47 protein-coding genes, 1 riboswitch and 1 other annotated feature are annotated in these 57,671 nt (G+C 48.3%); of the genes, 32 read left to right on the top strand and 15 right to left on the bottom strand.

Features of this window, described 5'->3' with window-relative positions:
* Positions 1-175: 175 nt before the first annotated feature.
* Both HP552_RS10250 and HP552_RS10245 read left to right on the top strand, forming a co-directional pair.
* On the top strand, positions 176-526 hold the full coding sequence (locus HP552_RS10250) for a hypothetical protein (RefSeq protein ID WP_175395424.1): 351 nt from the start codon (positions 176-178) through the stop codon (positions 524-526).
* Between the two features lie 28 nt (positions 527-554).
* The gene (locus HP552_RS10245) at positions 555-869 is read left to right on the top strand and encodes a hypothetical protein (protein ID WP_175395423.1); all 315 of its coding nucleotides are present in this window, start codon (positions 555-557) and stop codon (positions 867-869) included.
* 153 nt (positions 870-1,022) lie between these two features.
* Here the strand turns inward: HP552_RS10245 and acnA are convergent, their stop codons facing one another.
* A complete protein-coding gene (gene acnA, locus HP552_RS10240; RefSeq protein WP_175395422.1) occupies positions 1,023-3,737 on the bottom strand; it encodes an aconitate hydratase AcnA in 2,715 nt (904 codons plus the stop codon).
* Between the two features lie 383 nt (positions 3,738-4,120).
* Between acnA and HP552_RS10235 the strand changes: the two genes are divergently transcribed.
* The 14 genes from HP552_RS10235 (at position 4,121) to HP552_RS10170 (ending at position 19,533) form a co-directional block, all read left to right on the top strand.
* Positions 4,121-5,119, top strand: coding sequence for an amidase domain-containing protein (locus tag HP552_RS10235; RefSeq protein ID WP_175395421.1), 999 nt, complete (start codon positions 4,121-4,123; stop codon positions 5,117-5,119).
* A gap of 131 nt (positions 5,120-5,250) precedes the next feature.
* A complete protein-coding gene (locus HP552_RS10230; RefSeq protein WP_175395420.1) occupies positions 5,251-6,351 on the top strand; it encodes a D-alanine--D-alanine ligase in 1,101 nt (366 codons plus the stop codon).
* 24 nt (positions 6,352-6,375) lie between these two features.
* Entirely contained in the window at positions 6,376-6,699 is a 324-nt protein-coding gene (locus tag HP552_RS10225; RefSeq protein WP_175395419.1) for a hypothetical protein, read from the top strand.
* Between the two features lie 156 nt (positions 6,700-6,855).
* Positions 6,856-7,857, top strand: coding sequence for a UV DNA damage repair endonuclease UvsE (gene uvsE, locus HP552_RS10220; protein WP_175395418.1), 1,002 nt, complete (start codon positions 6,856-6,858; stop codon positions 7,855-7,857).
* 107 nt (positions 7,858-7,964) lie between these two features.
* The gene (locus HP552_RS10215) at positions 7,965-8,828 is read left to right on the top strand and encodes an inositol monophosphatase family protein (protein WP_217506375.1); all 864 of its coding nucleotides are present in this window, start codon (positions 7,965-7,967) and stop codon (positions 8,826-8,828) included.
* Between the two features lie 229 nt (positions 8,829-9,057).
* The gene (locus HP552_RS10210) at positions 9,058-9,324 is read left to right on the top strand and encodes a hypothetical protein (protein ID WP_175395416.1); all 267 of its coding nucleotides are present in this window, start codon (positions 9,058-9,060) and stop codon (positions 9,322-9,324) included.
* Positions 9,325-9,542: 218 nt separating this feature from the next.
* Positions 9,543-10,865 carry an SGNH/GDSL hydrolase family protein gene (locus tag HP552_RS10205; RefSeq protein ID WP_175395415.1) on the top strand — a complete coding sequence of 441 codons (1,323 nt, stop codon included), beginning with the start codon at positions 9,543-9,545 and terminating at the stop codon, positions 10,863-10,865.
* A gap of 211 nt (positions 10,866-11,076) precedes the next feature.
* Positions 11,077-12,864 (top strand): sensor histidine kinase, encoded by a 1,788-nt coding sequence (locus HP552_RS10200; RefSeq protein ID WP_175395414.1) that lies wholly within the window; start codon positions 11,077-11,079, stop codon positions 12,862-12,864.
* On the top strand, positions 12,839-14,392 hold the full coding sequence (locus tag HP552_RS10195; RefSeq protein WP_175395413.1) for a response regulator transcription factor: 1,554 nt from the start codon (positions 12,839-12,841) through the stop codon (positions 14,390-14,392). Before HP552_RS10200 ends, HP552_RS10195 begins: the two co-directional genes overlap by 26 nt.
* A 222-nt stretch (positions 14,393-14,614) precedes the next feature.
* Complete coding sequence (locus HP552_RS10190; RefSeq protein ID WP_175395412.1) at positions 14,615-15,898, top strand: ABC transporter substrate-binding protein; 1,284 nt, start codon at positions 14,615-14,617, stop codon at positions 15,896-15,898.
* 139 nt (positions 15,899-16,037) lie between these two features.
* Positions 16,038-16,940 carry a carbohydrate ABC transporter permease gene (locus HP552_RS10185; RefSeq protein WP_175395411.1) on the top strand — a complete coding sequence of 301 codons (903 nt, stop codon included), beginning with the start codon at positions 16,038-16,040 and terminating at the stop codon, positions 16,938-16,940.
* A gap of 2 nt (positions 16,941-16,942) precedes the next feature.
* Positions 16,943-17,782 carry a carbohydrate ABC transporter permease gene (locus HP552_RS10180; protein ID WP_175395410.1) on the top strand — a complete coding sequence of 280 codons (840 nt, stop codon included), beginning with the start codon at positions 16,943-16,945 and terminating at the stop codon, positions 17,780-17,782.
* Positions 17,783-17,883: 101 nt separating this feature from the next.
* Positions 17,884-19,065 (top strand): rhamnogalacturonan acetylesterase, encoded by a 1,182-nt coding sequence (locus HP552_RS10175; RefSeq protein ID WP_312884270.1) that lies wholly within the window; start codon positions 17,884-17,886, stop codon positions 19,063-19,065.
* 51 nt (positions 19,066-19,116) lie between these two features.
* On the top strand, positions 19,117-19,533 hold the full coding sequence (locus HP552_RS10170; protein ID WP_175395408.1) for a sensory rhodopsin transducer: 417 nt from the start codon (positions 19,117-19,119) through the stop codon (positions 19,531-19,533).
* Positions 19,534-19,601: 68 nt separating this feature from the next.
* Here HP552_RS10170 and HP552_RS10165 read toward each other — a convergent pair whose 3' ends face one another.
* From HP552_RS10165 to HP552_RS10145, 5 genes are all read right to left on the bottom strand, one after another.
* Complete coding sequence (locus HP552_RS10165) at positions 19,602-20,759, bottom strand: Ger(x)C family spore germination protein (RefSeq protein ID WP_175395407.1); 1,158 nt, start codon at positions 20,757-20,759, stop codon at positions 19,602-19,604.
* Positions 20,756-22,225, bottom strand: a complete 1,470-nt coding sequence (locus HP552_RS10160; protein ID WP_175395406.1) for a spore germination protein — start codon at positions 22,223-22,225, stop codon at positions 20,756-20,758. Before HP552_RS10160 ends, HP552_RS10165 begins: the two co-directional genes overlap by 4 nt.
* Complete coding sequence (locus HP552_RS10155) at positions 22,206-23,312, bottom strand: GerAB/ArcD/ProY family transporter (protein WP_175395405.1); 1,107 nt, start codon at positions 23,310-23,312, stop codon at positions 22,206-22,208. The genes HP552_RS10160 and HP552_RS10155 overlap by 20 nt, the downstream gene beginning before the upstream one ends.
* 136 nt (positions 23,313-23,448) lie before the next feature.
* A complete protein-coding gene (gene trpS / locus HP552_RS10150) occupies positions 23,449-24,444 on the bottom strand; it encodes a tryptophan--tRNA ligase (RefSeq protein ID WP_175395404.1) in 996 nt (331 codons plus the stop codon).
* A 157-nt stretch (positions 24,445-24,601) separates the two neighbouring features.
* Positions 24,602-24,928 (bottom strand) — a binding site (T-box leader).
* 27 nt (positions 24,929-24,955) lie between these two features.
* Positions 24,956-25,891, bottom strand: coding sequence for a DMT family transporter (locus HP552_RS10145; RefSeq protein ID WP_175395403.1), 936 nt, complete (start codon positions 25,889-25,891; stop codon positions 24,956-24,958).
* Positions 25,892-26,051: 160 nt separating this feature from the next.
* Between HP552_RS10145 and HP552_RS10140 the strand changes: the two genes are divergently transcribed.
* Positions 26,052-27,440, top strand: coding sequence for an aminotransferase-like domain-containing protein (locus HP552_RS10140; protein WP_246310836.1), 1,389 nt, complete (start codon positions 26,052-26,054; stop codon positions 27,438-27,440).
* Between the two features lie 79 nt (positions 27,441-27,519).
* Here the strand turns inward: HP552_RS10140 and HP552_RS10135 are convergent, their stop codons facing one another.
* Complete coding sequence (locus HP552_RS10135) at positions 27,520-28,845, bottom strand: glutamate-1-semialdehyde 2,1-aminomutase (RefSeq protein ID WP_175395401.1); 1,326 nt, start codon at positions 28,843-28,845, stop codon at positions 27,520-27,522.
* A 97-nt stretch (positions 28,846-28,942) separates the two neighbouring features.
* Positions 28,943-29,986 carry an LCP family protein gene (locus HP552_RS10130; protein WP_175395400.1) on the bottom strand — a complete coding sequence of 348 codons (1,044 nt, stop codon included), beginning with the start codon at positions 29,984-29,986 and terminating at the stop codon, positions 28,943-28,945.
* 212 nt (positions 29,987-30,198) lie between these two features.
* On the opposite strand from HP552_RS10130, the gene HP552_RS10125 reads away from it, so the two are divergent.
* The 4 genes from HP552_RS10125 to bcp are packed head-to-tail and all read left to right on the top strand — an operon-like array spanning position 30,199 to position 33,341.
* On the top strand, positions 30,199-31,245 hold the full coding sequence (locus tag HP552_RS10125) for an ABC transporter ATP-binding protein (RefSeq protein WP_175395399.1): 1,047 nt from the start codon (positions 30,199-30,201) through the stop codon (positions 31,243-31,245).
* Entirely contained in the window at positions 31,246-32,040 is a 795-nt protein-coding gene (locus HP552_RS10120; RefSeq protein ID WP_175395398.1) for an ABC transporter permease, read from the top strand.
* A gap of 4 nt (positions 32,041-32,044) precedes the next feature.
* Positions 32,045-32,830, top strand: a complete 786-nt coding sequence (locus tag HP552_RS10115) for an ABC transporter permease (RefSeq protein WP_175395397.1) — start codon at positions 32,045-32,047, stop codon at positions 32,828-32,830.
* 46 nt (positions 32,831-32,876) lie between these two features.
* A complete protein-coding gene (gene bcp / locus HP552_RS10110) occupies positions 32,877-33,341 on the top strand; it encodes a thioredoxin-dependent thiol peroxidase (RefSeq protein ID WP_175395396.1) in 465 nt (154 codons plus the stop codon).
* Positions 33,342-33,420: 79 nt separating this feature from the next.
* Here bcp and HP552_RS10105 read toward each other — a convergent pair whose 3' ends face one another.
* The 5 genes from HP552_RS10105 to HP552_RS10085 all read right to left on the bottom strand — a co-directional run bounded on the left by HP552_RS10105 (position 33,421) and on the right by HP552_RS10085 (position 38,733).
* Entirely contained in the window at positions 33,421-34,536 is a 1,116-nt protein-coding gene (locus HP552_RS10105; protein ID WP_175395395.1) for a GerAB/ArcD/ProY family transporter, read from the bottom strand.
* A gap of 100 nt (positions 34,537-34,636) precedes the next feature.
* Entirely contained in the window at positions 34,637-35,737 is a 1,101-nt protein-coding gene (locus HP552_RS10100; RefSeq protein ID WP_175395394.1) for a GerAB/ArcD/ProY family transporter, read from the bottom strand.
* Positions 35,738-35,755: 18 nt separating this feature from the next.
* Positions 35,756-35,992, bottom strand: coding sequence for a hypothetical protein (locus HP552_RS10095; protein ID WP_175395393.1), 237 nt, complete (start codon positions 35,990-35,992; stop codon positions 35,756-35,758).
* Between the two features lie 6 nt (positions 35,993-35,998).
* Positions 35,999-37,201, bottom strand: coding sequence for a Ger(x)C family spore germination protein (locus HP552_RS10090; protein ID WP_175395392.1), 1,203 nt, complete (start codon positions 37,199-37,201; stop codon positions 35,999-36,001).
* A 20-nt stretch (positions 37,202-37,221) separates the two neighbouring features.
* Positions 37,222-38,733 carry a spore germination protein gene (locus HP552_RS10085; RefSeq protein ID WP_175395391.1) on the bottom strand — a complete coding sequence of 504 codons (1,512 nt, stop codon included), beginning with the start codon at positions 38,731-38,733 and terminating at the stop codon, positions 37,222-37,224.
* A gap of 176 nt (positions 38,734-38,909) precedes the next feature.
* Here HP552_RS10085 and HP552_RS10080 point away from each other — a divergent pair, with 176 nt between their 5' ends.
* Complete coding sequence (locus tag HP552_RS10080; RefSeq protein ID WP_175395390.1) at positions 38,910-40,157, top strand: MFS transporter; 1,248 nt, start codon at positions 38,910-38,912, stop codon at positions 40,155-40,157.
* Positions 40,158-40,201: 44 nt separating this feature from the next.
* Here HP552_RS10080 and HP552_RS10075 read toward each other — a convergent pair whose 3' ends face one another.
* Positions 40,202-40,852, bottom strand: a complete 651-nt coding sequence (locus HP552_RS10075; protein WP_175395389.1) for a DedA family protein — start codon at positions 40,850-40,852, stop codon at positions 40,202-40,204.
* A gap of 308 nt (positions 40,853-41,160) precedes the next feature.
* Between HP552_RS10075 and HP552_RS10070 the strand changes: the two genes are divergently transcribed.
* The 5 genes from HP552_RS10070 to guaA all read left to right on the top strand — a co-directional run bounded on the left by HP552_RS10070 (position 41,161) and on the right by guaA (position 48,966).
* A complete protein-coding gene (locus HP552_RS10070) occupies positions 41,161-42,480 on the top strand; it encodes a polysaccharide deacetylase family protein (RefSeq protein WP_175395388.1) in 1,320 nt (439 codons plus the stop codon).
* A 104-nt stretch (positions 42,481-42,584) separates the two neighbouring features.
* Positions 42,585-43,574: an AAA family ATPase gene (locus HP552_RS10065; protein ID WP_175395387.1), complete on the top strand. Its 990-nt coding sequence runs from the start codon at positions 42,585-42,587 to the stop codon at positions 43,572-43,574.
* Positions 43,574-44,848 carry a DUF58 domain-containing protein gene (locus tag HP552_RS10060; protein WP_175395386.1) on the top strand — a complete coding sequence of 425 codons (1,275 nt, stop codon included), beginning with the start codon at positions 43,574-43,576 and terminating at the stop codon, positions 44,846-44,848. The genes HP552_RS10065 and HP552_RS10060 overlap by 1 nt, the downstream gene beginning before the upstream one ends.
* Positions 44,835-47,153, top strand: a complete 2,319-nt coding sequence (locus HP552_RS10055) for a DUF4129 domain-containing transglutaminase family protein (RefSeq protein WP_175395385.1) — start codon at positions 44,835-44,837, stop codon at positions 47,151-47,153. The genes HP552_RS10060 and HP552_RS10055 overlap by 14 nt, the downstream gene beginning before the upstream one ends.
* Before the next feature lie 274 nt (positions 47,154-47,427).
* Positions 47,428-48,966 (top strand): glutamine-hydrolyzing GMP synthase, encoded by a 1,539-nt coding sequence (guaA, locus tag HP552_RS10050; protein ID WP_175395384.1) that lies wholly within the window; start codon positions 47,428-47,430, stop codon positions 48,964-48,966.
* A 175-nt stretch (positions 48,967-49,141) separates the two neighbouring features.
* Here the strand turns inward: guaA and HP552_RS10045 are convergent, their stop codons facing one another.
* Positions 49,142-50,065 (bottom strand): ArsR/SmtB family transcription factor, encoded by a 924-nt coding sequence (locus tag HP552_RS10045; RefSeq protein ID WP_175395383.1) that lies wholly within the window; start codon positions 50,063-50,065, stop codon positions 49,142-49,144.
* 298 nt (positions 50,066-50,363) lie between these two features.
* On the opposite strand from HP552_RS10045, the gene HP552_RS10040 reads away from it, so the two are divergent.
* The 5 genes from HP552_RS10040 to HP552_RS10020 all read left to right on the top strand — a co-directional run bounded on the left by HP552_RS10040 (position 50,364) and on the right by HP552_RS10020 (position 56,617).
* A complete protein-coding gene (locus HP552_RS10040; protein ID WP_175395382.1) occupies positions 50,364-51,347 on the top strand; it encodes a glycoside hydrolase family 43 protein in 984 nt (327 codons plus the stop codon).
* Between the two features lie 310 nt (positions 51,348-51,657).
* Positions 51,658-52,875 (top strand): extracellular solute-binding protein, encoded by a 1,218-nt coding sequence (locus HP552_RS10035; RefSeq protein WP_175395477.1) that lies wholly within the window; start codon positions 51,658-51,660, stop codon positions 52,873-52,875.
* Between the two features lie 111 nt (positions 52,876-52,986).
* Positions 52,987-53,862 (top strand): carbohydrate ABC transporter permease, encoded by an 876-nt coding sequence (locus tag HP552_RS10030; protein ID WP_175395381.1) that lies wholly within the window; start codon positions 52,987-52,989, stop codon positions 53,860-53,862.
* Positions 53,863-53,907: 45 nt separating this feature from the next.
* On the top strand, positions 53,908-54,753 hold the full coding sequence (locus HP552_RS10025; RefSeq protein WP_175395380.1) for a carbohydrate ABC transporter permease: 846 nt from the start codon (positions 53,908-53,910) through the stop codon (positions 54,751-54,753).
* A gap of 212 nt (positions 54,754-54,965) precedes the next feature.
* Positions 54,966-55,065, top strand: a riboswitch (purine riboswitch).
* 175 nt (positions 55,066-55,240) lie between these two features.
* Positions 55,241-56,617 (top strand): NCS2 family permease, encoded by a 1,377-nt coding sequence (locus tag HP552_RS10020; protein ID WP_175395379.1) that lies wholly within the window; start codon positions 55,241-55,243, stop codon positions 56,615-56,617.
* Positions 56,618-57,671: the final 1,054 nt, after the last annotated feature.

Below are 57,671 nucleotides of genomic sequence, written 5' to 3'. Positions count from 1 at the left end.
TTTTATCTTTTTCACGGGGTAACTCATATAGGGGGAAAGTTATGAGCAGATTGCGAGTTGAATCACTATTGAGGTACAGTAGAGATTAAATCCTATTAACCTACATATTAACAAAGGAGGATATTTATTGTTGTACCCATTGGCTATAAACTTGGCAGGTAGAATGAGATCGATCATGGAAATCGAGAATGAAATTGCTGAAGCTGAGAGTGCTCACCGCCTTGAAGAAGTACGTGTTTTAGAACAAAAAAGATCAGATTTGATAAACACCTTTACACGTGATGAGTTAATGGTCATAGAAACTGTGATGAAAGTTGGACAATCAGAGAGAGGCTATCGTTACCATTTTAACTCGGATGAAATTGAATTAATTCATTTACCCATTGAGTTAACCGGGCCTGAACTGATGCAAAAATACTCTTACTATCTGGTACATAAAACAAAACAGGAACTTGCGAAGGGGATTGAGGATAACACGATTGTATCGCGGCTCCTTAAAGAAGGCATGGAGATATTAAAATTATAAACAAAGTTATACTACAGGAGGTCTGCAAATGATAATGAAAATTTCATACTTTAGTCCGGATGGATTCTATTATTATGTCCCCGATCAATATGCAGAGCAAATGGATGAGTGGAGAATTGAATTTTCTGATTTTCTGCAGAGTTTAGAGTGTAAGCATCCATTCACCCAGTACACAGAGTCCATCAATTATGAGGGTGAATTGGAATACGCTGTTTTTGTACGTTGTTTCGGAGGGGATGACTTTATGGACTGGATCAACGTGGAGAAATTAAACAGCAGAGGTGTATATCGCATTCCTTCTCCACCTGATGATTCAGAAGTTGGGTTGAAGATTAATTTTTAATAGCGTGCGGTATCTGAATCTTAATCAATCTAATTGCAGAGATGTAGTATGTCGATCCTTCAAAGAAAATCATAAAAAAGCTCCCCATCACGTGCCAAACGGCACGTGATGGGGAGCTTTCGTATTGAACAATCGCATTAAAGGTTAATGCAATTAAGCTTTTTTCATCATTTGACGCAGTACAGTTTGCAGGATACCACCGTTATGGTAGTAGTCCACGTCCACCATACTGTCCAGACGAGCGATAACAGGGAAGTCGAACTTGGTGCCGTCCTCACGAGTTACGGTAACCGTCAGTTCTTGACCCGGTTTCACATCATTGCTCAGACCTGTGATGTCGTACGTTTCACGACCATTCAGACCGAGGCTGGACCAGCCATGACCTTCCTGGAATTGCAATGGCATTACGCCCATGCCTACCAGGTTACTGCGGTGAATACGCTCAAAGCTTTCTGCGATAACGGCTTTGACGCCGAGCAGGAATGTACCTTTTGCCGCCCAGTCACGGGAGCTTCCTGTACCATACTCTTTACCTGCAATAACGATCAGGTTCTGTCCTTCGTCCTGATACTTCATGGAAGCATCGTAGATGGACATTTCTTCGTCCGTTGGCAGGTATTTCGTGATACCACCCTCCGTACCTGGAGCCACTTGGTTACGGATACGAATGTTGGCAAACGTACCGCGCATCATGACCTCATGGTTACCACGGCGTGATCCGTAGGAGTTGAAGTCTTTGCGCTCAACGCCATGCTCTTTCAGGTATAATCCGGCTGGACTGGTTGTAGCAATGTTACCGGCTGGCGAGATGTGATCCGTTGTTACGGAGTCAGCAAGCAGCGCCATGACACGTGCAGAGCGAATATCTGCGATATCAGTCAGTTTGTCGCCAAGGTTTTGGAAGAATGGCGGGTTCTGAATGTAGGTGGAGTTTGGATCCCACTCATACAGTTCGCCTTCCGGTACAGGAATGTTATTCCAACGCTCATTGGCTGTAAATACATTTTCGTATTTGTTGCGGAACATCTGAGCATTCAGTGAGCTTGCAATGGCATCCTTGATTTCCTCGGAGCTCGGCCAGAGGTCTTTCAGGAAGACTGGCTCGTTATTCGTATCATAACCGATTGGATCGGTAGCAAAATCAATATTGACCGTACCCGCGAGAGCGTAAGCTACCACGAGTGGTGGAGAAGCCAGATAGTTGGCTTTGACCTGAGCATGCACACGACCTTCGAAGTTACGGTTACCGGACAATACAGCCGCTACAGTCATATCGTTCTCGGCAATCGCTTCGCTTACTTCGTCTGGCAGTGGGCCGGAGTTACCGATACAAGTTGCACAGCCGTAACCGGCAACGTTAAATCCGAGCTGGTCAAGGTATACGTTCAGGCCTGATTTTTCGAGATACTCGGTAACAACGAGGGAACCTGGAGTCAAGCTGCTTTTCACGTAGCCTGGTTTGGTCAGACCGCGCTCAACCGCTTTTTTCGCAAGTAGACCTGCTCCGAGCATAACGCTTGGGTTGGATGTGTTGGTGCAGCTTGTGATGGCCGCAATGACAACCGCACCTGCTTTTAGTTCACTAGTGGAACCGTCAGGGTGCTTCACAGGCACTGTTTCTTCAATCTTCTCATCGCTCAGTCCGTATCCGCCTTTATCGACCGGAGTACGAATGATGCTGTTGAAGCTTTCTTTCATTTGCGTCAGTTCGATGCGATCCTGTGGACGCTTAGGACCTGCGAGACTTGGTACCACGGAAGCGAGATCCAGCTCAATTACATCTGTGAATTCTGGATCAACCGTGCTGGAAGTCCGGAACATGCCTTGTGCTTTGTAATAAGCTTCAACCAGATCCACTTGCTCGTCAGTACGTCCCGTACTGCGCATGTAGTTCAACGTCTCACTATCGACAGGGAAGAAACCAATCGTAGCGCCATATTCCGGTGCCATGTTGGCAACTGTTGCACGGTCGGCAAGACTGATGTTGGCAAGCCCTGGGCCGTAGAACTCGACAAATTTGCCGACTACGCCTTTTTTACGAAGCATTTGAGTGACAGTGAGTGCCAGATCCGTTGCTGTTGCGCCTTCGCTCAGGCTGCCTGTCAATTTGAAACCGATAACGTCCGGTGTCACAAAATAGAGCGGTTGGCCCAGCATGCCTGCTTCGGCCTCGATTCCGCCAACACCCCAGCCAACAACGCCGAGTCCGTTGATCATGGTGGTGTGGGAGTCCGTACCTACGAGGGAATCCGGGAACACAACCGTTTCGCCGTCAATCGTTTTGGTTGCAGCCACGGAAGCCAGATACTCCAGGTTGACCTGGTGAACGATCCCTGTGGATGGCGGAACAGCACGGAAGTTGTTGAATGCCGTTTGTGCCCAGCGCAGGAAGCGGTAACGCTCTTCGTTACGCTCGAATTCAACCTTGATATTGTAGTCGAGTGCATCGTTGGTTCCGAATGCATCAACCATAACGGAGTGGTCGATAACGAGATCGACCGGCACGAGCGGGTTGATCTGTTTTGGATCACCGCCAGCTTTTTTCACGGTATCACGCATCGCGGCAAGATCCACGACAACCGGTACGCCGGTGAAATCCTGCAGGACGATACGTGCAGGGATAAATGGAATTTCCTTGTTATTGTCACGGCCTTCTGCCCAGCCGGTAAGTTGTTTCACGTGTTCTTCGGTAATCGCGCGTCCGTCGAACTGACGAACTGCTGCTTCGAGCAGCACTTTAATGGAGAAGGGAAGCTTGGAAAGGTCGCCGTAGCCGCCTTCCTGAAGAGCATCGAGACTGTAGTAGCGGTAAGACTTGCCTCCGACCTCAAGACTGCGGGCTGCGGAGAAATGGTTCTTGGCTGACATACATGTACCTCCTTAAAATGTGTCGGTGAGATGAAGATAAAGTTCATTTAGGTAAAAGAACAGGCCTTCATCGTTCCGTGTCCTTGTTCACTAGTTTCATCAGATGAAACGTAATTTCATAATTGCAACTTTAGTTATAAGTATACCGTTTTCACCTCCGTACGTAAAGGGCTTTTTGCCTGTCCAAACAAGCTTTGAGAACAATGAAGGCGTTTTCGTGAATACTTGTTGAACATGGCACTTTCTGTCCCCCGAGTCTCCGAATTTCGACCTGTGATCCCTGACCGGAACACATACAACCGATAAACTCCTCATATGAATAGAAGTAGTTTGCATGCACTGATTTTTCCAGACAGAATTTAAAGCCAAAGGGGGACACAGGCTTGGAACGGGAATGGAAGAGTGCCTTATACACCTATGTGAACCAGTACAATCGCTGTGAGATCGACTATCGTCCACAAACGACCGAGCGGATTGTCACAGATCCGGAATTTGTGCTGGAGCGGGGAGAACGTATGGCCAGATTGGACGAATGGTATCGTAAACGGCGTGCAGTGCCTCTTCGCAGCGAGACCAGTGCCAAGCTTGTGCGTACGGTAACGGAAGGTCCTGAAGAATCGGTGGTGGATGTTCAACTGTACAGCAGGCTTTTCTATGAGAAAAGCGGGATTACCCACCGGGAAGACCGGATTGAACGGGAGCGGCTTACCTTTTTGCGGCAGAACGGGTCATGGATCATTGGACGGGTGGAAAGGGAAGTTCCGGAGCGTCGTCCCGCAGGGGAAGGGAGACCTTTTCAGCAAGCGGATTTTGTACAGGCGATCAATCGGCCGCTGCTAAACAGGGAAGTACTTGGTCAAGGAAGAAGTTCAAGACAGCAGCTATATCGGCGAGACCTGGCGGTCGCTTATGCGGATCGTTGGTGGAATGCGGGCAACCCGGCATTTGAAGAATTCGAGGTAGACTGCACCAATTACATCTCTCAATGTCTCTTTGCAGGGGGAGCACCCATCCACTATACTGGTAAAAGAGAAGCGGGCTGGTGGTACAAGGGCTACGTGAATGGCGCCGAAATGTGGAGTTATAGCTGGGCCGTTTCCAATAGTCTGGAGCGGTATCTGGCGAGCAGCAGCTGGGGCTTAACGGCAACCGAAGTGGATCGCCCGGAGCAGCTGATGCTCGGAGATGTCATTTTCTATGATTGGGACGGTGACGGCAGGTTCCAGCATAGTACGGTTGTGACAGCCTTTGACGCAGGAGGCATGCCGCTTGTAAATGCGCACACGGTGAGCAGCCGCCACCGCTATTGGGATTACCGGGATTCTTACGCTTGGACGGAGCGGACGGTGTACCGGCTTTTTCATATTGCAGATGAGTTCTAATGAAGTTGATATTAAGGGATTTGGTGACGGGGATATTCAGTTCCGTGTAAAATGAGTCCTAAGACAAGAATAAAATTGATGCTGAACATGCAGTTATGAAGGCATCATGCACAGATAATCGGAGGTTACACATGAGTATGGATAAATTGACAGTTGGCGTCGTTTACGGCGGGAAGTCAGGTGAACATGAAGTATCGCTGCAAACGGCGTTTGCTGTAACGAACGCTTTTGATTATGAGAAATATGAGCTGGTTCCTTTTTATATCTCCAAGCAGGGGACGTGGAAAAAGGGTTCAGTAATGCACGCGCCATTTGCGCAGATCGATGATTTGAAACTGGAACAGGCAGCAGGTGGAACCCAGGAAGCGCTGAACACCCTGTTTGCACGTTTATATGGCGGAGAAGAGGCGCTGGACGTTATGTTCCCGTTGCTGCACGGTACGTTCGGTGAGGATGGCACGATCCAGGGTATGTTTGAGATGGCGGATATGCCTTATGTGGGAGCAGGTGTACTCGCTTCGGCAGGCGGCATGGACAAAGTGGTCATGAAGAAGCTGTTTGCACAAGCCGGAATCGACCAATGTGCCTTTACGTATTTTAATGCTACCCAGTGGAAGCAGACTGAACACGAGATGATTCTGCAAGTGGAGGAACAGCTGGGTTATCCGTGTTTTATTAAACCCGCCAATCTTGGTTCCAGTGTTGGAATCTCAAAAGCACGCAACCGTGATGAACTGAAGACAGCTGTTGAATTTGCGCTGCGGTATGATACGAAGGTTGTCATCGAGGAATTCGTTGAAGCACGCGAAGTGGAAGTCAGTGTGCTTGGTAATGACGAGCCCATGGCATCGGTGCCAGGAGAAATCGTATCCTCTGGTGAATATTATGACTATGCAGCCAAGTACATTGATGGTCAATCACAGATGCTGATCCCCGCTCCGCTGGATCCTGAAGCCGCTGATCGCATCCGCGAGGCAGCTTTGCAGGCGTTCCGTGCGATTGAAGGCAACGGTATTTCCCGGGCTGACTTTTTCATTCGCAAATCGGATGGGGCATTACTTATTAATGAAGTAAACACAATGCCTGGCTTCACTCCGTACAGCATGTACCCATTGCTGTGGCGCGAGACAGGTGTATCGTATGCCGAGCTGCTGGATCGCATGATTGAGCTGGCCTTGGAGCGTTACAGCCGCAAACAGGCACTGAATTACGAGAACGGCGTACAGGCGTAGGAGACAGTATAAGGAGGGGTATGAATGGGATTTCAGACTGAATTCAATTCCGTGTGCAAATTCAAGAGCGAGCAGGAGCTGTTCGAGCTGCTGGAATACGGCCGCGGCAAAATGGTGAAACAAGGCTTCCGGGTATTTCCAACCGGGCAGAAGGTTATTGCTTATACACCTGACAACGTGGCTGTAGCCATCGTGAAGATCGTTGCCTCCATTGCAGAGATTAATTTTCAGGGTCAGGAAGTGACTGAAGTGGAGATGCTGCTCATCCGCAAGCTGAATGAAGAAGAATCTCGTGTTCAGACCGCTCTGGCGGACGAAATGTTTTTTGGTGAACAGGCGCAAGGCTAAACTGCGATTTCGGATGTGGGACCAATGAACGGAATTGTCCGGCAAGCGATTATGGTCGTTCTTTTAGGGTAAAACTTGGTTATATACCGTGACGGGAAAACTTGACTGTGCTCATGTTCAGACAGGAATTCCACCCTAACAGAGAGGAAGAACATCATGCTTGTACGTTTTGGTTATGTGGCGATGTCTGTGCTGGTAGAGAATGCTTCACCTTCCCGCACGATGACCATGGCCAGCTTCAAGAAAATTGATGACAGGGATGCAGCCATCCGCAAGCTGGAACGGATTGCAGCCGAGAATTTGCATAATACGTTACGTTTGCTGAGGCACAACAAAGGCAGCCACATTCATGTATATCGTTTCTCCTCCAAATTGATTCCACTGGCAACACATGAAGATCTGAGTGATTGGGATCCGTTCCCGGCACTTCAGTCGGATTTTGAAGCCATTGGTGATTTTGTGAAGGAGAACGGGATGCGTGTATCCTTTCACCCGGATCATTTTACCGTTCTTAGCACGCCGCGGGAAGAAGTGCTCCGGAACTCCATGCGTGACCTTCGTCATCATGTTCGGATGCTGGATGCCATGGGTCTGAATGCCACTGCCAAGAACAATATACATATTGGTGGTGCATACGGGGACAAGCCTAGTGCTGCACTCCGCTTTGAAGAAAACTTTCTGAAACTTGATCGGGATATTCAGGAACGACTGACCCTTGAAAATGACGACAAAACATTCAATGTACCCGAGACATTGGCTGTATGTCAGCATTTGGGACTGCCAATGGTGCTGGATATTCACCATCAGTGGGTTAATAATGAAGGTGAACAGCCATGGGACTTGTGGCCTGACATATGGAAGACTTGGCAGTCCCCGCTGGCTCAGGCGGATTCCCCGGCAGATCGGCCGCTGCCGCCGAAAATTCACGTGTCCAGCCCGAAGAGCGAAAAGGATATCCGAGGGCATGCGGATGGCGTTGAAGTGGAGCCGCTGCTTTCCTTTTTGCGTCATATCGCTGCAGATACGCCCGAACTGGATGTCATGATTGAGGCCAAGCGCAAGGATGAAGCACTGGTGCAGCTCATGCAGAAACTGGCATTCTATCACGAGGAAGGCGTGGAATGGGTGGACGAGTCTACTGTAATCATTCATCCATAGAGCCAAAAGGGGCCTGGGCAGCAAGAAACTTTACAACATGTGAGGCGTATACTTTTAACAAGTATTTTATATTTTCGTAGATTGATATAGAAAGTAGAGTGAACGCTTTGAATGAGAAGGAAAAAATACCTTATGTCGTGACAAGCAAAAGCTATACTGCCGTTGCTATCAATGCGGCTTCCAAAGCGGGTGAATGGATCAAGAGTCGTCTTGGAACCATAGGCGAACCTGGAACCAAATATTCTCCGCAGGACCTTGTAACCGAAGTGGACAAAGGAGCAGAGCAGATGATCCGTCGCCTGATTCTGACCCATTTTCCCGACCATGCCATTCTCGGTGAAGAAGGAGTTGAGCCGGGACCTGAAGCTTCGGCCAAAGCACTAAAAGAGGCACAGGAAGAAGAGTTCCTCTGGATCGTGGATCCTGTGGACGGAACAACAAATTTTGTACATGGATTCCCATTTTATTCGGTATCGATTGCCCTGGCTCATCATGGTGAAGTGATTGTAGGCGTGATTTACGATCCTTCGAGAGACGAACTGTTTGTAGCTGAAAAGGGCAAAGGGGCCTATGTCCACGGAAATCGGATGGCGGTGTCTAGTGAACAGGGGCTGGCTCAGAGCCTGGTCGCAGTAGGCTTCCCAGCAGATACCACCTATGCACTCCCAATCAATATGGCTGCTGTGCAGGCTCTTGCGCCGCAAGTACGGAGCCTGCGTGCAGGTGGATCGGCAGCTCTGCATTTGGCTTATGTTGCTGCGGGTCGCCTCAGCGCATACACCGAAGTTGGACTGAAACCGTGGGATATCGCTGCAGGTGCACTGCTCGTGGAGGAATCCGGCGGCAAGGTCACGGATACGATTGGTACACCTTATCAATTGTCTGTCAGCCATGTAGTTGCCACCAATGGCAAGATTCATGATGCACTGACGGATGTACTCAAGGAAGCCAAAGCAACTGGCTTGGAGTGAGCATATTAATTTCTTAATGGATTGAACAAACTTATATTGTACATGAACGAGGGGCAGAAAAAATCTGGAGAAGCGAAGCGTTCGCCTTTATCTTCGAATTTTTCCCTTTGAAAAGTAAACAAGAAAATTTGGGGATAACAGCGATCGGAAGATTGTTCTGTCCTTCGAGGTTTAGGTGCAATAGTATTTGCTCGTGCATTTATGAACTTAATTAAAGGAGCGATGAACGATGGATGAATCCAAGGAACTGGAACGACGTTTGAGTGATATGCTGACTGAAGGGGAGATGGAGGAGTCCGGCGACACGGACAAGCGTGAGCGCCAGCTGATTCCTCCCAAATATGAGGTGCGCATTCAGGCGGAACGAGACCCGATTGCCCAGGAAACGTTGCTGTACCGGAATATGGCGCGTGAAGTGGATGATCGATATGATCGTTATCTGGATCGTTCTGCCAGTAAACTCAGCTCAACAGAAAATGAAGCAAAAGACAAATGAATCGCGGATGCAACGGGCCAATACATGGCTAGGTTCATAGGTGAACAGACTTCCCGTACAGGGGAGTCTGTTATTTTTGTGAGCAGGCAGAAGTCCAAACACATCCCTAATTTTTAATGGTAGAATAGGGATATGTGAACTTCTTCCACCGGAGATTAACCGTGTAATTAAGTTCAAGTTATCATCTTATAGATATGAGAAAAGGAGTGTTACCACGAATGAAGCGTACACGTACATGGAGTAACACAGCGGCTGGATTAACAGCCGGCATGCTGGCCGGAATGATGCTGTTTGCATCAACTGCACTGCCTGCACATGCTGCAGATACGAGCACCAGCTCGCTACCTGCAGGCACAACAGAGGCAGCCACCTCTGCGAAGAAGGATGCTGCAGCCGTAACGAAGGAATTCCGAATCGTCACATTGGGAGATTCCATCACAGTAGGATACGAGCCGAATGCGAAAGGACTGCCTTATGGTTATGTAGAGCGCTTGCAGGAGCAAGGTTTGCTTCACGGCCGCACTCAGGTGGATAACTACGGTATTGCCGGGTTGAAGAGTATTGGTTTGAAGAACTTTACCTCTGCAATCAATGAGAGCAAGACCCTTACCTCTGAAGCGATTCAGCCGAGTTTGCCAGATCCAAGAGCAGGGCAGATGGGAGCCAACATCGCTGCAATTCGCGAGAGCGTGGCGGCTGCCAATCTTGTAGCGATCACCATTGGGGGGAATGATGTATCCGAACTGCTCGGTACGGCAGATAAACTCAGTGATGCGGAATTGGAAGCAAAAGTGAAGGAACTGCTGACAACGTATACGGCCAATGTCAGCGAAGCGATTAGTAACATTCAGGCAATTAATCCCGATGCCAAGATTGTCATTGCCGATCAATATCAGCCTATGCCTGAAGTAGCCGGCAAAGCATTGTATGCCAAACTCATGGAGGCATCCCAGGGTTTCACAGCAACAATTGACGGGATTGCAGCCCAATTCACCGCTCATGGCATGGACGTAAAAGTGGCGCATGTAGCCAAGGAATTTGTTGGCGGCGAGGGAACAATGACACATATGATCAAGGATCGGGATTTCCACCCGAACCAGTTTGGTTATGAAGCGATCGCCAAGGTGTTTGCAGAAACGATCTGGGGTGATTACACGAAACTGACCGCACCTGCAGCAGGTGAGCCGATGAATATCATCGTCAGCGGCAAAACGCTGGATACCCCTTATAAGCCAATCATTCGCAGTGGGAAAAACTTTGTGGCCATTCAGGATATCGTGAATGCTGTAGGGGCTACCACGGTTTGGGATAATAAAACCTCCACGGCAACCATTACATACGGAGACCGTAAAGTAGCCGTGAAGATCGGTGCCAGTGCGGTTCAGGTGAACGGAGCATCCGTTGCAGTAGATACACCTGCATTCCTGAACAAGGTGGGCAAAGAGTCCAAAACGTATGTGCCGCTGGCTATGGTAGCCGAAGGGCTCGGCTTTGATGTGCAGTATGTAGCGAAGCTCAAAACCGTATTTGTTAATCCATAAGTTGTAACGTTAAAACTATCTTCACCAAGAAGCCAGGTTGATCTGACGATCAATCCGGCTTCTTTTTTCATTACCTTCTAATCGGACCCCATATGTTGCATAATTATGACTTGTCATCTGCCCATGGATGTGTAAATATGAAAATAACTTACAGTAGAACGAGACTCTCAAACCTGCCTGTACCCTTCTCGGGGCCAAAGGAGCGCTTTGGATGAGAAAAATTAAGAACGCTTTCACAACCCTTCCGATCCATCACAAAACCATTCTTCTCATCGGACTTTTGATGCTGATCAGCTTTACGTTTTACGTGTCTATCCTTGGATACGTGTTCCGAATCTATGATCGCCAAATCTATGAAAAATCGTCGCAGGTACTTAACATGTCTTCCGTGGGCATTGAGAATCAGCTGCGCGAAATTTCCAATCTATCCTTCAAGGTCATGTCCGACGAGCCGCTCCAGCAGTATCTTCTTCAGCTGGATAAGGCTGAATCGGGATATGAGAAAAATGGGTTGCTCAAAAAAATAACGAACAGGCTTGTCGCGTATGCGGGGTCTGAGAAGTACGTCTATTCCATGATATTTATCGATAATGATAATAATGTTATGGCTGCAGGGAACCGGGAGGGAATATCGGAATCCATGCAGACGGAACTGGTTGCACTGGGACAGCAATATTCAGGCTCCAATGCATGGTATACAAGTGGGGATCAGCAAGCCAGACTTTTATCCGTAAGACAGGTCAAGTCCTTCACAGGCGGGGCTTTCACCCTGGAGAAGCTGGGAACGCTGATTATCCGTGTACGACTGGACCGTATTGTTCAGGATCAGATGCAGCATCCTGCAGAGGACTCGCAGCTGTTGATAACGGATGGACGGGAAGTCATCTATCCCACGCAATCCACAGTTAGTGATGCCGAACTTGAATCGGAACTGAAGCGTACCCAGCCATACGGGATTGCGATGTTCGAACAGGGGAGAAATTTTGTTGCCCGCGCCCATTCGTCATATACGGATTGGGTGTACCTTTATATGACTCCGTTTGACCAGATGTTCAAGCAGATTCAATTTGTCAAACAATTGGTGACGGTCATTTTCTTTATGATCTTGCTGGTCGCACTTGTGTTTGGAGCCAAGCTTTCCCGCAGCATCACACAGCCGATTGCCCAGTTGATCAAGAAGATGCGTAATATTGAAAAAGGGGATCTGGATAAACTGGAGGAAGCCGCGCTTGGCAACGTTCCGGTGTCTTCCCAAAATGAAGTTGGTCTGCTCCATCGCACCTTTAAAATGATGCTGCAGCGCATCCGGGAACTGATAGATGAAAATTATGCGAAGCAGCTGGTCATTCGGGAGACCGAGTTGAAAGCGCTTCAGGCACAGATAAATCCACACTTCCTCTACAATACATTAGAGTCGATTAACTGGCTTGCCAAAGTACAGAAGCAGCGTCAAATTTCCGAAATGGTCGAGGCACTTGGATTCCTGCTGCGCAGTTCAGTGAACATGTCCGAGAAGTGGATTACGCTGGAAAGGGAGCTGGATATCGTTCGCAGTTATGTGACGATTCAGCGCACGCGGTTTGAGGAAAGACTTGATTTTGATATGGAGATTGCCCCTGAGGTGGGGAATGCACGCATTCCGAAGTTGACGCTGCAGCCTTTGGTGGAGAATGCCATTCACTATGCCCTTGAACCGAGTATCGACCCATGTAAAATTCGGATTCGTGCACGGGCAGAAGGTGACAAGGTCGTCATTGAAGTGGAGGATGACGGTCCGGGCATGACCCCGGAGTTTCTGCAGCAATTACAGGAAGGGCGAATTCAGACAAGAGGGCAGGGAATAGGTTTATCCAACATCCAGGAACGAATCAGACTGACCTTCGGTGACGAGGGCAGTATGATCATGAGCAGCAAACCCGGTGCCGGGACCGTAGTATCGATCAGCATACCTTGGATCAGAGAGGACGATGACGATGTACAAAGTGATGCTCGTAGATGACGAACGTGTGATTTTGGAGGGGATCTCCCAAGTAGTGGATTGGGCGGCAGCCGGAACAGAATTGGTGGATACCGCCAGAAACGGAATTGAGGCTTTGGACAAAATCGGGCATTCCAGACCTGATATTATCATTACGGATATTTCAATGCCGGGGTTAGATGGTCTTGGACTGATCGAAAAAGCATCCGAAGCTTATCCCGGACTTCGTTTTATCATGCTGTCCGGTTACAAGGAGTTTGAATATGCACGCCGGGCCATGCAGTACGGTGTGAAGCATTACTTGCTTAAGCCCTGTAATGAAAACCAGATTCATGATGCCCTGTCCGAGCTGCTTCAGGAGCATCAGGATGCACAGGTGAAAGAACATGTGGCCGGGGAGATGAAACAGCGGCTGCAGCGAGTACTTCCCCATGTGAAGGAACAGTTTTTGCTTGAATTTATGACCAATCGCACGTACGGGCCGGTTGATCTGGAATATTATCAGGAGCTGTTTGATCTGAAGCTTGAAGCCAATCAAATCCGCCTGTTATTGTTCCGGATCTCGGACGAACATGATTACAGCCATTTATTTGCCATTAAGAACATTGCCAGCGATCTGCTGCCGCATGTTCTGTTAAGCACAACCATTGAAGGCAAGCTGCTGATTCTGCTGGAAGATGCAGCGGACCCTGCACACTTGAGGGAGCGAATTGAGGAAGTGCGGGCAGCATTCACCAGACTCTATAAGTTGCAAGTGACGGCTGCGCTCAGTGAAGCCGATCACATGGTCCAGTCACGGCGTTTGTATCGCGAGGCATTGCAATGCCTGAACCATCGCTTCTTCATCGGGGAAGGCAAGCTGATCACCAAGAATGATGTTGCGATTGCCGGTGAATGTGAAGGTGTTCATGCCGAGCAGGATGCAGAACAGTTATGCCAGCTAATCAAGTCGGGCAGCACAGAGGAAGCTGGGGCTGAGGTTGACCGTCTGTTTGAGCGCTTATCCGGTCAACAGCTTGATATTGAGGTAACCCGTTCCTATGTCGTTCAGCTGTATTCGGCCATGATCCATGTCTGTCCGCCTGAGGAGGCAACAGAGTTTACTCAGCGGATGGCGGAGCTGCCTCATATGGATACGCTGTCTGAGCTGAAAACGTTTGTGGCCAACAGCGCAGCCAATTTGACCTCCGGGTATTACAAAAATTATATTAGCCGCCAGTCCTCAGCCGTGGAGAAAATGATGGATATTGTAGATAAACATTATGGGGAGGCGGATCTTTCATTGAATGGCGTTGCCCATCAGATGCTGTATATGAACCCGGACTACCTGGGCAAAATTTTCAAAAAGGTGACAGGAGAAAACTTCTCCAACTACCTGAATCGTTTGCGCATCGAGCGCGCATGTGAGCACATTCGCCGGAGCGGGGATGTGAAGGTGTTTGAGCTTGCGGAGCTGTTTGGTTTCGGCGGCAATTCACAATATTTCAGTCAGGTGTTCAAAAAATGGACCGGCATGACTCCGACGGAATATCGAAGATCCGGCATATAACAATTGGTCAGCGCTCCTGGGCCAATGGATGAGGGGGACGAACAGCACCGTAAGAGGTGATGTTCTCCTCCTCTGTTTTTTGAACCAACAAGACGGATTTGTGTATTCAACTCTGGTCGTACATTTGCGAAAATGACAATATCAAGTTTGTGAAAGCGTTATCAGAAAGATGCAGATAACCCATTCACATAACCATATCAACACAAAAAAGGGGAGATTGGCATGGTGAAAAAGGCAATATTCCTGATGATGGCTGTGCTGCTAGTATTCACGGCGGCATGCAGTTCAGATGGAGGATCGGGAGGAACATCCGCAGATGGCTCAGTTACACTGCGTATCGCGTGGTGGGGCTCGGATGCACGTCACGAATACACTCAGAAGGTCATTGACCTGTACAAAGAGAAAAACCCGAATGTCAAAATTGACGTCGAGTATGCCTCGTTTGATGACTACTGGAAAAAGCTTGCTCCACAAGCTGCAGCAAATCAGTTGCCTGACATTGTTCAGATGGATATTTCCTACATCAGCCAATATGCGCAGAATGGTCAGCTGGAGGATCTGGCGCCATATCTTGGCAATCAGATCAAGGTGGATGATGTTTCCGAAAACGTCATCAGCACTGGTGTGATCAACGGTAAACAATATGGTGTACCTGCCGGGGTTAACGTACTGGGTTTCCATTATGATCCGGCTCTGCTCAAAAAAGCGGGGGTAGACACGTTCCCGGAAAACCTGACTTGGGAATCGTACGAAGCGTTGGGTAAACAAACCGCAGAGAAAGGCCTGTTTTTGGATGGCGGGGTAGCCCCGGATATTTTCTTCCACTACTTCCTGCGGACGAAAGGTTTGTCCCTCTACAATGCTGAAGGAACAGGTCTTGGATATGACGATGATAAATTGTTTGTCGAGTTTTTCGGATTGATGCGTCGAATGATCGAGCAAGGTGCGGCCCCTACACCGGATCTAGCAAACCAAACGAAGGGGATTATCGAGGAATCCGATCTGGTCAAGGGTAAAGGTATCGGTATCTGGCAATGGTCCAACCAGTTTGTAGCCGTACAGCAAGTCGCTGACCGTCCACTGGAATTTGCTCCTATGCCTGGACCGGACATGGAGAAGGGTCTTTACATGCAGCCAAGTATGTACTGGGCAGTAACTTCAAACTCAAAAGTGAAGGAAGAAGCGGCCAAGTTCATTGATTTCTGGGTGAATGATGTAGAAGCCAACAAACTGATCAAGGGAGAGCGCGGCGTGCCAATCTCCGGTGCAATCAAGGAAGCTATTGCTCCTGAACTGAGTGAGCCAACGAAGCAGGTATTTGACTTTGTAGCTGAAATGGAGCCAAAAGCTTCGCCAATGAGCCCGCCGCCACCAGTCGGATCACCTGAGGTCATTGCAGCTCTGGCGGATGTCGTCGAGGAACTGAACTTTGGCAGAATTACACCGGAACAGGCAGCAGAGACGTTCCGCAAAAACGCCGAAGCGGTTCTGGCCAACAATAAGTAACACTTGAATGATTGCTTGCTCATCCCACCACCGGGATGGCCGGGAATGGGGCTGCTCGCATACCGCGGGGGCCTTTCCCCGTCCAATCGTTATTCCAGGCTGTGGGAAGCAGGCAGATCTATAAAGGAGGTTCGTTCCGTTGAGGCAGTATTCGTCGTTGCGTAGAAACCTGACCGGGTATGCGTTTATTAGTCCCTTTATTATCGGTTTCCTGGGCTTTACGCTAATTCCGATGTTTGTATCCCTATACATGTCGTTTACGAGTTATAACCTGTTCACTTCCCCGCGGTGGATCGGGATGGACAACTACACCAAAATGTTTTTTGAGGATCCGAAGTATTGGAATTCGGTTAAAGTAACATTCCTGTATGTATTCATTGGTGTGCCGCTAAGGCTGGTTTTTGCACTCTTCGTAGCCATGATCCTGAATACGGGCTCCCGTATGGTGGGAACTTATCGCACCTTGTACTATCTGCCATCCATTATCGGTGGTAGTGTGGCTGTTTCGATTATGTGGCGTAATCTTTTTAGTAATGAAGGGGTCATCAACAGTGCGTTAACGGCAATCGGCATTGGACCTATAAGCTGGTTCGGTGATCCGGATGCGTCTCTGGTCATGTTGATTTCACTGTCCGTCTGGCAGTTCGGATCGTCCATGCTTATCTTCCTGGCAGGTCTCAAAAATATCTCTCCCGAGATGTATGAGGCGGCCGGTGTGGATGGAGCAAACCCGGTACGCAAATTTTTCAGTATCACCTTGCCGCTGCTTAGCCCGATCATCCTGTTCAACCTGATCATGCAAACCATCGGTGCATTTATGACCTTCGTACCTGCATACATCATCTCCAAAGGAGAGGGCGGCCCAATGGATGGTACAATGCTCTACTCGCTGTACCTGTTCCGTCAGGCATTTATGTTTAACAACATGGGTTACGCTTCGGCAATGGCCTGGATCATGCTTATTATGATCGGCATACTCACAGTCGCTGTGTTCCTGACATCCAAGTTCTGGGTATTCTACGAATCTGAAGGAGGGAAGTAACGATGGTCTGGAGAAATGTAAAGTGGCCCATTTATCATCTGTTCGTTGCAGCTTTGGCCCTCCTGATGCTGTATCCGGTGCTCTGGATGTTGTTCAGTTCCTTCAAGGAAAGCCGCACCATCTTCGTTACGGCAGAGTCCCTTTTTCCTGCTGAATGGATCTGGAGCAACTATGTGGATGGCTGGAAAGGTGCGGGCGGAAGACCATTTATGGATTACATCACCAACTCACTCGTCATCGTGGTCATCTCGACCATTGGTGCAGTGTTATCCTCGTCATTGATTGCCTTCGGTTTTGCCAGACTCAACTTCAAAGGACGCAGCTTCTGGTTTTCCCTTATGATGCTGACTCTGATGCTGCCGCATGACGTGGTATTAGTTCCTCAATATATTATTTTTACCAAACTGGGCTGGTTGAACACGATTCTCCCCATTGTAGTACCTACATTTTTCGGTATGCCTTTCTTCATCTTCCTGATGGTACAGTTCATTCGTACGATTCCGAAAGAGTTGGACGAAGCGGCAACCATCGATGGCTGTAACAAATTCAGACTGTACATTCAGATCATCATGCCGCTGATCAAGTCTTCATTGGCGACTGCAGCGATTTTCTCCTTCTACTGGAGATGGGAGGACCTGCTGGGTCCGGTACTGTATCTGAATTCACCTGATAAATATACGGTGTCGATGGCGCTCAAAATGTTCCTGGATAGCGAGTCTGCCTCCAACTGGGGAGCGATGTTCGCGATGTCCATCGTCAGTCTCATTCCGGTTGTAGCTGTATTCTTCATATTCCAGAAACAAATTGTACAGGGCATGAGCACCAGCGGATTGAAAGGATAAACCATATTCACCGGATCTATAGTTGATCCGATCGCTGAACAAGGAGGTTGTTTCTATTGGATAAAGCTCTGGCCAGTCAGGCCGTTGCCACCAAGGTAGCGGTGGACGGAGATGAGACGGTTACCCATTGGAAATTCGACTTTGGTCCTGGTACCGGGGTTGAAGGGTACAGGAAGGTGTCAGCCAACAGCACCTATGAAGCTATAACCGGTTATGGATTTGAGCGGAATTCCCTTGTTTACGAGAAACAACGGATCAGTGAGGACGAAGAATGGAATAACGTGCAGGATAATCATGAAAATTCGGGGCAGGCCAATGTGTCTGCCCGATTGCGTTCAAGCTTTTGTATTCCCCTAAAGGCATCGTTCATTGTCAATATGCCGGACGGTACCTATCAAGTACTGCTCATTGCCGGAGATGAATTGGCCGAAACGGTCACCAAGGTCAAGGCAGGTGAGGGCCGATTGATGCTGCCCACGATTCACACCCTTCCTGGACAATATGCGGAGGTCAGATTCTCGGTTGTAGTAAGAGGACGGAAGCTTCGCCTGTCCTTCTCCGGGCCTGCACCACGGATCAATGCTCTGGAAATTACGCTTGCCAATCAGACGATGACCGTATTTCTGGCGGGTGACTCCACTGTAACCGATCAACCAGAGAGCGGGTATCCATACTGTGGTTGGGGACAGCTGCTGCCAGCCCAATTCAAGCATGATGTAGCGGTTGATAACCATGCACAGTCGGGACGAAGTTCGCGCAGCTTTATCAATGAAGGTCGGCTTGATGCGATTATGGAGCATATCAAACCAGAGGACTTCTTGTTCATTCAATTCGGACATAATGATGAGAAACCGGGCCCGGAGCGGGGGACGGAACCTTTCACAACATATAAGGAATATTTGAAAAAGTATATCGATGCAGCCCGCGGAGCCGGTGCCCGCCCAGTACTGATAACGCCCGTGCATCGGCGTTATTTCACCGATGATGGTACGCTGACCGACACGCATGGCGATTATATTGTCGCTGTGCGGGAGCTGGCACAAGAGGAAAACGTTCCGCTGATCGATCTGGCTGAGCGCAGCCGTATTCTGTTCGAGCAGGCGGGGGTTGAAGGCAGTAAAGAAGACTTCATGTGGGTGCTGCCAGGAGAGTATTTGAATTTCCCGGCAGGCGTGGAGGATAACACACACTTTCAGGAGCATGGTGCGCGGCGTCTCGCTGCACAGGTAGCGGAAGCCATTCGTGAGCTGCGATTGCAGCCGCTGCAAATGTATTTACGGTAGGCATGCGTCTGCCATGCAAGCGCCAAACTTTTTTTAGAGGAGGAACAGCTAATGACAAGAGAGCAGACACAAGCAGGGACTTTGGGAAAGAGTGCGGCAGCAGTGGCAACAGGTCATACCTATTGGGTCATTCCGGATGGTTACATCCCCCCAGACAGTCGGGGGACACTGGAGAGTCATGAAAGTATATGTGTTCTGAATACAGGTTTGGAAGATGCCAATCTAGGCATAACGATCTTCTTTGAAGACAGGGAGCCGATAGAGAACATTGAAGCTAGCGTGCCTGGGAGAAGAACTAAACACATTCGAACAGCATCACTGCATTCCGGAGATCAGTTTATTCCTGCTGGTGTTCCTTATGCAATCACGGTTACCAGCAATATCCCTGTCATCATCCAGTACAGTCGTCTGGATACGACCCAGCCTGAACTGGCACTGATGAGTGTCATGGCTTTTCCGCTGACTTAACTTAAGTCTTCATGCCAAGACGACCAGCCGCCTTGCAACTACTGCAGGTGGCTGGTCGTCTTTATACATTACTCCGTGTATTTGTATGTGCTGGCATTGAGGATTTTCACATGAACTTTCACTGTTCCAAGTTTGAGTCCTTTGATTGGATCTGCCCGATTCTGAACGTGTTCTTTCCACAGAGTGTGGTCATGACGGTACAGGTGCTCCACAAAACCATAGGAATCAATCTGGCGTGATTTGTTTTTTTCGAACGTTTTGCGTATTTCGGACTCGATCTGTTTCTCAGCTGCTTCCTCCATTGTTTGTGGAGGTTGATGAGAGCCCTGTTCCTCGATGATGATGCCTTTAACCGAAGTAACCAGGTCAAATGCGACTTCGCCCCCGTCCTTCCTTGCTGAGATTTTGGTATGCGGGTCATGAAGCCTGAGAGTCAGATCAGGCGTCTTGCCCCCATTTTTGTAAACGTACAATGGATACTGGTAGACATGGTCATAATTCACGAACCGGGTTCCATCTGCATCCTCACCTGCCACCTTGCCTTGATTGGCACCGTTCGAAATGACAAAGAATCCGTCTGTTTGGATCAGGGGAGGAGTTTCTTTTCCATTAAACCAGGTTTGATTCCTGTTCGTTATAGATGGCAATAAAACAACCGAAGAAGGCTCACGTAAACCATCCAGAAGCTGATGAAGACGAATCGGCTCAAAGGCAGAATGCTGTTTATACAGCTTGATCGGTTCGAATAACTCAATGGTTTGCGTAGATTGGTTTAACAGGGCAGAGGGGGCAAGCACATCGGGTATGTCTTGTTCCGTACCGTAAATCCAAGGTGTATACCTTAGCTCGCCCGAATGCAGGAGTGTATTAAAAATGTCCTTTAGCCTGCCGTTCAGGGCGTTTTTCGATAAGACGATTGCTTTTACATGGGTCCACAGTGTCTGCTGCTGCGAAGTTTGATAGAGATCGCTAATAGCCATGCTTAGTGTTGTGCCTTCGCCTCGGCCGATCCAAATATCACTTGCTTGCCGTGAAGTGGGACCTTCCTGCTTGGCAATACTTGAGAAATCGATCAGTTGGGCGTAAGCAATATATTTATTATCCTCGTAATCTATCCCGATTCCCGTGATAAAGTTAATGCTCTGGACCTCTTTGGAATCCCAGCAACCTGTCATCAGGACCAGGCAGCTTATAAGCAAGCCCCCCAGGAAGATCCATCTGTTCACGAACCTTTCCTCCGACGGGTTGAGTCCTGAGTATGGAGTGCGGCCGGACGTTTGGTCCTCTTCAGGGAAGGGCGCATGGATACGGATTGGGTGAAGTCACCGGGAATATAGGGAGAGACGGGGGACAAATAGGATACACCATAACACTCCAGGGAAACGAGATGAACCAGTAAAGCAAATAGTCCAATCATGAAACCGAACAATCCCAGGAGGGACGACATAACAAGCATCGCGATTCGAACTTGGGCTGTGGCTCCACTGAGTACCGTATTCACCAAAATATAGCTGGAGATGACAGAAATGGCCACGGATACAATGATGGTGGGGGAAGTAATTCCGGCACGAATGGCTGCATCTCCAATAATGAGCCCGCCTACCACGCTGACAGTCTGGCCCAGTGCACGCGGCAGTCTGCGGCCAGCTTCATTGAATAATTCAAACATGAAGATCATCAGAAATGCCTCCAGTGTTACTGGCAAGGGCAAGCCCATACGTGTTCCGGCAATTGTCGCCAGAAGAGGTAGAGGGATCTGCTCCACATTAAAACTGGTCAAACCAATATAGAAGGCTGGGAAAAAGCAGGCGATCAGCAAACCGGAAATCCTCAAAATCCGTTCAAAAGTTACAATGAAAAAAGGGGTACTCTCATCTTCCGGCGATTTCAACTGATTGAACAGCGTAGTTGGTGCAATAACGGCTACAGGTGAACCCTCGATTAGAACAGCGAAACGCCCATTTAAGAGTGAGTCCACGACATAATCGGGCCGCTCTGTATTATCGGTAAGCGGGAAGATACTGCGGATGCCTCCCATAATCGAACGTTCCATAACAGAAGTCCCGAGAATGCCATCGATTTCAATCTTGTCCAGATTTTTGCGAGCTTCTTTCAGGATCTCCGGATTAATAATGTCCTTTACATACAATAGACCAATCGAGGTCTGGGTACGGCCACCTTTTACATATTTCTCATAACACATGGAAGAGGTTTTCATTCGTTTACGAATGAGTGCAATATTTACGTTTAATTCTTCGGTGAATCCATCACGAGGACCTTTTACGGATGACTCAATAGCTGATTCCTCAGGATTTCTGCCTGGGATGCTTGCAATATCCAAACTGCAGGACTGATCACCATTTCCGAAAATGAGCAGCAATTGTCCACTGAAAATCAACAGGTTTAGATTCTCCGTATCTGTAAGGTCTTTCACCGGATTTAAGGTTAAGCCCAATTCTTTGGGGTGTTCTTCTTCGATAATCAGAGAATGCTGTTCCAGGCGGGGAATAATAAACTGATTGAGTTGTTTGCCATCGACTAATCCGTCGCAATAGAGCATGATGACCGGCAATTCGGTTTCGTCTTTGGCAAGAAAGGTCTGGATCACAACATCCGCGCATGGATTGAACTGCTCTTGCAGAGAAGCAAGCAGTGTTTCATGGGACGTGGTGTCAATCGCTTGGTGCTCCATGATGTTTCCTCCTCTGATGGCGTGAACTGATGAATGCAACGGTCGTTGCAATAACCGCGAGCACGCTAAGATAGATGAGATTGAACGGGAATATGTAGTCGACAAGCAGCTTTTCGAATGTCATATCATCCAGGCGGTACAGCATAGAAAGAATAAATAGAACGGCTATAGAGGCATAGCTGATGATTCTTCTGGAGGTGCTCTTAATATTCCAAATTTCTACCACAATATACATGGCGAGACTGATTCGGGTGAACGCGCCGGCAAGCCACTGATAGATGGAAAAGAAATCCGTCTGTGCAATGTATTTGCCCAAGGAGGCAATCCGCCACTCCTCAAAAGCGGGATATCGCATTTTGGCAGCTTCAAAAGGATTGAATTCCACAATAGCCCCAATGAGAGGGCCAAGTGTCAGGCCGAGAATAATAAAGGCGAGCATGACGTACTGCCATACACGTATCCGTTTGACCAAGTGGGGCTGGATATACCACATAAACAGCAGCTCAAACATGCCTGAAAGGCTGTAAATCATGCCATGAATAATGGGACGCCAGCCTTGTTCAAGCACAGGGAGCAGACGGCTGTAATCCTTGTATTGGGTATTTACAATCGCGACATAGAAGCCGAGAAGCACAACGAGAGGCAGTACAAGCCCTGCTGTAAATGCGAGCGAACGAATCCCTTTATAGGCCGCATAGGCACAAAGTGACATAAGGGCAATGCTGGTTACCAATATGGGTGTCTCTGTCAGGTAATTGGTCTTGGCCCACGTGGTGGTATCGTGCAGGGTAAAGTAGATTATAGACAGGAAAAAGAGGCTGTTTCCTACCCGAAATAACAAGCCGAGGGGCTTGCCCAGATGGGAAGTCAGCCATTCATGCAGCGTTTGATGCTGAAGAAAACGAGAGACGTAGGCAAGCATGAGCGCAAAAACAAGATAGGGTCCTGCGGACAGCAGGACGGAAATCCAGGAATCCCTTTTAGCCGCACTCAATAAGGCAGGAATAATCAGAACGTGGCTGATCAGGCCGACGGATAACATAATTAACATCATGGCTTGCAAAAAAGAAGGTTGTCTAGGTTTCATGCTGAGGGGTCTCCTTTTCCCGATAGACTGTCCTCAGCATTGTTAACGTCATTTGTACGCTTCATACAGGTAAGCCTGAGCAGATATTATGGGCGACTCATCCTGATGATTAAATCAACATAGTTCATCCTAGAACCTAGAGGTCAAAATAACGAATACCCATGGCTTCTCGCACTTCAAGCATCGTTTCCCGTGCGACTTGGCGAGCCTGGCGGGTACCCTCGACAAGAATTTCCTTCACATCATCTCTTCGCTGCTCATATGCATTGCGGCGTTCACGAAAAGGTGCCAGCAGATCATTAATCGCATGGCCTGCGATCCGCTTGCAATCTCTGCATCCGATTGAACCCTGGCTGCAGCTGGCATGAATCTCCTCTGCGTGCTCCTTCCGGAATAATTGATGGTAGGCAAATACCGGGCAGATGTCGGGGTGACCTGGATCGGTACGATGGATACGGGCAGGATCGGTCTTCGCTTTGGTCAGTTTGGCATGTACATCCTCGGGACTCGCATGTAATGAGATGGAGTTGCCCATGCTTTTGCTCATTTTGCCGATGCCATCCAGTCCACCGAGCCGGTCTCCGGTCAACATGCGTGGTTCAGGCAGCACCGGGGCATATAATTCGTTGAATCGCCGGACCAGCTTCCGGGCTGTTTCAATATGTGGTATCTGGTCCTCGCCTGCCGGAACTAGGGTTGCCTTACAGAATGCAATATCAGCAGCCTGACTAACCGGATAGCCCAAGAAACCATAATAGAGATCCGTATATCCCCGATCACGTGCTTCGGTTTTGATGGTTGGATTGTGCCGAAGACTATTCACGGTGACAAACATGGAGAAGATCACAGTGAGTTCCGCAATCTCCGGAATCATGGATTGGATAAACAGCGTGGCCTTGTCCGGATCAATACCAACGGCCAGATAATCGAGAGTCACTTGATGAACACTATCCGCAATCAGGGCCGGCTGATCATAATGCGTGGTTAGCGCTTGAACATCCGCCAGTAAAATATAAGTCTTGTATTCGTTCTGCAGCTGCACCCGGCTGCGCAGGCTGCCCACGTAATGGCCGAGATGAAGCTGTCCTGTCGTCCGGTCTCCGGTTAAAATAATATCTTTTGTATTGTTCATGGTTCGTTCTCCTTTGATTGTGTGATGGGTTAATCTTTATATGCTGACGCCACCAGCCATCTTCCACGACCATCACCCCCTTTCAGCCTGCTCCAAGGTTTGAGTATCAAAAAAAAAAGCTCCGTCCTTCATCCTGATTCCCGGTGAGGAAACAGAATAGAAGGACGAAGCTAATGCTTCGCGGTGCCACCTTAATTGGCCGCTGGTTGCGGCCCGCTTGAGGGATACGGATCAAGGCTTCTGGCCTTCCGTTGAGAAATCCAACAGGAGTCGGTCGTACCTTAATCGATATCCTGTCCATGGGTAACGGCTGAACATGCCGCCTTGCCTACTGACCGTCTGGGTTCCTGATTTGCAGGAGACAGACGGAGTTCAACTCGGAACTCCGAAGCCCATTTCCACACGACTGATGCACCGGCTCCCACCATCCGCCGGCTCTCTGGAGCGCCCTGCCGCATGTACTTCTCTTCATCATCGCTGCTAATGTCCGTTTACAATTTTTCACATTGTATCACGCTTTGGCCTGACTGACCAGCCCGTGTTTTCTGCCGCTCATATTAGTCCCAAGCACACCTGCAATAATTAGGATGGCACCGATGAAGTGGTACCCACTTACCGGTTCATGCAGTATCCAGGCGCCGTCAGCGATGGAAATTAAGGTGGACAAGTTGCTGAATACACTCATCTTCGAAGCTTCCAGATGGGTTAACGCGTAACTGGACAGCAGGGTCGAGATCATGGTGGAGAGGATGGCAAGATAGACCAATGCGCCCAGATAAGCTGTGTCTCCAAAGGGCTTTACATAATCGCTGATGGTACCGCTGGATAAATGACGGATGAGTGCGGACGCGTTAAAGACGGTGCAGCCGACTACCAGGGTAACCCACGTTAATTCCATCGGTTTATACTTCTGGGTCAGTGGTCTGGCAAGCACGCCATATCCTGCAAAACAGATCGTGGAAAGCAGCAGCAGGATAACACCCTTGAAGTTGCCCAAAGTCATTCCGCTGCCTTTCATCACGAAGATAAAGATGACTCCGGTAACAGAGAGAAGCAGGAACAGCTTTTGCAGCACAGTTGTCCGTTCTTTCAGGAAAATCGAAGCGAGAATGAGTGTGAAGACAGGGGCCATGGCCTGAATGATACCGGCTTCCGATGAATTGGATGATACAAGCCCGAATGCCTGAAAGGCGAAAAATAAAACCGGAGAGAGCAGACCCAGCGGTATGATCCGCCATAGATCCCGCAGTGTAAGCCGGATTTTGATCCATCCCAGAATGACAGGGATACTGACAACGAGCGTTGACAGGGCAAAGCGATGTGCCAGCACATCCATGGGGTGGGCCATATCGACGGTCATTTTTACAAATAAAAAAGATAAACCGATAATAGCCGCATACATCACGGCTGCAGTATAGGCATATGCCCGGGTACGTGTCTTGTTCATGTCGTTCCTCCAATTAGGCGTTTATCCCGATCGACCCGGCGAACATAAGATTACCTCATGTGTAAGGTCCTTTTCCAATATACTGCCAGGTAAACCGTGGTACAATACTTCAAAGTATGAACTGTACCGGTACAATTGAGAGGGAGGACAGATGATCTTTATGAAAAAATATGAAATAATTGCCGAGTCGCTGAAGCAGTGGATACTCGAACAGCTGCAGCAGCGGGGTAATCGGCAAAGGATGGATAAGGGGATCAAACTTCCTGCGGTGCGTGTGCTGGCGAAACAATATCAATGCAGTATCAGCACGGTGATTCGTGCATATGAATGGCTGGAGCAGCGACATCTGGTGTACGCTGTCCCTCAATCCGGATATTACGCTGTACAGAACGGGGTGGGCGCAGAGGACGGTGATTGGGAAGGGCCGTTGGATTTCGCCTCGGCTGCTCCCGATCCGCGGGTATTTCCGTATTCGGATTTTCGTCATTGTGTGGATCAGGCAATGGAGAACAATCAGGCGGAGTTATTTCTATACGGGACAGAGCGAGGGCTGCCTTCACTGATTGAATTGCTGCAAAAGCAATTTGCCGATTATCAGGTGTTTGCCCATTCAAGGCAATTCTTTATCACCTCCGGGGTGCAGCAGGCGCTCGCTGTGCTGGCCCTGATGGCATTTCCCAATGGCAAGAGCCGGGTCCTGATTGAACTTCCAGGCTATCACAATATGCCGTCGCTACTGGAAGGACTGAATGTACCCATTGCTGGAGTAAGACGCACATTGAAAGGAATGGACTGGGAAACACTGGAGCAGCAATTTGGTGAAGGTGACATTAAATTCTTTTACGTCATGCCGCGTTTTCACAACCCGCTTGGAACATCGTTGACTGCGACCGAGAAGAAGAGATTAATCAGGCTGGCAGAGCGATATGATGTCTACTTGGTGGAGGACGATTATTTGTCCGATCTGGAGGATAACACGAAGCAGGACCCGTTATTTTCTTACGATACCGGGGGAAGGGTCATCTATTTGAAAAGCTACTCCAAAATTCTGTTTCCCGGCCTGCGTATTGGTGTCGCTGTTTTGCCCACTCCTCTTGCCCACTCATTCGGGGGGCATAAAAAAATGCTGGATATCGACACCTCCGTGCTGTCTCAGGCTGCATTGGAGGTTTACATACGCAATGGCATGTTTGCACATCACGGAAAGGTCATTCGCAGCCGCTATGCTGCCCGGATGCAGAAAGTTCATGAGCAGCTCGATTTATTCCCCGACTTCGGCCCTTTTGCGAATGCACCGCGTACAGGAGGGGAGCATACCGTTTTGCCATTGGCCGACAATATACCACTGAGTGTGCTCTTATCCCGGCTGGAGAAACGAGGAGTTATTGCCAACACGACGGAGCGATATTTTCCGGAGGGAACGCAGCAGGACAAAATGCTCAGGCTAAATATATCCAATGTTCCGAAGCTGCGGATCGAAGAGGGGATGCAGATTATTCGAGAAGAGATATTGAAACTGCAGAGGGGGAAACCGCTAAAGATATTCTAAGTAGACGGATAGCATAAAAGGCGTGCACACAAGCTGACCATCCAGCCTGTATGCACGCCTTTGTTGTGTTGTTATGATCTTATTCCTGGGCCATGGCCTTGAAGGACGCTTCCGCTGCTTCCAGTGTTGCTTGCACATCCTCATCGGTATGGGCAGTCGTCAGGAACCAGGCTTCATACTTCGATGGAGCCAGATTAATACCGCGGTTCAGCATATGACGGAAGAAGGAGGCAAACCGTTCGCCATCCGTATCCTGAGCCTCATCATAGTTCGTTACCGGGTGATCACAGAAGTGTGTGGAAAATGCACCACGAATCCGGTTGATTGTTAACGCAATTCCATGACGATCTGCAGAAGCCTGCAGACCTGTAGTCAGATCAATGGCCAGTCGTTCCATTTCTTCGTACACGCCTTCGCCCTGAAGAACTTCCAGGCAAGCGATACCCGCAGAGATGGAAGCAGGGTTGCCAGCCATGGTGCCGGCTTGATAGGCAGGTCCGAGCGGAGCCACCTGTTCCATGACATGCTTGCGCCCGCCATAGGCTCCGATTGGCAATCCACCACCGATGATTTTGCCTAGTGCAGTCAGATCCGGTTCGATCTCGGCATGGTTGGCAAGGCCTGCGTAAGTTTGTGTTGAACCGTAGTGGAAACGGAAAGCCGTGATGACTTCATCATAGATGACGAGTGAGCCGTTGGCCCGTGTCATGGCACAGAGTCCTTCCAGGAAGCCTGGCTCCGGCATGACCATGCCGAAGTTGCCGACAATCGGTTCAACCATTACTGCAGCAACATCATCACCCCAGCGCTCCAGTGCCTCTTTCAGGCCATCCAGATCATTGTAAGGAACCGTGATGACTTCATGCGCAATGCTGGTTGGAATCCCTGCACTATCCGGGATACCGAGTGTGGAAGGGCCAGAACCGGCAGCCACAAGGACCAGATCGGAGTGACCATGATAACATCCGGCGAATTTTACAATCTTGTTGCGTTTGGTATAAGCACGGGCCACACGAATCGTGGTCATGACCGCCTCGGTACCGGAATTGACGAAGCGCACCTTGTCCATGGACGGAATGGCTTCCTTCAGCATTTTGGCCAGCTTGATTTCAAGCTCGGTTGGTGTGCCATACAAAACACCGTTTGCTGCGGCTTCACTAATCGCCTGGGTGATATGGGGATGGGCATGTCCTGTTACAATTGGGCCATACGCGGCCAGATAATCAATGTAACGGTTGTCGTCAACATCCCAGAAATGCGCGCCTTGTGCCCTTTTCATAAATACGGGTGCACCGCCTCCAACGGCTTTGAACGAGCGGGAAGGACTATTAACGCCACCTACAATATGCTCAAGTGCCTCTTCATACAAGGCTTCGGAACGGGAACGGGATGAAAATGAGTTCATGGGATTACTTCCTTTCGGCTATGGAGTGAATTGCGATTTTCATAACAACACAGCTAGAGGGCAGCGTAAATGGCTGCCCTCTAGCTGTTTATTTACATTACTGGGCCGGTTGCTCCGACGTTTGGTCTTCACCACTTGCTGTTTTATCTTCGGTTCCGGTCGTGCTGTCTTCCGGTTCAGCAGGTGGATGAATGATATCCTGAATATGCTGCTTCAATTTCTCTTCATTGGTGACCGTCAGGACTTGAGCTCCACCTGCGGTCCGCTCTTCCTTCAGCATGTTCATCGGCGGGATCTGCTCACTGCCGTTCATACTGCTCTGGTATCCCAATCCGCCCAATTTCCACATATCCGAGAGGGTCAGGTTGGTATCCACATAAGGGCTAACCTGTTCCAGAATGGTCGGGAGCTTGGCAATCGTAGTCGTGGACTGCATCTTCGCCGCTACGGCCTTCAGGAATTCCCGCTGGCGCTCGGAACGCGCGAAGTCGGACATCGCATCATGTCGGAAACGCACGTACATGAGTGCTGTTTCTCCATCCAGATGCTGATAACCTTTTTTGAGATCAATATCATACTCGTTATTGTCTGCCTTGCTTGTATAGTGCATGTCCTTCTCTACGTCAAAATCCACACCGCCAACGGCATCCACCAATTTGATGAATCCCTGGAAATCGGTATACACATAATACTGGACAGGGATTCCCAGCAGGTCGCCAGCCGCTTGCATTGCTGCATTGGGACCATGAGTAATCGCGGTGTTAATCCGCTCCTTGCCGTATCCGTCTATATTGACGTAAGTGTCTCGCAGAATGGAGAACAAATTAATTTTTTTGGTGAGGGGATCGAGTGACACGACCATCATGCTGTCGGAACGGGGAATTTCCCCTTCTTCCAGGCCGCGCGCATCAACACCCATAACCAGTATATTTACGGTTTCAGTGCCTTCCCATTTCGGAGGGTCTGGTGTATTTACCTTTTCAACATTTTTGATACTGGCGAACGGAGATTCGTCGCCTTCCTTTTGCAAGCCATTCAACTGATTGAGAATAGAACCGAAATAAAATGCCGCTGCGCCTCCAACAATCAGCACGAAGGCGGCAAGAGAAATCCAGATGGTTCTCTTCGTCTTTCTGGTCATGCTAGCTCTCCTTTGTATTTGAGATAAAATAAAAAAACGAGTTCGGGTTGCCTTAATAACGTAGCCGGAGCTTTCCGTGCACGTCTCTTCCAAAGCAGGCAGAGGACGCAGCTCCAAACTATTTTTAAAAGCTTGCTGAATTTTGACTGATACCATTATAATTTCTTTTTGGGCTACAAGCAATTTCAACAAAATCCAAGTGAGGTATAATCATGCTGGCGATTGATGTCAAAGATTTGCGCAAGTCGTTTAGCGTTCAGAAAAGCCGAGGTGGGCTTAAGGGCGCGTTTCAGGATCTGTTTGCACGTCAATACCAGGAGGTATTGGCCGTGAACGATATTTCATTTCAGATTCCGCAGGGCGAAATATGCGGATATATTGGAGAGAATGGTGCCGGTAAATCAACAACGATCAAGATGTTGACCGGCATTTTGGTGCCTACTTCAGGGCACATATCGGTTGGTGGATATGTTCCGCATCAGGAACGGGAGAAGTTTGTTAAAAATATTGGCGTTGTTTTTGGTCAACGGAGTCAGCTGTGGTGGGACATTGGTGTGATTGAATCATTCCATCTGCTGCGCAAAGTATACCGTGTGGATGAATCCGATTTTCGCAAACGTCTGGATGAATTGGTCGAGCGGCTGCAGCTTCAGGACTTGTTAAACCGTCCGGTACGCAAACTCAGTCTCGGTCAGCGCATGCGCTGTGAGCTGGTTGCTGCACTTCTGCACAATCCAAGTATTGTTTTTCTGGATGAACCAACCATTGGTCTGGATATCGTCGTCAAGTCGGAGATTCGTGAATTCCTGAAAGACATGAATAAGGAACACGGAACAACCATTTTGCTGACCACTCATGATTTGCAGGACATCGAGGCACTCTGTTCCAGAGTTATTATGCTTGATGCCGGAAATATCATCTATGATGGCGGTCTGGATCACCTGAAATCCCAATGGGGTAAGGAACGGGAAATCCGCTTCAAGTTCGGTACGGGTCACACGATGAAACAAATGCAGGAATGGACTGCCGCCATGCCGGTACGCTGGACTGTAGAGAACGAGTTGTCCGCATCCGTCTGGATTCCACTGGAACTTAACGTGTCGGATGTTCTTGGACGTGTCGTTGGACAAGCCGATATTACCGATATTCAGATTATTGAGATTAATACGGATGAGATCGTACGCAGTATTTACCAATCCGGTTCCGCCGAGCGCCCCGAGATTGTGGGAGCAGGGAACGGAACGGTAGGTGCATCTTAGATGAATAGTGCATTTCTTGATTTTATGCGGATCCGGTTTCTCACGATGCTGGCGTACCGGGTGAATTATTATTCCGGCATTTTGATATATACGCTGAATATCGGCGTGTATTACTTTACCTGGCAGGCTATTTACGGAGGAAGCGGAGAAATAGGAGGCTTTACGGCCGCCCAGATGACAACGTATGTGGCGGTGTCCTGGATGGCACGTGCGTTTTATTTTAATAACCTGGACCGGGAGATCGCCACGGACATTCGGGACGGCTCCATCGCGATTCAGTTCATCAGGCCAATTAACTATGTAATGGTCAAGATGATGCAGGGTCTTGGCGAAGGCATCTTCCGCTTCCTGCTTCTCATGATTCCGGGCATGCTCATTGCGATCCTGTTGTTCCCTGTCGAGCTGCCTACAGCGCCTTCGGCGTGGATTGGCTTTCTCGTCATGCTGTTCTTCAGTTTCCTCATTAACTCCCAGATTAATGTCATCACGGGACTGGCAGCATTTTTTGTGGAAAACAATGAAGGCATGATGCGCATGAAGCGCGTTGTGGTGGATCTGTTTTCCGGTCTGATCATACCAATCAGTCTTTATCCAGGCTGGCTGGCGGCGATCATGAAAGTGCTGCCTTTTCAGGCCATTACGTATTTGCCTGGTTCGGTCTTCACCGGAAGAGTCGAAGGCACCGGAATTTGGAGCGTCCTTGGCATTCAGGTGTTCTGGTTTGCCATCCTGCTCATTCCAATGATGCTGATCTGGCGTCAGGCGCGCAAGCGTCTGTTCGTGCAAGGGGGTTAACAGCATGTACTACATCGGATTAATCTGGGAATATTTGAAAAACTATATGAAAACACGTCTTACGTATCGTGCCGACTTCTGGGTGGAGATTATTTCAGATCTGTTGTTCCAGGCAACGAATCTGATCTTTATCTTTGTGGTTTTCCGTCATACGGATAATCTGGGCGGCTGGAGTGAGAGTGAAGTACTCTTTGTATACGGATATTTTATGGTGCCTTACGGCATCTTCAGCTGTTTTATCAATCTGTGGGGATTCAGTGAACGGTATATCGTCAAAGGCGAGATGGACCGTATCCTGACGCGCCCTGCGCATAACCTGTTTCAGATTTTACTTGAGAATGTGGACCCACCAGCACTCGTGGGTTCATTGATCGGCCTGATTATTATGATCTTCAGCGGAGCGGAGATGGGACTTGTCCTGGAATGGTGGCATATTCCGGCGTTAATTATTTTGGCGATCAGCTCCGTATTAATCTACGCGGGAATCTATACCACACTGACTTCCCTGTCCTTTTATTCGGATGCACCGACCGGTATTCTTCCGCTGATGTACAACATTCAGGGCTATGGGCGTTACCCGGTGACGATCTACAATCGTGCCATTCAGGTGCTGTTAACCTGGATCATTCCGTTTGCCTTTGTCGGGATCTATCCGGCAGCACTGTTTCTGGAGCGATCGGAGATGCACCGCATGGCACTGCTGACACCGGTAATGGGTCTGGTCTTTGGAGCCATCGGACTTACACTGTGGAATTACGGAGTAAAACGCTACCGTGGTGCTGGATCGTAAAGCGAGAAACCCATACAGATTTAGGATGGATGAAGGAGGAAGAGAGATGACATTAACAGAAGGCATGCAAGCCCCGGACTTTGAGCTGCCGTCAAGTACAGGGAAGACAGTGAAGCTCTCGGATTACCGCGGACAGCGGGTGCTGATCTATTTCTATCCAAAGGACATGACCTCGGCATGTACACAGCAGGCATGTGATTTTCGTGATCGTCATGAGGAGTTTCAGGGGTTAAACACGGTTATATTGGGCATTAGCACAGATCCGATGAATCGGCATGATAAATTTATAGCCAAATACGGTTTGCCGTTCACCCTGTTATCGGATGAAGAACATCAGGTTGCCGAGCAATACGGGGTATGGCAGCTCAAGAAGCTGTATGGCAAGGAATATATGGGCATTGTCCGTTCCACGTTCCTTATTGATGAAGAGGGGAAGCTGCTCAAGGAATGGTCCAAAGTTAAGGTCAAAGGGCATATTGAAGCAGCACTGGAGGCATTGAAGGAACTGTAATTTCGTCTGTTTCCATGAAAATAATCGGTCATATCAAGAAAAGGCTGTGCTTGCGGAAATATCCGTGAACACGGCCTTTTTATGTGGATGACTTTGTGCTGGACTGGTTTTTGCCATATCGAATGTGATGAACCAACAACAGGATCAGGGGAATAATAAAACTGGACGTAATATCCCAATCGACCCATGCTGGCATGATGGTGTTGGTGTAAAAAAGGACATTCGGAGCAATCAGGATGGCTAAGCCAAATATCAGCATGGCAGAAGGCAGGACAAGAAGCTTATATGTTTTTAAACCAAACATCTGGGCCATACCAGCTACAAAAGCGAAGATGTATAACTGACTCTTGGCGTAGGTTGCAATGAGCCAGGCGATAGCCATGAGGGCCTCAATTCGTTCGAAAAAGTTACCCACATTAATTTTCTGGGAAAGGGTATATGAGATATAGATTTCATGCTGGGTCAGAAAAGGTCCGAAAATCATCAGCGACATCATCAAAAGAACACTTAACAGTAATCCACCAATGAACGTGGCAAGCAGCAGATCACGTTTAATATGAGCCCCTGACACAACATAGGGAAGGACCATGCTGAGAACGATCAGTTCTCCAAAAGAAGTAAATGCCGCACGGATTACCCCCTCAACCAGACTAAACCAGGGCGTATTCAGAAAAGGCTGCAGTTTGGATATTTCTGCTTGTGGCAATAGACCCAGAAACAATAGGATCATGAACACGACCACGATGGGTGTGAGCAATTCAATCGTTTTTCCCATTGTACTTAATCCATTGAATAGCCCCCAGATCAACGGACAGATAAACATGATCAGAATGACCCGGATGGGAGTCTGCAGATAGATCTGGGTGGTCATGAAATCACCAACTTCGCGGATACAGATGGCAGCACCAATGGCAAAATAGAAGAGGTATGCAAAGGATAAGGCAGAGCCTGCCCATCGGCCAAGTAGCTTTTGACTAATCTCAATCAGGGACAAATTGGGATGTGTCTGATGAAGTTTATAGAGAACCCACATTATGAACATACCCAGAGGCTGACTGAGAAGGGAGCATAGCCACGCATCCTGTTTCCCAAATGCTGTGACAAGTGACGGATAGATCAGAATCATGTCTCCGACCATGACCAGGAAGGTGAGTAGCGCAAATTGGCGTATGGTTATTTTCTCCTGAATCAACATGCATTCCTCACTCCCTCAATGTAATCCACAACGTTCATGATGCGTTCTTGTGCCCGCCTTGCTTGCAGCTCTCTCATATTTCTAATTAATATAATCGAATCTAGTTTGATTTCCTTTTGAATGATTTGCACCAATGAATCAGGAGGAGCATGCCAGGAAGGAGGATGCCCAATGTAATATCCCAATCTATCCAATAGGGCACGACGGTAATGACGATAAAGGTAACGCTTGGTGATACGAAATTGGCTATGCCATATACAAGAAGCATGGCAGGCATGATAAGCACCTGATATTGTTTCAGTTTGAACAATTCAGCACACCCAAGAACAAAGGCATATAAATACACCGTTGCTTTGAAATAGGTGGAGATGAGCCAGGATGAAGCCATGACTGCTTCAATGCGCTGAAAAAAATTCCCGATGTTAATTTTCTGGGACAGAACAAAGGAAGTGTAGATATTGTGTTGGGTAAGAAACGCCCCCAGCACAAGCAACGAAATCGTAACAAGCGTTGCCAGCAACAGGTTGCCAAATCCTACAGCGATCAGCATGTCACGTGTTTGATTGGCAAGCCTGGCCGTATAAGGAAGAATCATCAGAATCGGAATGACTTCACCTACCGGATAGATGATACTTACCAAAATTCCTTGCAAAATGGACACCACGCTCGTGTCGGTTATAGGCTTCAGGTTTTTGATATCCACTTGTGGCAGCAGACAGAAGGTTAGTACCAGTATGAATACAATAACAATGGGCATAAGCAATTCACTGGTTCGAGCGACGCTCTCGATGCCCTTGTGCACTCCCCAGCCAATGGTAATGACGAACATCAGGATGAGGACTCGAATGGGGGTATACTGGAGTATCTGACCTGTCATAAAATCTCCGACTTCCCGCGTGTGGGTCGATGCACCTACAATAAAAAAGAACAGATAGAAGCAGGATAAGAGGCTGCCCGGCCAAAATCCCAAAATGCTTCGAGAGATCTGAATGAGATTTTGATCGGGATAATGGTTGGCCAGCTTCAGGAACATGGCCATTAGAGCCATCCCGAGAGGAATGCCAACCAGAGCGCAGATCCAGGCGTCTTGTTTGGCATAGGAAGAGATAACTGAAGGATAGATCAGCATCATATCACCGACCACGATCATGAAAGTTAGGACTGCTACCTGTCGTGTTCCAAGACGCCCTTGTTCTAACATGGTCGCACCCTCCTTTTTCTACGTTCCGGTTAGGTTTGCCAAAAACTGATTCACAGGTTCATAGATCCACATGATAATGTAGAGTGGGCTTGGAAACTCCCACAAATTAGCCGCGATGACACTGAATCCGGTTCCTGTGAGCAGCATTACACTGTATACCGCAGTTTCCTTCCATTCCTTCCTACGAATAAGACTCGGCAGATCAATCCAGCCTACAATGCCCCCGATGACAATAACGGTAATGGTCATTAACATGGTGCTTCACTCCTTCATCTCGCCCTTGAATGAATCATCCAGCGTACCTACACGCTTAATCTGGACATTGACCTTATACCGGATATCCAGATTTTCAAAGTGTTTGTCCCAGTCTTTTTCCATGGTTTTGAACAGTTTGGGATCGGCATGGTAAAGCTCCTGTCCAAATCCAAAAATATCAACATGAAATTTCCGACGTACGGAATCGACGGACTCTTGCATCAGTTCCACCAGTTTTTCCTCACTGTCTCTTTCCAGTTCCCGGATGGTTTTCATCGAACCAATGTGAATATCACACTCCACCGCACCAATGGAAGAAACATTTTTGAGGCTAACATTGACGATGGGCAGTCCGTTAACCACTTTTGCTTCCCGTTTTGTCTTTGTTCGAAGTGCTTTGAATGTCACCTCTCCGGAATTTCGGCAAGGCAGATGGCTAACCGTTGACACCACGTTGTCCCGGATGTAGTTGTACCCTTTGGATTCATCTTCAGTAAGCCAGCCAATTAGTTTGTCTTGTCGAAATACGCTCAATCCCGTTGTATTCAGTTTGGCTGGTGTTGAAATGGAGGAAATGTTATCTTTACTGCCGCTTTTCTTCGTATCTCCAACGATTTCTATACCTGTAATTGCGGGCTGGATACCTGGGGTCAATATGTGATTCAATAATTCATCCCCGGTAATGGCCGTCGTAGGTGACCATGTTTTGAATGAAACATCCAGAGAGCTGAATAACTTCTCGGCTGGAATATTATCTAATGGGGTGAGGACATCAAGCACTTTGGAGGCTGTAGTATTACGTGCAACCATGACGTAATAGTCCGGGCGAGCAGAAGGCTCTCGCATCAGGGCTTCCATCACATCATAGATGCCTACTTTGCGTGCGTATTCTTCTCCAAATACAAGGATTCGAATATGGGCCATGAAGATGCGGCGTGGGCTGGTCTCCGTTAGTTTCTGGATCGCTTCAAAGAGGGTGTCGGCGGAAGCCTGATATTGCGTAACAGGCGTTCCTTGTCCTCCCCCTGATTTGGACGATACTTCATTTGGAACGACTACCTGGGCACTGACCCTGACCATATCTCCATCCTTGTCCACACCGAGTCCAAGCATGATACCGAGTTCATTGAGCTCCCGGCGGTCCCAGCATCCAGTAAGGAGAGGAAGCAGAACGGAGAGGCACAAAATCAATCGTAGACATTTGTTCATACCTTGTTCTCCTTAACTCATTAGCGTTTTGTTTTTTTGGTGGACTGTCTGACTTCGTCAGCTGTACCTGTGGACAGGGGGCGTGTCTTCATTCGGGCCCAGGGCACACGAAAGATCGTATCCTTCAGATCCTGCTGGATTAAAGGTGCAAAAGGTGACATGTACGATACACCAAATGAACGCAGGCTGCAGAGATGAGTGACGGTAATTAGCAGAATCATCAGGATGCCATAGAATCCAAAGGCGGCAGCCAGAATCATTAACACAAAGCGAAGAATCCGTACAGAAATGGACAATCCGTTCTCAGGGATGACATAGCTGGATATGGCTGTGATGGATACGATAATGACCATTGCCGCAGATACCACTCCTGCATCTACTGCAGCTTGACCAATTACAAGCGTGCCCACAATGGAAACGGCTTGACCGACTGTTTTCGGTATGCGAATGCCAGCCTCCCGCAGAATTTCATAAGTCAGTTCCATCAAAATGGCTTCGATAAACGCGGGAAAAGGAACTCCTTCACGCTGGGCTGCGAGACTAATGAGCAAATTCGTTGGCAGCATCTCCTGATGAAAGGTAGTGATCGCAATATAAAAGGAGGGGGCAAGTAGAGCGATAAAAAAGGCCAGATAACGAATCATGCGAATTAGTGAACTGATATCAGCCCGTTGATAATAATCCTCGGGAGATTGAAAGAAATGCACAAAAAGAGCAGGAACGAGCAGTACGAAAGGAGTTCCGTCCACAATAATGGCGACCCTGCCTTCAAGCAAAGCGGCGGAAACCGTATCCGGTCGTTCACTGTTGTAGACTGTAGGGAAGATTGTCCGTGTTTTATCCTGCACAAGTTCTTCAATATATCCACTTTCGAGAATACTGTCGATATCAATCTGATCAAGTCTTCGCCGGAGTTCGCTGACCACCTCAGGGTCAACGATGTGTTTCAGGTACAATACGGCGACTCGGGTTTTGGTGACCCGGCCTACCTTCCTTTCTTCAATCCACAAATGAGGATCGCGAATACGTTTGCGGATCAGGGCTGTGTTGGTACGCAGATTTTCATTGAAACCTTCCATTGGGCCGCGAACAACCGTTTGCGTGACCGGTTCCCCTACAGAACGATCCTCCCATCCTGCTGCACCTATTCTCAGACCACGTTTCGATCCTTCAAGCAGCAAAATGGCCGAGCCTGCGAGCAGGGCATTGAGCACATCCTGCATGTCATCAATTAACAACACTTCACTGGCTGCCAGGATGTCATTCTGGAGGTAACTCAAATGTTCGCCATCTGCCGAAAAATCGGGAAGCTCATGGGTTTGCAGTAACGATTCCAGAATGGCCTGATTGATAATACTTACATCGACCATGCCATCGATATACAGCAACACAGAAGGCCACTTGTGCAAGCATTGCAGTGGACGAATCATCAAGTCATTGCTGTGCCCCATGACATGTTTGCAGTACTCCGTGTTATCGCTCAGATTCGGAGAAATAGGTCTGGAATTATCATTCTGCTCCACTGCTTTCATGCGTTCACCCCCATATATCCTATATTTGCAAGTTAGTATGACCTGGATGAGTTCAACTTATGAAAAAAAGAAATGATGCGAAAAACATTACAAATACAAAAGTAGATTGCTAAATTCAATCGATTAGAATAATATCTAATTAGATTATGATCTAAATTATAAAACGGGGTAATATCATGTCATTCAGTTTGTTTTCTAAACGTCTACTATTGCAGGCAGAACCGGAATACAGGCGACTCTTCATCGCAGGATTGGTAAATGGGATTGGAGATCGATTCAGTCAGGTAGCCATGCTCGCCTTGATTCTCAGTACAACCGGCTCAGGTGTTGCCGTAGGACTCGCGCTCGGATTACGAGTATTTCCTTTTCTTCTTCTGGCTCCGCTTGGAGGTATATTAACGCTGTATTTTAGCCGGCGAACAATTATGGTGGTTACCAATATCTTAAGAACGCCGCTGGCTTTAAGTTATCTGCTTGTGCACAGTGCAGATGACTTATGGATTCTATATACAGCAAGTACGCTGCTGGCTTGTGCAGAAGCGGTCTATGCACCTGTCCGCAAGTCGGGAATCCCCTTGCTTGTTCAATCGGATAATCTGCACAAGATGAATGGGCTTGAACAGGTCATGAACGGTTCTGTCCTCATAGTAGGGGCTTTTCTGGGGGGACTCGTTTCATCCATAATGGGCCCTCAGGCAGCTTTTGCAACGAATGCAATCGCTTTCTTGATTGCCGCTGCCTTGATTCGTAAGATTTCGTTTCCACCCATCAGCACGGATCGGTCAGATGGAATGATGGAGAGGCCGCCAGCAAAAAAGGAAGCTGTAGTGACTCATGTGTTGTGGCAGTTAATTATCTCATCTGTCCCTCTGCAGATCATCGTTGCCTTTGAGTTATGGGTCCCTGTCCTAAACGGGATTGATAATGTACTGATCAGTGTATACGCGATTGAAGTATTTAAACTTGGTGACTGGGGTGTGGGACTGTTTTACGCATCACTTGGGATTGGACTTGTGCTCAGCAGTTGGGGTTCTCGTTACTTGCAGCACTGGCTGCTCCCCGGAGTTGTTGCATGTTTGTTGATAGAAGGATGTTTGTTAATGCTGTTAAGTGAGACCAGGTACGCGGCAATTGCTGCTTTGATATATATTTTGCTCGCTTTTATGTCAGGTATAGGGAATGCCTGTCTGGATACGTTGCTCATGCGAGAAACACCTGAGCGATACCGCGGGCTTATCTATGGTTTGGTGACGGCATGCAGCAGTTCCATGCTTGGGTTCTCCATGTTTGGTACAGGGATGCTGCTGGAAGTGACTGAACCGCGTAGGCTTGGATTTGCAGGAGGGTTGGGATTTGCGGTGATTGCTCTTTTGCTTGCAGCTTACGCGTGGATTCGTGCACGAGATGTTTTCACAAAAAGATAAGATAAACAAAAAGAGTCGCGATTATCGCGACCCGTGACCATGCTTCATTCTGCATTCTGTTTCTGTCTAATCGGAGAGGACTTGCGAATGGAGCGTTGTCCCCACGCTTTCCGATAGCGGTACAGCACGGCTGCGATCAGCAGCAGTCCAATGGCTGCAACGATATATGCTGCGTATTGATGCGCCAGATGGAACACTGCGTTCCATTGTGGACCGAAAACTTTTCCTATACCCAAAAATAACACGACCCAGAATAAGGCACCCGAGTACGCATACAAAGCGAATTTGCGAAATGGGACAGCAGCTATACCTGCGAAATATCCAGTGAAATGTCGTACACCAGGTATGAAATACCCGATGAAAATCAGAGCATTGCCGTATTTGGCAAACCACTTTTGCGTTTTATCCAGCTTGTCCTGTTTGAACAGAAACCATTTTCCGTAACGGACAATGAAGGGTAAGCCTGCTTTGGCCCCAATGAAATAAGTGATGGTCATACCGATCGTCGTTCCCAGAAAAGCAAGGATGGCGAGAATCCCGAAGTCCAGTTGTCCCTTGTACGATAGATATCCCGCGTAAGCCATTGTTGTCTCTCCCGGGAAGGGAAGAGCGATAAACTCCAGCAGTAATCCAAAAAACAAAACGCTGTATCCGTAGGATCCAAACAGATGCTGGACCTTTTCAAGCAATTCCAATAGATTTCACTCTCCTGAAGACAGGGGAATCGGCTGACTCTCCATGCTGTCCTGTATACGATGTCTGCAACGATCCGGCATATGCACGCTTACGGTGGCTTATCCCTGTCACAGCAGTGGTTCCGGTGATATGTGCCTGCTCATTATGCTACCCAATCCCAGGCAAAGAATCAATCATGAGCTACAAAAAAATGTGAAAAATATAAAACAGAAATGCGTCTTTTTTCCGCGGAGCCTCCATATAATTCTAACAAATCTGCTAAAGTCTATCAGCAGAATTACTAGAGACGTTGGAGGATGATTCGTAAATGGTGCAGAGAGCGGAATTCGTAATGGTGGATAATGAGCAGCAATCCGCAAAAATTAAACCCGTACATAAACATGTATTCCCTAAATGGTCGGTATATCTGCTTCGTCTTGCAGTGATGGCATGTGTATTTGTTTCTTATGTTTGGGCAGCATACCCTTCTTACGCCGCTGGCGCTGAAGCTGTTGGTTCCCAGAAAGAGAGTAACAAGGAAAAGGTAGTCTATCTGAGTTTTGACGACGGACCGGGCAAGCATACCCGTGAAGTATTGGATATTTTGCACGAAGAACAGGTTCAGGCTACATTCTTCGTGCTTGGAGAGCAGGCAGAACGATATCCTGAACTGATTCAGGCAGCTGTGGAAGAGGGACATGCACTCGGCAATCATACATATAACCATCATTATGATGAACTGTATCGTGATTTTAAAACGTTCTGGAAACAGGTTAAACAGACTGAAGAAATTGTAAACCGTATTGCAGGGTTCCGTCCCAATCTGGTGCGGGCACCTGGCGGGACGTATGGACATTTTGATCAAAGCTACTTCGATCTGCTCGAGTTGGGCGGGTATACCGTGATGGATTGGAACGTAGACAGTGGTGATTCGAAGCGCAAGGGTGTCCCTGCCAAAGAAATTTTGCGTAATGCAACCAAGGTGCCTGCCGGAACCAGCTCAGTGATTGTGTTAATGCACGATGGAGGTGCGCATGCGGAGACGGTAAAGGCGCTGCCGGAAGTCATCCAATACTACCGCGATCATGGATATCGTTTTGACACAATGAAGGCGGAGGATCAACCTGTGCAATTCCGTGTTCATCCTGAAGGGAAATATAAATCTCGCAAAGCACCGGGGACCGAATGGATAGAGGATCATGTGAAAGCAAACAGTAACCTGTGGTTGACCGGCAAGGAACTGAAGATCGAGATTGGTCTTGCGGCAGCCACATTGAAACAAGGCGAGTTTCGCGTGGAAGATCAGCGGATCATGGTGCCACTGCGACCTTTTATGAAAAAGTTTGGCGGCAGCACCCGCTGGGACGTGGAATCCAGAACGGCAACCGCAGTTTGGAAGGATAGAGTTATTCAGGCTGACAGTGTCAGCGGGGAACTGAAAACCACATCGACGAGTCTATTGCATGACAGCACCATTCAGGGAGGGGTGCAGAGCCAGGGAGGAACCATCTGGGTTCCGCTGCGGGAATTACTGGAGATGATGGGACTGAATCTATCTTCATTACATGCAAATGACTCGGAGTGGGTTGTGAAAGCCAATATGCCCCTTGCAGCAGCATTAAGCATCTATTTGCACCGAACAATCTGAATAAACTGCTTCAGGCAGGACTAATCTCTCTACTTCCGGGCAACAATGAATCATAGATTACTATGACTCTGGGAATGCCGATGGATGGAAGGAGAATGAGGGATATGTCGTATATTCGAATGGAACATGAACATGCGGTCGAGCTGTTGAACAGGGTTACCAAACGGGTCGAAAGTGTGATTATTGGCAAAAAACAAGAGATTCAATATGTTCTTACTGCGATGCTCAGTGGGGGTCACGTGCTTCTGGAAGATGTACCGGGGACGGGGAAAACAATGCTGGTTCGTGCTGTCGCTTCTTCACTGAACTGCTCCATGGGCCGTATTCAATTCACATCCGATGTCATGCCTGCAGATGTAACGGGTACGTCCATGTATCATCCACACACAAGTGAGTTTACATTTCGGCCCGGCCCAGTCATGTCCAACATTGTACTGGCAGATGAAATTAATCGTGCTTCACCTCGAACTCAGTCTGCCCTGCTTGAAGCCATGGAAGAAAGGCGTATTACGGTAGACGGTATAACACATGCTTTGCCAAGGCCATTCTTCTTGCTGGCTACACAGAATCCTCTGCAGTTTGAAGGCACCTATCGTTTGCCTGAGGCTCAGCTGGACCGTTTCCTTATGCGAATTGGGCTCGGTTATCCTGAGCCGGAACAGGAAGTGGAGCTGCTAACCAGAGTGCACAGCAGAGAATTGCTGGATGAACTCCGGCCGGTCGTGCTTGCTGAAGAAGTGGTTGCGATGCAGCGTGAGATCAGGCATGTGCATGTTGATCCCGTGGTCAAACAATATTTGGTTGCTGTCGTTGTTGCCACTCGAATTCATCCAGCCGTCAGACTTGGCATTAGCCCGCGCGGAACATTGGCCTGGATGGCTGCCACACAGGCATATGCCTACCTGCAGGGGCGCAGCTATGTCATTCCGGATGACGTGAAAGAGATGGCTCTTCCGGTTCTTGCCCATCGGATTGGGCTGAAAGCCCAGAACAGAACAGAAGCATTCCAGGGGCAGGAACAGGTCATTCAGGATGCACTATCATCTGTTCCCGTACCTGTACAGATGACAGCTCAGGGAAGGGGCCGGCGGTGATGACAGCGCCTGTTCAATGGCTGTTCCATGCTGTTCTGGTGTCAGCTTTCGCTTCCTTATATATATGGCATGGGGGGAAGGCTGCACTATTTCTGTCCATTATGATGTCCCTCATCCTGATCAGTGGTCTGATCATTCATTTGTTAGGGCCTAAACGGATTCGCATTCGCCGGCAAATGAACTCGGAACGGATTATGGTTGGGGAAATAGTGCGGGTTCGGGTGGAAGTGGAATTTGAATGCCGCATCCCACTGCTGTGGATGGTGCTCTGTGAAGATACTCCTGCTGGTGTGCATCGCAAATTATTTTTTCCGGGAAACAGGCGCAAATTTGCCTATCAATATCAAATGTCCGGTTTGCGAAGAGGCCTGTATCAATGGGGTTCAGGACAATTGTACTGGGGGGATGCGTTTGGCTGGAGTACGGTCGCTGCAGAGACAGCGGGCAGTACACCCCTTGTTGTTGTTCCATCCGGATCAACGTACGCAGATTGTGAGTCTGCATCATTCGCGAATACAGATGAAGGGGTTCCTATTGAACCGATAACGGGTCAGGGAAGCCGGAGTCCCGAGTTCCGTGAGTATCAGCCGGGAGATCCGATGGGACGCATTCATTGGAAAAGCACGGCCAAGACAGGCAAGCTTCAAACCTTTTTGCCCGAAATATCAGAATCAACGTCATTAGGCATAGTAGTGTACGAAGGCAAGACAGGATATGGACGTCGAACTCAGGAGGCGAAGGAGCATCCTGCTTTTGAACGTGCGGTTAACATGGCTGCCCGCTGGGTGTTTACAGCTGTTCGGGATCATGTACCCTACCAGCTGTGGAGAACAGGTGAAGATACAGGTTCAAACGGGGAAACGTATTGGTTAAGTGACTTAATCCATGCGGAGCATGTAAATCTCTCACTGGATAGACTGGCCCAAGCGAACATAGCAAGTGCTGCCTCATCCGTCTCATCCCTGTTGGAACCAACGATGCTGGACGAATGGCCAACCGGTACACGCGTCGTCGTCCTGACCGGCAGGTTGGATGCCTTGCTGACTGAATGGATACTCGGCGCTGCTGAGCGGGGACATGAGATAGAAGTACAGTTGACCGAGACACCGTTTGATGAGGAAAAAGTGACAATGAATGCTTTACCCGAAGGGGCGGAGCACCCATCAGTACAGTGGACGGACCAGCTTCGTCTCAGCGGGGTGAGGATCAGTACAATCGCAGACAGTACAGTGCCTTCCGCGGGAAAGGCAGGTGTCTCGGATGTGGGAGCGTAGTTACAGGAATACACCGACGTCGGGCTTGCAATCTGCGGAAGAGATTTCAAGCCTCGGTTTGGATGCCAAAGCCAACCCTGCCAAGAAAGAGCCTGCCGTTTACAGTATAAGCATTTCTGCCATTTTGCTGCTCCTATCCCTGGAGTGGATCTATCCGATCACTTCTTCGGGACAACAGGGAAGCGAGCGTTTTCTGGCAGTGATGGCGGGCCTAACAGGTGCCCTCCTTATCGCAGGATTGCTGCGTGTGGGGTGGATCATGGGGATACTGCTCCGCCTGTGCATGGCTCTGACGGCTCTATGCCTGATGTATGGAGGCAGTGATCCTGCCGGGTGGGCTCTGGAATATCCGGGAACATGGATGGAGGATATCCGTTCATTTATGGAGAGCAGGCGTTTTTATTCCATCAGTACAGAGACAAGAGGGTTACTGATGATGTGTGGCTGGAGCATGCTCATGGCTTCCGTACAATCCCTTGTATTGATGCGGCGAAGTGTCATGCTGTTTGGAAGTGCTACCCTGCTCTACTTGCTGCTCTTGGAAACATTGGCCGGGCTGGATGTGTATGCCTCCGTTGTCCGGTCTGTTCTATGGATTTTGCTGATCCAGGCCATACTGCAATTGCTCCGTCTGCTTGAAGGAGTTACGACGCCAACCTTCCGCCGATATCCCTTTGGTCGCTGGTGTGCGGTGGCTGTTGCTGCCGCAGTGGGGATGGTGCTGATCTCTGTTGTGCCGGGCAGAGTTGCCACCGTCCCTGGGCCGGAACGATTATCCCTGGACCAAATGGGGGAACGTCTTGCTCGCTGGGCAGGTTATACACCAAACAGCAGCATCCCTGCTTCAGCATCGGTCACGGGGTACAGCACGGTGGATGCGCCAATGGGATCCCCGTTGGTCCAAGGGGACGCCATCTTTTTTACAGCGAGAAGTCCTGAAGTTACGTATTGGCGTGGAGAGACTCGTTCATATTATAACGGCAGTACATGGAGTGATCCTGGGCAAGGCTTCCAAGAGGCCAGTCCGGCAGCTCTTTTCCGTACCGATGGTTGGGAGAATCAAGCCTACTGGACTCGCATTCGTCAAACGGTCACGCTGAAGCGGGCTTGGAGAGGGCCGAATCCTCTCTTTACTGGCGGAGTACCCTTAAACCTGTCCTTTCAAGATGAGAAAGATTCTAACGAGAAAAGCAGGTTTTCCCTGCTCTCCAATGCAGATTCGGCTACGCTATGGCTCGCAGGTTCAAGCAATCGTGAACCAATCAAGACCTATACAACAGATGTCATGATTCCCACCGCAACACCGGAACAGCTTCGACTATTAGGGAAGGCGAGCAGTACGAGCCAAGATCCGGCAAAAATCCGCAGAACCTATCTCCAGCTACCGGCATCTCTGCCTGAGCGGGTACGCTCACTTGCAAGCTACATTATCCAGGAGAGCGAAACGCGTTATGACGCGGTCCAGGCGGTGCGGACCTATCTGGAAGAGCATGCGGAATACACCTTGGACACTCGCATGCCGCCCCGCGGGACAGATTTTGTGGATGACTTTCTGTTTGTCACGGGAGAGGGGTACTGTAACCACTTCTCAACAGCGATGGTCGTTCTGCTGCGCGCGGAAGGTATTCCTGCACGCTGGGTGAAGGGATTCGGAGCCGGGGTACCGGACCCAGAGGTGTCGGGACAGTACATCATTACCCAGGGGGATGCCCATTCCTGGGTGGAAGTGTATTTTCCCGGCGCCGGCTGGATGCCGTTTGAGGCTACGCGGGGCTTCGCGATGCCGCAAGGCGAAGGCACAGACGCCGCAGCGGCCGCCGAGGCGCAGCCCGGCGAGTTGAACCCACCGCAGTCTGGCGGTGGGTTGGGGAGTGCGGTCGCCTGGCTGCTGGCGCCCGCACGTGCCCTTGCCGCGGAGCCATGGCTCGCGGCAGCTCTTGCAGCGGCGGCTCTGCTGGCCGCTGCCGGGACCGTGCGCATGCGGCGGCTTCGCCCCGCGCTGCGGATAAGGCTGCTGCTGGCTTGGCCGCGCAGCAGCTTTCCAGACCGCGAGCGGCTGCTCAGCGCCGCCGCTCCGGTCTGGGCCGCGCTCGCGCGCCGGTACGGCCCGCGGCCGCCGGGGATGACGCTGCGTGAATATGCAGCGTCACCCGCCTTGGCCGCAGGCACGGACAGCGCGGACATCGCGCGGTTTGCAGCCGACTGGGAACGGCTGCTGTATGGGCCAGACCGTCCGCTTCGCGCGGACAGTCTCGATTTCCTGCGCCGGGCACTTCGTCTGGCCCGGCGCCTGCAGGCACCGTAACATCGTCCAGGGACGCCTTCCTCGCTGCATGCGAGCGAGGCGTCTTTCGACGATTTTTCCGGTGTGGTGCCTGTCTTTTTTTCTCATTAAATTGGCATGAATAACTTCTTCGGGAATGAATTGAATGGAAGTGGGAATTCTGTAGGAAAACTCGCAATAAAGGGGCCTTCATATCAAATGTTCAAACCGTCCACAAAAAGGAGTTTCGTCTTTCCTTGACGGTATGTTTTGTCGTTGCGTATAATTAGTTTCATTAATTGAGGGAGGCACGGTAATGAATAAGCAAAATGAAATTGTGGTTGTCCTTGACTTTGGGGGCCAATACAACCAGTTAATCGCCAGAAGAATCCGGGATCTTGGCGTATACAGCGAGCTTTTGCCGTATAACACACCGGCTGAGAAGATCGCAGAATTGTCACCAAAAGGAATCGTATTCTCCGGAGGCCCATCCAGCGTATACGCTGAGAATGCTCCGCACGTGGATCCGGGTGTTTATGACCTAGGACTTCCGATCTTCGGAATTTGCTACGGTATGCAGCTTATGGCGCAGCAGCTTGAAGGTAAAGTAGAACGTTCCGAGAAACGCGAATACGGTAAGGCAGATATCGAGTTTGCACCAGGTGCTGCTCTTGCAAAAGGCATCGAAGGTGAACACACGGTATGGATGAGTCACGGTGATCACGTGGTTTCTCTTCCGCAAGGATTCAAACTGGATGCAGGCACGGAAAGTGCGCCGATCGCTGCGATGAGCAACGACGAGCGCAAATTGTATGCTGTTCAGTTCCATCCGGAAGTACGTCACTCCGTTCGTGGTAACGATATGATTAGCAACTTCCTGTTCGACATCTGTGGTTGCGAAGGCAACTGGAGCATGGAGACGTTTATCGATGATACGATCAAAGATATTCGTGAAAAAGTGGGCGACGGTAAAGTGCTGTGCGCACTGAGCGGTGGTGTGGATTCTTCCGTTGTTGCTGCACTGCTTCACAAAGCGATCGGTGATCAATTGACATGTATGTTTATCGACCATGGTCTGCTGCGCAAAGGCGAAGCGGAGAGCGTAATGGAGACGTTTGTCGGCAAATTCGACATGAAAGTTGTCAAAATCGATGCACAAGAGCGCTTTATGTCCAAGCTGGCTGGTGTGGATGATCCGGAACAAAAACGTAAAATCATCGGTAACGAGTTTATTTACGTATTTGACGAAGAGTCCAAGCAGTTTGATGACTTTGAATTCCTGGCGCAAGGTACACTGTACACGGACATCGTGGAAAGTGGTACAGCGACAGCTCAAACGATCAAATCTCACCACAACGTGGGTGGATTGCCTGAAGATATGAACTTTAAGCTGATCGAACCACTGAGCACCTTGTTCAAAGATGAAGTGCGCAAAGTGGGCACCGAGTGCGGTCTGCCAGACGAAATCGTACACCGTCAACCTTTCCCGGGTCCGGGTCTTGCGATCCGTGTTCTTGGTGAAGTTACGGAAGAGAAGCTTAAAATCGTGCGTGATTCAGATTACATCCTGCGCGAGGAGATTGGCAAAGCGGGTCTGGACCGCGAAATCTGGCAATACTTCACGGCTCTGCCGAACATGAAGAGCGTAGGCGTTATGGGTGATGCCCGTACGTATTCCTACACTGTAGGTATTCGTGCCGTAACATCCATTGACGGTATGACAGCGGACTGGGCGCGTATCCCTTGGGATGTACTGGAGAAAATCTCCGTACGTATCGTTAATGAAGTCGATAACGTTAACCGTATCGTGTACGACGTAACATCCAAACCACCAGCAACGATCGAGTGGGAATAGATTTACGTTCAAACGGTAAATAACTAAAAAACTCCCTTTAAACATGTTTCGCACATGTTAAAGGGAGTTTTTTTCGGTTAGAGATACCTAACCCCGAAGTACTGATTGGGACAGCATAACTTCAGAAAAGTATGACGTGTGGCGTAAGCATCCTGCTTGCAAAACCTCAGCGTTTTTATTCAGGTTTTTCATTATTCTGTGTGTAGTACAAACGGAAAATAATGTCCTGGTTATGGTTACCGAATCCTTGTCCGAATACGGTCACGCCACCAATGTGCTCTGCATCCTCCTTGACAGCAATGCGAAGAGACCAATAACTGTTGCGAATGCCGATATCATCGATGGTTACATCAGACAATTTTACGCCATCCATGAACGTGCCTTCCTTTTTGATAATCAGATGCTTCAGCAAACCATACTGGTTTACGCTCTCGAACCACCAGGGCGGATTCAGCTTGCCTCTTCCTCCGAAGTCACCCGGGCTCGTCCACATCCCTACCTCAACATCATTGACGATAAAGGATATATCGGAAGGCCAGTTGTTGTTGGTCAGTGGGGCCTCCGAGGAAATTTCCATCGAAATTTCCAGCTCCTCGGGATTCTCATCTCCCATTAGATAATTCGGTACTTTGTACTCAATGTAACCTTGTCCAAACCACAATATTTTTGCCTTCAGTCGATCAGGGTCCAGGAAATAACGGGGATCATCAAAAATTCCGATAATGGAATCCCTTGTACATATGCCACAAGTTGGTTTGATCTGCAGATCAGTAAAATGTCCTACAGATATTTCAGTTTTGTGAATCTCCCGTTGAATGACGTCCTTGGTTGGGAATGCGATTTCAAGAGTATCCATGCGAAGAGAGCAGACCTTTTGGGCAGCTCCGCCTTTACCCGGCGCCATGTTGGATTCAATGACACCAGCCTTTTCCAGCTTTTTAACATGCATGGTCATAATGGCGCTGCTCAGTCCAAGGGCTTCGGCCAATTCTTTTATATTCATAGAGTTCTTGGACAGCAGATGAACGATCTGAATACGTACACTGCTGGATAGAGCTTCGAAGATATGCAGGTTTTTTTCGTTCAGGTCGATTTTCAATGTAATTCCTCCGAAAGAAATGAAATATTAACATTTATGTGAATGGTAAACGTAGAATATTATAATATCGGATTCTGAATATAATCACAACGGATTTAGATAAATAATACCAAAAATATAACACAAAAACAAAGTAATTCAGAAAAATGTAAAAACAAACCATGAAATAACCAAAAAAATCCTGCTCAAATATTGACACACGATGCTCTGTATCTTAATATTTAGGTGAATTAATAACATATTTACGAATTTATGAACAAAAGCATTAACTATTCATTGCAGAACAGGAGATGACAGCGTGAGTACAGTTTCAAAGAAGGAATCATTTGTTAATCCGATTATACCGCAACGAGCCGATCCGTGGGTATATAAACATGCTGACGGCTATTATTACTTTACAGGTTCAGTACCTGAATATGACCGGATCGAGGTCAGAAGAGCCCGTACGGTTCAGGAGCTGGATAGCGCAGAGCCCGTTGTGGTTTGGCGTAAGTACGATGAGGGACCGATGAGTGCCAACATCTGGGCACCGGAAATTCATTATGTCCACGGTAAATGGTACATCTATTTCGCTGCAGCGCGTACAACGGATACGGTGGAAGGACTTTTTGACCATCGCATGTTCGTGTTGGAGAATGCATCGGCCAATCCGCTTGAAGGCGTATGGGAAGAAAAGGGGCAAATCAAGACGAAGTGGGAAAGTTTCGCACTTGATGCAACCTCATTCTTACATAAAGATGTTCAATATCTCGTATGGGCACAAAAGGATCCAGATATCGTTGGCAATTCCAACCTGTATATAGCGTCAATGGAAAATCCGTGGACACTGGCTTCCGAGCAGGTCATGATCGCCGAACCAACACATGATTGGGAGAAAATCGGATTCCTGGTCAATGAAGGCGCTGCTGTCCTGAATAGAAATGGCAAAATTTTTATTTCGTTCTCTGCGAGTGCTACAGACCACAATTATTGTATGGGTCTGTTGTATGCCGAGGAAGGTAGTGACCTATTGTCACCCGAGAGCTGGACGAAGCTGCCTGCACCTGTATTCCAAACGGATGAAGAGTCGGGACAATACGGCCCTGGGCATAACAGCTTTACCGTATCGCCGGACGGAAGTCAGGACATCTTGGTCTATCATGCCCGGAATTACAAGGAAATCGAGGGAGACCCACTGTATGACCCCAACCGCCATATGCGAGCGCAGGTTTTTGGCTGGGATGAGCATGGATTTCCGCACTTCGGCAGACCCGTTCCGGATAGTCGACAGGTGAATGCGTAATAAAAAGTTGAACTTTCGCTAAAAAAAAGGAACAAAGTGGTTGACAAATGTAAGCGCTATGAATTACGATAAATTCACATAAACATTAATGATTAATTTATACATTAATGTTTGGGAGAAGGATGAAGGGAGTGCTCCTAGGCAAGCTTCCTTCAGCAAGTTCTACATTGTAAGCAGGGCCGGTTTCCAAGGAGAAAATTGCAGTGCCCTGTGATTTTCTCGATTAATTGAATGCGTTTACAGATATGCTTAGGATTGATCATTCTAGGGGGGTTCTTGTGTGAAGCGTACAAAAAAAGGTTTTGTAACCATGGTATCTATGCTGCTCCTGCTGGTCACTGTACTGTCGGGTTGCAGCTCGGACGACAAAAATACGATTACGTTCTGGACGCCACTGACTGGAGAGGATGGCGCCTATATGGACCAGTTAGTTAAAGAATATAACGCCACCGAACCAGAAATCAAATTAAAACATGTGATCACCTCTGATATGTATACCAAGCTGTCAACGGTAATCAACTCTGGCAAGGGTGTTCCTGATCTGGCTATTATCCATGCTGACCGTGTACCGGGCTTTGTGAAACAAGACGTGCTTGAGCCAATGACGGCGATGCTGGCTGCGCAGCCAGAGATTAAGGAAGAGAACTATCTGCCGCAAGCATGGTCAACGGGAACCATTGATGGAACGCAATATACTGTGCCTCTCGATATTCATAGTAATGTCATGTACTACAACGAGGATTTGCTGAAAAAGTATAACGCGGAATCTTTCCTGGACGATGATGTTGTTACAATTGATGAGATGCTTTCTTTACAGGGCAAGCTCGACGAAGGAGACTTTGTTGTCAATGACGCTTTGCTCGGATGGGTTATCCTTGGCCAGCTGCAAAATGTGGGCGGTGATGTGCAGAAGGATGGAAAGCCGGCGCTGAACACGCCTGAGATGAAGGCAGCTTTTGAAAGTGTCAAAAAGATTGCAGATGCGGGTCTCATGACCCCGTTCGGTGAAGATGGTTACTTGATGTTCCAATCCGGTAACGTACTGTTTTCCACAGATGGTACATGGAGCTCAACTGCACATGCGACTGTTGAAGGGCTAAATTTCGGTGTAACGAATGTATACTCATCTACTGCTGATAAGTTTACAAACCGTTCTTCCTCTCATCTGTTTGCGATGTTAAAGAATGAGGCCAGAACAGATGAAAAGGAACAGGGGATTGGTAAATTCCTGGAGTTTATCCGCCAAAATTCAATCGAATGGGCCAAAGCAGGGCAGACCGTTGCGAGTAGACAGGTCATTGAGAGCCCGGAATACAAGGATTACATGCAGTCATTCTTCACGTCCAACGAGAAGGAGATTGAATCCCTCTACATCTATACTTACGAGCACTATCCTTATGTAGCTGAAGCGGTTGACAAATACGCGGCAGATATCGTGCGCGGCAATGTTGAGCTGGATGCGACACTGCAGACCATGCAAAAAGAGGTTGAGGACAAAATTGCTCAAGGAAGCAGTGGAGCCCAGTAACATTTAAATCGCATAAAACGGATGTGCTGCACATCCCGCCATTCTACTGTAATAGAAGCAATGTGTCGCATGGGTGGCACATTGCTTTTCCCAAAGGAGAAATGAAAGGATATGAATAAACGATCATTTGCACCGTTCCTGTTTGTTGGTCCTCATCTGATCCTGTTTCTGGTGTTTATACTTCTGCCAACGATCTACGGAATATATGCCTCATTTACGAGATGGAATTTGATAAACGATCCGGTATGGGTCGGATTTGAAAATTATAGAACCATCTTATTCGACCAGGATTCCTCATTTCATTTTCAATTCTTTAATGGTTTGAAGAATACGTTGATCTTCGTGGCGCTGAGTGTCCCACCGTTAATCATCATTCCATTGCTTGTAGCCGTGGCTCTTGAACATAAAAAAGTGAAATTCAAAGGGTTCATGCAGGCGATTATCTACATTCCAGGCATGATTTCCATTTCAGCGGCAGCGTTGATTTGGTCTCTTATTTTCAATAAACAGCTTGGTATCACCGGTAATGTATTCGGATCAGAGGTATCGTGGGCAGCCAATCAACCGTATGCCTGGATCATTATTATTGTGATATCGGTGTGGGGAGCTGTCGGAGGAAACATGATTATTTATCGTGCTTCCATTAATGGGGTTCCCAGTGATCTGTATGAAGCAGCCGAGATGGATGGTGCTGGACCTGTACGCCGATTTTTCAGTATTACGCTGCCTTCCATCCGTTTCCCGCTGATTTTTACGTTTGTCATGACAACAGCTGGTGCGTTCAACGTTTTCGGTCAGCCTTTGATGATGACCGATGGTGGACCGCAGCAGACTACCCATGTTCTCATGATGTATATTCGCCAGCTTGCGTTCGGCTCCGGTGAGTCAGTGGCAGGTATGGCTTCCGCCATGGCTGTGCTGTTAGGACTGGTTATTCTGGTCATCTCCGCATTGCAGTATTACGTGATGAACCGGAATGCCAATTAAAGGAGCAGGATCGAACGTGGATCGGGAAGGAGCAGGTATATCAACATGGTCAAAAAAATAAGTATATCCAAATATATATCGTATCTATTTTTGGTATCCATTTGTGTCATTTGGGTGGTGCCCGTTATTTTCGGGATTACGACTTCATTTCGCTCACAGGCAGAAGTGGTGTCGGCTGGCTTCCGCCTATTTCCTAAAGAATGGGACTTTAACAACTACGTTGCCATACTGGAAAACACGTCAACCGCTCCGATTTTGAGATGGTTGAGCAATTCACTGATCATTGCGGTCTCTCATACATTGCTTGTCGTTTTTATTATCTCTCTTACAGGCTACGGATACACAAGGTTGAAGTTCAAAGGGAGAGACGCCTTGTTTTTCACGCTTCTCGGTATTTCGTTTTTCCCAGGTGTCGTTAACCTGATCCCTTCCTATAAAATCATTGAAGCACTTGGGTGGGTCAATACTGCATGGGCAATGATCATTCCCGGACTGGCAGGTATGGGCAATATCTTCCTCGTTCGTCAGTTCATGAAGGGGATACCGGGGGAACTGGATGAGTCTGCGAAGGTAGACGGTGCAAGCGACTTCCGAATCTATTACTCCATCATTTTACCGCTGGTGAAACCGGTGTTGATCGTGTGTGGACTGTTTTCGTTCATCGGGTCCTGGAATGATTTCCTCTGGCCTGTCATCGTCTACACAGACGTCGAGAAAATGCCAATCACCGCCGGACTGCTGTTGCTGCAGGATATTTACGGCAATTACCGGATGATTGGACAGCTGATGGGGTCGGCTATTCTGGCGATCATTCCAACGCTCGTTCTGTTTATTTTTGCACAAAAGTATTTCCTGCAATCCATTAACTTGAATTCGGGGATTAAAGGATAACGCTGTATTACTCTTGATTAGGCTCAAGTGAAGGTTTAGGGAAGCATCACATTATATCTTAATACATCAGCTGCCGTGATTTACGGTGGCTTTTTTACGTTTATGCTTTGGTCTCTGTTCGAACACGAACGTTTCCATAGACTTACATGCAAAACATTCGTTTTTACCATTGACAGAAACGGGTCACGCTTCTAAAATAGTGATGGGAAACAAACAAATAGCGCATACTACTTCGTATAATCCTGGGGATTGGCCCGGGAGTCTCTACGAGATCACCCTAATGATCTGGCTACGAACAGGAGAAGCTAAGCACATAAATTCTACATGACTGCGTGATTACAATACTGGACGCACATTAGAATTTTTTTTGTTCTTAGCGAAAGGCTAAGCCTCTCCTTATAGCTAACCCTGGGTGGAGCAAGAACACCAGGGTCTTTTGTCGTTTTTCAATATGGCTTCAACATCTCTAAGGGGGAGTTAGTGAATTATGGATCGTTTCTTTAAACTAAAAGAAAACGGAACAAATGTTAGAACGGAGATTGTTGCGGGTCTCACTACCTTTATGACAATGGCGTACATTCTTTTTGTCAACACATTGTTCCTCGGGTCTGCCGGGGCTGGGATGTCGGATAACGCAGTATTTTTTGCAACAGCCGTAGGCGCTGGTCTAATGACCATCATTATGGGATTGTTCGTTAATATCCCGATTGCTCTTGCGCCGGGTATGGGATTGAACGCCTACTTCATGACTGTGGTATTGAGCTCTAATGGTGCAATCACCTGGCAAGCCGCTCTCGGAGCAGTATTCATTTCGGGTATCGTGTTTATTATTTTGACCGTGACCAAGATTCGTCAGATGCTGCTTGTTGCCGTTCCGCAAACGTTAAAAATGGCCATCACGGTCGGTATCGGTCTCTTTATTACTATTGTAGGTTTCAAACTGGCCAATCTCGTTGCTGTCACAGTAAATGTTGCGCCTGATGCGGATCTGAGCCAACCGATTCCGGGCAGCAGCTTCAATCTGTCCCTGGGTAACTTCGTAACACATCATGACGCATTGCTGGCTCTGATTGGGTTGATCCTTATCGCGATACTGATGGTTATGCGCGTTAAGGGTGCGTTGCTCATTGGTATCGTTGCTACTACTCTGATCGGTATTCCGATGGGTGTTACGGATCTCAGTGGACTGTCCGGTGCAAGCTGGCTGCCTAACTTCAGTGATCTGGCTGTTGGACAGCTTGACCTGAAAGGTGCTATTAGTCTCGGATTGTTCGAAATTATCTTTATCTTTACCTTCGTTGAACTGTTCGACACGTTTGGTACGATGGTGGGAACTGCGACACGGATGGGAATTATGAATGACAAGAAAAAAGGCGAGAAAACAATCGGTAAAGCGATGTTCGTCGATGCAGTGGGTGTCAGTGCGGGTGCGGCATTGGGTACAAGCACAATTACTGCTTTCGTAGAAAGTGCATCGGGCGTTGAAGCAGGTGGACGTACAGGTCTGACTTCGATAACAACAGGGGTCTTGTTCATTCTGGCTCTGTTCATCGCGCCGCTTGCACTGGTTGTTCCGTCCGCTGCTACAGCTCCGGCACTGATCATCGTAGGCGTATTGATGATGAGCCAAGTGCGAAGCATTGAGTGGGATGATTTCCTTCAAGCTTTCCCTGCATTCCTTACAATTGTGCTGATGCCTTTCACAGGCGGGATTGCAAACGGAATTTCGGCAGGTATCCTGTCTTATGTCATTCTGGCTGTATTCAGTAACCTGGTTACGGATCGCAAAGTGAAAATTCACTGGTTGATGTGGATTCTCGCAATCATTGTTCTATGCCGCTACGTCTTTATGGGCGGAGAGTAGTTCAGTCATCTATTAAAAAGAAAGAACGGGAGCTTCTGGACTTTACCAGAGCTTTCGTTCTTTTTTTATCTATAAGGCGAGACTTTATAAAACGGTGTGCTAAGAACTTTATTCTACTAATATAGAAAGAAAATTTTCTTTCTATTATATAGGATGTGCTGACAATGAGTTATGATCTAATGGTTTTTGACCGGAAAAACCCTCCGTACATCGATATGCGTTTATGATTTGGTACGAGAAATAGACAGGGTGGTCAGAAGATCACTCGTATATATTGATATTGCAGTGACTTCAGGAAAGTTGCAAAAAATTTATTTGGACCTTGTTCAGAGGTATCCTTCAATGGATGTGTATGATGATATGTTATTAAGTTATGGAGGAAGCGGTGGCGGATATTCGTTTGAAAGGGTGCTTTATTGGAGGGCATAGTATTTATGCTCATTTGCATGGTCTGTTGCAGAAGAAGTTTATAGTACAGTTCGACAACTGGCTGCGAAGCACAAAAATGGATTTTACGGTGTGAGTGGTTCGGATGGTGAAATGGTTAGACCATAGGGTCAGGTTTGAAAGAGTGCAGGTGCTCTTGAAGAATCAATATGAATATATAATAGAAGAGATTAATGGAATAGGTGATCCTTTGTGTTTTGAATAATTTATTCGAAAAAAGTACTTGCATAAAAAATCTGTACATGGTATATTCTAATTCCGGCCAAGAAAACACGAGAAACACGGTACGGTAAGTAAACCAAATAAGCTTCGAAAGAAACTTAAAAAAAAGTGCTTGCTAAATTGGTTCGGATGTGATAAGATATAAAAGTTGCTGAAGAGAACAACACTCGGATGCAAACGAAGTTTGATCTTTGAAAACTGAACAACGAGTGAGTAACGATCTTGCTTGCAAGATCGACGCTTCGAAATCGGTACACGTCATCTGACTGTATGATTTCGAAGCACAATTGAGATTTTTAATCTCGTCAGATTCAAAATGAGCTAATCGCTCTTTTCAATACTTTATTGGAGAGTTTGATCCTGGCTCAGGACGAACGCTGGCGGC

This window comes from Paenibacillus xylanilyticus, from assembly GCF_013359935.1.
Taxonomy (GTDB): domain Bacteria; phylum Bacillota; class Bacilli; order Paenibacillales; family Paenibacillaceae; genus Paenibacillus; species Paenibacillus xylanilyticus.
This window is presented reverse-complemented; position numbering and strand designations above follow the sequence as displayed.

Excerpts from the sequence above, each read along its gene's own strand:
- HP552_RS10095 (WP_175395393.1), bottom strand. The coding sequence starts at position 35,992 with ATGTTAATGACCATTACCGTTATTGTCATCGGGGGCATTGTAGGCTGG.
- HP552_RS10070 (WP_175395388.1), top strand. The coding sequence starts at position 41,161 with ATGGTGCAGAGAGCGGAATTCGTAATGGTGGATAATGAGCAGCAATCC.
- HP552_RS10205 (WP_175395415.1), top strand. The coding sequence starts at position 9,543 with ATGAAGCGTACACGTACATGGAGTAACACAGCGGCTGGATTAACAGCC.
- HP552_RS10060 (WP_175395386.1), top strand. The coding sequence starts at position 43,574 with ATGACAGCGCCTGTTCAATGGCTGTTCCATGCTGTTCTGGTGTCAGCT.
- HP552_RS10020 (WP_175395379.1), top strand. The coding sequence starts at position 55,241 with ATGGATCGTTTCTTTAAACTAAAAGAAAACGGAACAAATGTTAGAACG.
- HP552_RS10030 (WP_175395381.1), top strand. The coding sequence starts at position 52,987 with ATGAATAAACGATCATTTGCACCGTTCCTGTTTGTTGGTCCTCATCTG.
- HP552_RS10135 (WP_175395401.1), bottom strand. The coding sequence starts at position 28,845 with ATGAACTCATTTTCATCCCGTTCCCGTTCCGAAGCCTTGTATGAAGAG.
- HP552_RS10170 (WP_175395408.1), top strand. The coding sequence starts at position 19,117 with ATGACAAGAGAGCAGACACAAGCAGGGACTTTGGGAAAGAGTGCGGCA.
- HP552_RS10145 (WP_175395403.1), bottom strand. The coding sequence starts at position 25,891 with ATGAACAAGACACGTACCCGGGCATATGCCTATACTGCAGCCGTGATG.
- HP552_RS10180 (WP_175395410.1), top strand. The coding sequence starts at position 16,943 with ATGGTCTGGAGAAATGTAAAGTGGCCCATTTATCATCTGTTCGTTGCA.
- HP552_RS10025 (WP_175395380.1), top strand. The coding sequence starts at position 53,908 with ATGGTCAAAAAAATAAGTATATCCAAATATATATCGTATCTATTTTTG.
- HP552_RS10130 (WP_175395400.1), bottom strand. The coding sequence starts at position 29,986 with ATGACCAGAAAGACGAAGAGAACCATCTGGATTTCTCTTGCCGCCTTC.
- HP552_RS10195 (WP_175395413.1), top strand. The coding sequence starts at position 12,839 with ATGTACAAAGTGATGCTCGTAGATGACGAACGTGTGATTTTGGAGGGG.
- uvsE (WP_175395418.1), top strand. The coding sequence starts at position 6,856 with ATGCTTGTACGTTTTGGTTATGTGGCGATGTCTGTGCTGGTAGAGAAT.
- HP552_RS10120 (WP_175395398.1), top strand. The coding sequence starts at position 31,246 with ATGAATAGTGCATTTCTTGATTTTATGCGGATCCGGTTTCTCACGATG.
- HP552_RS10055 (WP_175395385.1), top strand. The coding sequence starts at position 44,835 with ATGTGGGAGCGTAGTTACAGGAATACACCGACGTCGGGCTTGCAATCT.
- HP552_RS10140 (WP_246310836.1), top strand. The coding sequence starts at position 26,052 with ATGAAAAAATATGAAATAATTGCCGAGTCGCTGAAGCAGTGGATACTC.
- HP552_RS10160 (WP_175395406.1), bottom strand. The coding sequence starts at position 22,225 with ATGGAGCACCAAGCGATTGACACCACGTCCCATGAAACACTGCTTGCT.
- HP552_RS10155 (WP_175395405.1), bottom strand. The coding sequence starts at position 23,312 with ATGAAACCTAGACAACCTTCTTTTTTGCAAGCCATGATGTTAATTATG.
- HP552_RS10230 (WP_175395420.1), top strand. The coding sequence starts at position 5,251 with ATGAGTATGGATAAATTGACAGTTGGCGTCGTTTACGGCGGGAAGTCA.
- HP552_RS10115 (WP_175395397.1), top strand. The coding sequence starts at position 32,045 with ATGTACTACATCGGATTAATCTGGGAATATTTGAAAAACTATATGAAA.
- HP552_RS10200 (WP_175395414.1), top strand. The coding sequence starts at position 11,077 with ATGAGAAAAATTAAGAACGCTTTCACAACCCTTCCGATCCATCACAAA.
- acnA (WP_175395422.1), bottom strand. The coding sequence starts at position 3,737 with ATGTCAGCCAAGAACCATTTCTCCGCAGCCCGCAGTCTTGAGGTCGGA.
- HP552_RS10190 (WP_175395412.1), top strand. The coding sequence starts at position 14,615 with ATGGTGAAAAAGGCAATATTCCTGATGATGGCTGTGCTGCTAGTATTC.
- HP552_RS10250 (WP_175395424.1), top strand. The coding sequence starts at position 176 with ATGGAAATCGAGAATGAAATTGCTGAAGCTGAGAGTGCTCACCGCCTT.
- HP552_RS10080 (WP_175395390.1), top strand. The coding sequence starts at position 38,910 with ATGTCATTCAGTTTGTTTTCTAAACGTCTACTATTGCAGGCAGAACCG.
- HP552_RS10125 (WP_175395399.1), top strand. The coding sequence starts at position 30,199 with ATGCTGGCGATTGATGTCAAAGATTTGCGCAAGTCGTTTAGCGTTCAG.
- trpS (WP_175395404.1), bottom strand. The coding sequence starts at position 24,444 with ATGAACAATACAAAAGATATTATTTTAACCGGAGACCGGACGACAGGA.
- HP552_RS10105 (WP_175395395.1), bottom strand. The coding sequence starts at position 34,536 with ATGTTGATTCAGGAGAAAATAACCATACGCCAATTTGCGCTACTCACC.
- HP552_RS10100 (WP_175395394.1), bottom strand. The coding sequence starts at position 35,737 with ATGTTAGAACAAGGGCGTCTTGGAACACGACAGGTAGCAGTCCTAACT.
- guaA (WP_175395384.1), top strand. The coding sequence starts at position 47,428 with ATGAATAAGCAAAATGAAATTGTGGTTGTCCTTGACTTTGGGGGCCAA.
- bcp (WP_175395396.1), top strand. The coding sequence starts at position 32,877 with ATGACATTAACAGAAGGCATGCAAGCCCCGGACTTTGAGCTGCCGTCA.
- HP552_RS10085 (WP_175395391.1), bottom strand. The coding sequence starts at position 38,733 with ATGAAAGCAGTGGAGCAGAATGATAATTCCAGACCTATTTCTCCGAAT.
- HP552_RS10225 (WP_175395419.1), top strand. The coding sequence starts at position 6,376 with ATGGGATTTCAGACTGAATTCAATTCCGTGTGCAAATTCAAGAGCGAG.
- HP552_RS10090 (WP_175395392.1), bottom strand. The coding sequence starts at position 37,201 with ATGAACAAATGTCTACGATTGATTTTGTGCCTCTCCGTTCTGCTTCCT.
- HP552_RS10035 (WP_175395477.1), top strand. The coding sequence starts at position 51,658 with ATGGTATCTATGCTGCTCCTGCTGGTCACTGTACTGTCGGGTTGCAGC.
- HP552_RS10210 (WP_175395416.1), top strand. The coding sequence starts at position 9,058 with ATGGATGAATCCAAGGAACTGGAACGACGTTTGAGTGATATGCTGACT.
- HP552_RS10065 (WP_175395387.1), top strand. The coding sequence starts at position 42,585 with ATGTCGTATATTCGAATGGAACATGAACATGCGGTCGAGCTGTTGAAC.
- HP552_RS10245 (WP_175395423.1), top strand. The coding sequence starts at position 555 with ATGATAATGAAAATTTCATACTTTAGTCCGGATGGATTCTATTATTAT.